This window comes from Paenibacillus harenae DSM 16969 (genome assembly GCF_000422465.1).
GTDB lineage: Bacteria > Bacillota > Bacilli > Paenibacillales > Paenibacillaceae > Pristimantibacillus > Pristimantibacillus harenae.
Genome location: NZ_AULV01000014.1, coordinates 57672 through 115342 on the forward strand (window position 1 = coordinate 57672; position 57671 = coordinate 115342).

Genomic DNA, 57671 nt, shown 5'->3' on the forward strand with positions numbered 1-57671 from the left:
CTGCGACCGCTGCGATTTGAGCGAGCGTATTGATAACCGGAAGATCCATATCGCTCTTCAGATCGATCCCGATTTGCAAATTATCTATGATCTCTCCGCTTTCGAGAGCGAACTTGCCGACATAATACATACCCGGTTTGGCAGAAGGCGAGTCTATCGTTACGACCAGTTGATCCTGCAGGTTCTTGATAAAGCTCTCCGGCGTCTGCTCTTCGCTCCACGGGAGCTCGTCCACTGAACAATTAACGTTCGGCTGTTGAATAAGTCTGCCTTCAATGATGAGATCATGTTCGCTATTCCCGTTGTCGTTCCCTACATAGAAATGATAATTCATGATTGCCATCCTCCTACAAAAATGATTTGGCCAATCCAGCATCCTGCACATCCGCCTGAGCCATTAATAACCTTGTTTAGTATTACTTTGCCACACGAGGTGTTAGTCCGCATCCCGCTGCAGTCCCAGTAACCGGTTAATTTTTTCTCATTAAAACTTGTCTTTTTTTGCTTAATAGGCTCGATTTGACGCAGTGCAAGCGACTGATGATATCCATGCGGCAAAAGCTGCCGCTTTGCGGTAAAATAAGGTTGGAACGGAGGAGGACTGCCGTAATGAGAAGTGAACAAGACATGATGAATATCATTGTAGATTTTGCCGTGCATGATGATAGAATCCGTTTGGTAACCTTGGAAGGGTCACGTACAAACAAAAATATCCCCCCTGATCGGTTCCAAGATTATGACATTTCTTACTTTGTAGCCGATATGGATTCGTTCAAGGAAAATGATCAATGGCTTACCCTTTTCGGGAGTCGTGTCATGATGCAAAAACCCGAGGATATGGAGCTATTTCCATCAGATTTAGGCAATTGGTTCTCCTATTTAATGCTTTTTGATGACGGGAATAAATTAGACCTGACCCTTATTCCATTGAATGAGGCGGATGATTATTTCACCAACAGCGACGGTTTAGTGGAGGTCTTGCTTGATAAAGATAATCGAGTCAAAAATGATGTGATCGCGGATGACCGGCACTATTGGATAAAAAAACCGACCGCTAGAGAATTCGATGATTGTTGTAATGAATTCTGGATGGTTTCAACCTACGTGGTGAAAGGATTGGCGAGAAAAGAAATTCTTTTTGCGATTGACCATTTAAACGAGATTGCCCGGCCAAATTTATTGAGAATGATGGCTTGGCAAATCGGTTCAGAGCATGGGTATACCTTCAGTGTGGGGAAGAACTATAAATTTATAAATCGTTACCTTCCAAATGAAGATTGGGAAACCTTGCTTTCAACCTATTCCGAGAATGGGTATCCGGAAATGCGGCGGTCTTTACTTACTTGTTATGAGCTGTTTAGAAAATACTCAAGGGCTGTGGCAGAAAGACTAGGTTATACGTATCCGAAATACGATGAAGCCGTCACTACGTATACGGAAAATATATTCAACTCATTGAAGTGAACCGGATTTTCTATAACCATATAAAAAAGACGTCACCCTTTATCTAAGGAATGACGTCTTTTTTATGCTACATCGCTCTTATTTCAAGCACCTCGTACTCAATGACGCCCATCGGCGCGTTAACATGAATGATGCTGCCAACGGACTTCCCGATCAGCTCCTTGCCGAGCGGGCTCGCGTACGAGATTTTATTCTCGGCGACATCGGCTTCTTCCGTTCCGACGATTCTATATTCCATTTTCTCTTTGAATTCGACGTCGTTCAGAACGACGACCGATCCGATATTGACAACGGACATATCCAAGCTCGACGAGTCCACGATCCGGGCTTTCTTCAGCATACGTTCGATCGTGAGGATGCGGGTCTCCATGAACGCCTGGTCTTCCTTGGCCGAATGGTACTCGCTGTTCTCTTTCAAGTCGCCGTAGCTGATCGCCAGCTTAATCCGGGCGGCCAGCTCCTTGCGCTTCACATATTTCAGATCGTCTAATTCCGCCTCTAATTGTGCGAGACCCTCTTTGGTTAAAATAACTTCGTCGTGTGCCATCGTAACAACTCCCATTTGGTATCTTTGTTCTATTTTAACCTAAAACGGTCCATTTCCAAAATCAAATATCCGCTTGTACGTACGCTCCTGCTATTGTTTCCTATATTCATATGTCATTGCCGTAGCACATAAGCATGCAAAAAAAGATAATCATAAAGGATGTGAGCGCTTTAAGGCTTTACGCCGGCACGATACGCTCGAACCCATAGCCAAGCGGTATGGCATCGACAGAAGCGGCTTCTTGCCGTCAATCTATCCCCTATCGTCCAACCGATCGGGGCAAGCCTAAAGGCCAAATCCCAAGTTGGCAAGCGGGCCCCGCCTCGTCATTCGGGTGAGCAGTAAAGCCATGTAGGCCGGTGAATAGTTCATGCCGCTTTCAAACCAATGCTGGATTACGCCGACATTCGCCGATGTCACATAAGCCAGGAAGAACTCGCGGGGCACGGCCATATTACCCGGCTGCAACTCAACCAGCTTCTCGAACAGCTGCTCCTTCATCACTTGTTTCAAGGCATCCGGGAACGACGGATCCCCCTTCGGTCCAAGCATGACTTTCATAAAAGAGGCGTGCTCGGCCAAATACTGAAATACGCTTATGATAACGGGATTAGCCTCCTCTTCCGAGGCGAGCTCAATCATCAATTTCGGCGAAGCTCGCCGGAAGTAAGGAAGAAGACCTTCAATCAACTCCTTCTTGCTCTGTTCGAGCAGATCGTATTTATCCTTATAGTGCAAATAGAAGGTTCCCCGGTTTAAGCCCGCGCGGGAAGTCAAATCGCTCACGCTTGTCGCCTCGAAGCCCTTCTCCTCCATGAGGCCGATAAGGGCATCCCGCAGCATTTGCCTGGTTCGAACGATCCTTCCATCTATTTTATCCATCGATTCCGGCACGACAGTCAGCCCCCTTCTGTTCATTATCCCGCAGCAGCAGGACAGATGCAGAGTTTATCGTTCATTAATGAACATTTCAACCTGAATTGATTATTGATACCGTTCGTTATTTCATTATAATAAACATTGTGTTCAATAATCAACTACTTGTTCATTAATAGGAGGTATTTTGATGAATACTTGGAAAAACCTGCTGTCTCAGAAGCTGCTATGGATAGGAGCCGTCGTCATGGCCGTCGTCCTGACGGTATTCGGGCTTGCGATGATGGGAACGGCGCTCGGAGCGAAGCCGAAGGAAATCCCCGTTGCTATCGTTGTGCTGGACGAAGGAGCCGATCTGCCGACAGGGGATAAGCTGAATGCCGGAGCAATGATGAAGGAGAAGCTGTTGTCCAATGAACAGCTGCCGCTGGAATGGACCGTCTTAGCCTCGGAGGAGGAAGCGATGGATGGCATGCATGACAAAAAATATTATGGCGCGCTCTTAATCCCCGCCGATCTAAGCGCCAACCTCGCTACGCTGGCTTCGCCCGATCCCAAGCAGGCTGTGATAAAAGCCATTGTCAACGAGGGACTCAACATGCAGGCCGCATCTTCCGTAAAACAAATTTTCCAGCAGGTCATCGCAGGCGTGAATATGGAATTTGCCGGACAAATCCTTCAGCAGCTGAGCGCGAATACGCCGCAAATTCCGGCACAGACGGCGCAGGCGCTGCTCACGCCAATCGCCCTTGATACCCAAACCATAAATCCGGTAGGCGCTAATCAAGCAAATGGCGGAGCTCCTAACATTCTGACCCAAATGCTATGGCTGGGGAGTCTCGTCATCGGCGCGTTCTCGTACCTTGCCGCAAGCAAGGCTGCGCCTGCGTCTAACCGCTGGGCGCTTCGCACCGCTCAAACGGCTGCCGGACTCATCGGCACCGGCTTGGCGGCAAGCCTGCTGCTGTGGATGGCCGCCGGCTGGTACGGCATGGAGGTCAATGCGGCGAGTGACCTGTGGCTTCTGCTGCTGCTGGCTGGAGCATCGTTCTATCTGCTGCAATCGGCGCTCTTGAACTGGCTGGGAGTTCCGGCGATGGGCATTCTCGTGCTGCTTATGTTCTTCTCCATGCCGGTCATTGGAATGGCGCCGGAGTTTCTGCCGGAGGTCGCACGGAATTGGCTCTATTCATGGGTGCCGTTCCGTTTCGTCGCCGATGGATTGCGCGATGTCATGTACTTGGGCAGCACGGATTCCTTGAACGGCATTCTGTCCGTCCTTGGCGCAATCGCAGGGGTAAGCTTGCTCGCCGCAATAGCGGCACCTCTCTCCCGTACGGTTAATCCGGGAACGTCCGCCGGCCAATTAAATAAAGCAAATCGGCAGGTATGATGCTAATGCACTTAGACTGTTAATGACGGGCGATAACACGGGGTAAGCTGATTCGAATGTAGAAACAGCGGCAGTTTGGGGACAGAAAAAGTCCTGGACTGCCGCTGTTTTGTTGAATTATCGAACTACGGAAATGACTGAAGAGGAAGTAATGGTTCAAATGAATAGTGACCAGATCTCTACAACGTCATTCTCTACAATGTCACTCGTATCATGTGGTACTGCGACTTCTTATGATTGTATTAAAGAGACAGAATGGCTTAAACTTGAAACATGGGTGTACAGATACGGTTCTTATGGAACAGTTTCTTCTCGGTTCGAATGGTTAAAGGTTCCCTCAAATACGGATATTGATGTTTTTGCTATTGGACTAAATTCTAATTTCTCTCCTACTCCTGGTACTGAATCTCTATCTTACAAATATGATTTATGTGATCCACTATCTGGTGTTTGTACTACCTTTGAGAACCCAAAGTCAGTTGCCGACAAGAGAGATGGTGGTGGTTATGCATTCAAAATTGATTTGAACAATAACCCTTACCATAGAAATCATCGCGGCTACATGAAGTATAGTTTTACTCCTAACGTAAGCAATGCTATAGTTGCGGATGCATATAGTCATTATGCCCACCAAGTTAGGACTTTTAGTATAAACCCATCGATTACCATGCCGTTGGGGGGAGGACTTAGTCTTTCTTACGGAAATGACTTTTCGTATGTACATGGCCACGCTCAATTAAAACCTTGGTAAAACTAGATTGAAATCAAAAATGAAATGGGATGAAATTTAATGAGCAGATTAATTGTGACTATTATATCCCTACTTTTAATTATTTCGATTGGTCTAAATGTTTTTTTTCTAACTAATCATTCTTCAGAATCCGAATCGAATTACATTGATGACGATTTTACAGCAGCACTTGGAAGGATATCAGGTGCGTTGGAGAGAGATGATTATTTTGCTGCTATTGAACAAGCTAATATAGTAAATGCCTTATCGAAATACACTTCTTTTTTCAAAAGAGAATTCATTTGTTAATTCTTATGCTTCAGTTATCTTTACCACTCTGAGAGACGTATATCTCAGAGATGTAAAATTGAATGATATAAACGATATGGGAAAGTTGTTTCATCAATTACAACTCGACCCTATAAATGAAACGGCAGCAAGTGAATTACTAATTTTACTCAAGGATCATCCTTAACTATTGGAATTTCAGATTGTAAAAAGTGGTTGTGCAAAGTTTCTGCCCAACCACTTTTTCTTTTTTGTCATCTTATTGCTATCAACATAGTCAAGGGTTTATCTCACGTGCTTCATAATCATTTTCAGTGTCATTATCTTTATTTTGCATAACCTGTTTCGTCAAGTTTTCTGCCGCTTCTTCGTTAATGGAATTCTCCGCCGATACATGCTCTATCGCATTCTGAGCATAGCTTGTGCCCGAGTGATTTAAATTGGTAAAGGCAACCGGCTGCTTCTCAATATTGGAGTTGCTTAGCTGATCTTGTTTCATTAGAATCCGACCTCCATTCTATTTATATTCAGGTTATTTTGGATGAATTCGTTAAATAATATGCACATATAGGTGATTTCTCGGTGATCATCTAATATTAGGAACACTTTTAAATCATTCGAACTTCATTCTCGGCTTCACAAACCTTAACAAAAGATCTGAAACATTGTGATCACGGAGCCAATTGGTCAGTAGGAGCAAATGCAAACCAAATCCAGCATCAATGATGGGTAAAATCCAATATAGCTTTCGCCAATGCTCGTTATGATGGACGAAAACCCATTATAGCTTTCGCCAATACGAGCTATAATGGATTTTTGCAGTAACTTTGGTTCTTGGTTCGACTATTCTCTCTCTATACTGGATTCAATCCAGTGTTATGAACGGTTTTGGAAGAAAAACGGCGTTTGAAGCCTGACAAAGTGGATGGAATACAGGATAGCAGACAATGTAAGCCAAATCCGGCATCTATACTAGATGAAATCCGCTATATAATCAAAAAATCCATTAAGTATGTATGCTCTTAAACTATCAAGAGATAAGACACACCATGGAGAGGAATATGAAAAAAGTTTAGAAACTATAACACGTTAATTGGATATTACCTCCGAGGAATGATTGAAGCTGCCAATCCGTGAGCTTCATTCCTATTACAGCTGTTGCATTGCGATTTGAATCTTCGTGCTGATGGACGTATCTCCTCTTAGAGCCATGGAGACCGCCATCTTCGACAAGCCCAGCTCATTGGCGATATCTACAAGTTTCACCTTTTTTTTCATGCTGTCAAAGTCTCCTTAAGCAATTGTTCGTAATATCGAGTCTGGATGATTAGGCAAATTATAAGTGCGATTTCCAGTCAAATCAATGAACGATATAAGTTGGACGATCTTACATCTGCTGCTATCGCTTCGAGAGTTAAGTAACCATTTAGAGAACGATTCGGCATTCGAAGTCAAAGCCTTTTGCTCCGGGATCCAGCTTAAACTGCCAGTTCTCTTGCGGCTGCATGCTGTGCCTTAAAATATTTTTTCGTCCGCATACTTCTCTCTGATAACCAGAAATTCATCGATATGCTCCATGAACAAATCCGTGAGAACAGGGTCGAAATGCTCTCCCCTCTGCTCCTGCAAAAAAACGATAATATCGGCGATCGCCCACGCTTTCTTGTAGACGCGGTCGCTGGCAAGAGCGTCAAATACGTCCGCGAGGGCGGTCAGACGCCCGTAAATATGTATTTCATCCCCTTTAAGCCCCTGAGGATAGCCGCTGCCGTTATACTTCTCGTGATGCTGCAGGGCAATGATGGACGCTGTTTTCATAATCGGCCTGCCGGAATGCTTCAGCATATCATAACCGGATTGCGCGTGCGTCTTCATGATCTCGTATTCCCCGGCGGTCAACTTACCCGGCTTATTCAGAATCGCATCGCTGATGCCGACCTTTCCGATGTCATGCATCGGGCTTGCAAGGCTGATCAGCTCGGCCTCTTCGTCCGGCAGCCCGTATTTCAGCGCCAGCAGCTTCGTGTATTCGGCAACGCGCTTAACGTGAAAGCCCGTTTCCTTCGATCTTGTCTCCGCAATCTCGCCAAGCGTATAAATGATTTCCTTCTGGGTGCTCTCGATCTCCCGGTTTAGGGCCACATTCTCGAACGCAGCCAATATATTGGCGCAATAGACCTCGATCAAATAACGGTCCCATTCCGATAAAGCCTTCCCGCGCTTGAAATAGATCATTTTCTCCGTACCCGAACTGTTCCGGTAATAGCAGGTGAAGCCGTCACCCGGAATGAAGCGTACGCTCGACAAGGCCGCGCTCCCGGCTTCAGCCAATACTTCGGACGGCAGCTTCTGCGGACCGGCCGCAGACGCAAATTTTCCGCTGCCTGCCAGCTTGCTCCAGCTGCCGTTTTCCTTCTGCAGGACTAAACCCTCGGAGCTGCTCTCCGCATCAAGAATGGAGGTTAACTGGGCAAGCACGTCGCGCGCAAGCTCCTTCAACGAATACACGTTCAATATGGAAGAAGAGGAGCGCACCACATCCTCCAGCCCCTTCCTATTGCTTTGAATCATTCTCAGATCCCGATAAGAACGCAATGAGGATAGGATTGTCGTAAAAAGCTTCTGCGCCGTAAGCTCCGTTTTTTCCTTATAATCGTTTATATCGTATTTCACAATGACTTCCTGTTCCGGCGCCTGCCCCGGCTGGCCCGTCCGCAGAATGATGCGTACCGCGCTGTTCCGAAGCTCGCGGCGGATGAAATCGACGACCTCAAGCCCGGCCTCATCCTTCTCCATGACGACGTCGAGCAGTACGACCGCAATATCCGGCTCTGCCCGCAGTACGGCTCTTGCTTCCTCCCCGGAATAGGCGTGAAGAAACCGCAGCCCTTTCCCTTCGAATTCAAAGCCGCCAAGAACGAACGCGGTCACCTTATGAATTTCCTCGTGATCGTCGACGATTAAGATAGGCCAGGAATCCTGCGGGGCATCTTCCTCACTGTCCTCCCCCTCGTCCAGAAAGACGAGTTCGTCCTGATCCTCTGATAATGGCAGCTCTTCATCTGTCCGAGATATCATGTTATTTTCTCCTCCAGAGGTATATTAATAAGAAAGGCAGCGCCTTGGCCGGGCTCGCTCTCGCATTCGATCTTACCGCCGAGCGACTGCGTGACCAGGTTGTAAATAATATGCATGCCGAGACCGGTGCCTCCGCCGCCGCGGTTTGTCGTAAAGAACGGATCGAATATTTTATCCTTCACTTCCGGCGGCATACCTTTGCCGTTATCCCGGTACTCCATCCACAATTCCGAGGTTTCCTTCCGCACCGTCAGCCGGATCGTCCCGCTCTCGCCCGGGTCATAGGCGTGAATCATCGAATTCATCAGGAAGTTGGTTAAAATCTGCGAGAACGCTCCCGGGTAGCCGGTAATGTCTATATCGTCCGGGCACTCGAGCTGCACGTCCAGCTTCGTTTGATTCAGCTTCGGTCCAAGGCTGATCAGCACCTCCTGCAAGTACTGCTTCACGTTGAACTGCCGTTTGTTCTCGTGGGATTGATCAACCGCGACAAGCTTGAAGCCATTGATCAGCTCCGACGCCCGCTTCAAGTTATAAGAGATAATATGAGAGGACTCGCCTGCCAGCTTGATATAGTTGTCCAGGTCGGATTTCTTCAATTTATTGCTCTGCAGGATTGCGGAGAAATCGCCTGTCTTCTGCTTCAAGTGCGACGCAGCCGTCACACTGACGCCAACGGGCGTATTGATTTCATGGGCAATCCCCGCCACTAGAGCCCCAAGCGCCGCCATTTTCTCCGATTCGACCAGCTGCCTTTGCGCATCCTTCAGGTCGCCGAGCGTCTTCTGAAGCTCCTTGGTGCGCTCGTCGACCGTCATCTCCAGCTCCTGCGACCATCTGGCCTGCTTGTTCGACAGATCCTCAACGGCGTAGAACGCCTTCGAAAATTTTCTGGACAGCATGAACGCCTGCGCGAAAATAAACACGAACACGCCGAACTTCGCCATATCGATGGTCGGAATGATGTTGTTGTAGTACAGCAGATCGTTAAAAATAGTGAGCGCCATAATGACAAACAGGATGCAGCAAAACAAGGCCCCTTCCCTCTTCCTTATCGCAGCGCGGATAAAGACGCCGACGACATAAGGTGCGAGAATAAGCAGCAGAACGTGGGTCAGCACCAGCGTAGGCGTGAAAATCGTAGTCGGGGCCGCCACAACGACGACGCCAAGCGCCCCGTATACGGCCGTCCCGAGACGGACCATCCCCTTATGCGTTTCCTTGGGAAACAGCTGCTGCACATATAACAGAAATAATACCGGTCCGAAATATTGCCCGATATATTCAAATTTCTTATAGATTTCAAAGCTCATGTCCGGAAAAATATGATTAATGATTACCTCGCCCAGAAACAGCGACCGCAGGCCGAACAAGAGACAAAAACCGCCAAAGTAAAGCGGCGTTAAATCCTTCCTCCTGCTAAAATATAGCCCCAAATGGTATAGACCCATAATAACGATCCCGCCTGCCGCGAACAGCTCCTGCGCGAGACGCATCGTCGTGAATTCCGACACTTCCCCGGCTTCGCCCAGCCGCAGCTCGTCCCAGATGCCGCCTGTCCGCTGGACGTAATTGGACACCTGAATGACGATCTCCACCTCATCCTCCGCCGGAAAAACAATGGATTGGGGGAGATACTTCGCTTCCATCTCCGTCTTCGACGCTCCAACCTTGCCGGCCGACGCCTTTACTTCCCCGTTAATCCAAAGCTTATAAGCCGATTCGATCCCGAACGGCAAATAAAGGGCTAACAGCCGATCCTGCGCAGTCGCATCCAGCTTCATGATCAGTCTGTAGGTGGCATGGCCGTGTCCGGCCTTCAGGTAGCCATGGTTTCTCCAGAAGCCCGGCACCTTGATGTAACCGCTGTCTTGACTTCCCTGCAGCTCGTCCGGACTTAGCAGCTGTCCCGGGTACAGCGACCATTCCCCGTTCAGCTTCACGCTGCCGTTCTGGGCAAAAAGCCAGCGGCTCAAGTCGATCCTGCCTGCCTCCGCTTCCGGCATGGAAGAGGAGGCGGAGCAGCCGGATAATAGAAGCAGAAAGAGAAGTAGTGCCACAGTACTGCTATATCTCTTTTTCATAGCTATATCGTCCCTATCGGAAGTTTGTCATCCCTATCATTTATACCATATTTCGACAAGAACGGGATATAGGAACAACAAGAAAAAGCGCATCCGACAGGATCGGATACGCTTGCTTTGTACGGTTATGATCAGCCCAATGCCGCACTGTTCGGATCAGGCCTGTCTTCCTTCTTCATCTGCTTGCTTCTCAGCTGTCCGCAAGCGGCGTCGATATCGGTTCCGTGCTCCAGACGGACGCTGACGCTGAAATTGCGCTTCTTGAGCGTATCATAGAATGCCAGGATCGATTCCTGCTCGCTTCTCTGATACTGGCTGTGCTCATCGACCGGATTATAGGGAATCAGATTCACGTTGACGAGATCTCTTCTGGCATCCAGAAGATCGGCAAGCTCGAGCGCATGCTCCTTGCGGTCGTTGACATCCTTCAGCAAAATATATTCGATCGTCACTCTGCGTTTCGTTTTGTCCAAATAATAATCGACGGACCGCATTAATTTCTCAATCGGAATCGCCCGGTTGATCTTCATGATCCGCGTACGCAGCTCGTTGTTCGGCGCATGGAGGGAAACCGCCAGATTCACCTGAAGATTCGAGTCCGTGAACTCCACGATTTTATCCGCAAGACCGCTTGTCGATACGGTAATATGTCTTGCGCCGATGGCCAGACCCTTATGATCCTTGACCACGCCCAGAAAATCGACCATGTTCACAAAATTATCGAACGGCTCGCCAATGCCCATGACGACGATGTGGCTCACCTTCTCGCCCTGCCGCGCTTCGTCTAGATGAAGCTGAACCTTCATGATTTGCTCTACAATTTCGCCGCTCGTCAAATCGCGGCTCTTGGCCAGCAGACCGCTCGCGCAGAAACTGCATCCGATGTTGCAGCCCACCTGGGTCGTGACGCAGACCGATAATCCGAATTTATGCCGCATAAGCACGGTTTCGATCAAGTTTCCGTCCGTCAGCCTGAACAAAAACTTGTTCGTTCCGTCAACCGACTCCTGCCTCAGATGTTCGCTCAAGGTGGAGATGACAAAATGATCGGATAAGAGCTGCAGACAATCCGTATTCACGTCAACCATCGCGGCGAATTCCGTTACCCGCTTCCGGTACAGCCACTCCCATACCTGCGCCGCCCGGGATTTCTTATGGCCTCTCTCCCCAAGCCACGCCGTCAATTGATCTAATGTTAATCCATAGATGGATTGCTTGTTCATGGTTACCCTCTTTTCACAAATCCGTTGCTTATAATCTGCTTATTATTGTCCCAAAATTCGACGGCGAACACAAGTGGGAGAGCCAGCCATTCCAGCGGCCAAGGCAAAAAGAAAAGCGCCGGGCAGGCGCTCTTCTTACCGTCATTCGAATTTTTCCGGGAATTGCTTGATAACGCCTTCCGTCAGGATCTCTTGTTTTTTCATTACGAGTTGTTGTATTAAGAGTGTGCCTCTCCATTTTCTCCGTCCTTGAAGTTTGCTTATGATATTATAAAAGCATAAAAGCCTCTTTGACTTCCTAAGTTGTTGTATATTTTTTTAGGCAATATCTTAGTTATTTGTTCGAGCTCGTCTAACATTTCAATAATTTGATTTTCATTTATTTCTTTTTCTTAGATCGAACTATTAATAACAAGATTATTTACTTTATTATACAAACCCTGAAGATGTAATTCTAATGATTGTACATTAATTTTTTCCTTAATAAAATATGGTTTATACGTTTCTAGAATAAATAAATACGTAATTTTATGCGTCTTTCCACGCCTGATTGATATCCCGAATGAGATCCTTCGGCTCTTCCAATCCCACATACAATCGAACGACGGATGCTTCCATTTGCTCTTCCTTCCCGGCACCCAACCGGTTAACCGTCACCAGGCTTTCAAAGCCGCCCCAGCTCACGGCGATTTTGAAATACTGCAGCCGCCCGGCCCATTCCTTCAGCTTCTCCCTCGGCTCGTTCGATACAAAGGAAAATAAACTGCTGAAGCCCGACATCTGGCGCTTCGCGAGCTCATGCTGAGGATGCCCCGGCAGTCCGGGATGATTGACGCGAGCGGCAAAAGACTGCTTGCCTATATATTCCGCCACCTGGAGCCCGCTCTCTTCATGCCGACGCATGCGCAGCGGAAGCGTCCGCAGCCCTTTGGATACGAGCGCCGCCGTCTGAGGCGTCATAATTCCGCCGAGCAGCATGTATTCGGTGCTTGCGATTTGCTCCATCAAAGCCTTGGAGCCCAGCACCACGCCTCCAATACAATCGCTGTGCCCGCCGATATATTTGGAAATGGAATGAACCACTAAATCGATCCCGAACGCAAGCGGATTCTGGAAGCAAGGCGTCGCCCACGTATTATCGACGATCGTCCGCGCGCCAGCCTCCTTTGCAAGCCCGGCAACCAGCCGCAGATCCTGCAGTTCGAACAACATCGTAGTCGGACTCTCCAAGTAGAGCAGCCTTGTGTTAGCCCGCAACGCACCGCGCCATTCCTCCATAGAGCCGCCGTCGATATACGTGGTTTCCACGCCGAACCGGCTCAAGTACGTGCTCAGAAATTCTCTCGTCGGGCCATATGCCTGATGGACAGCAACCACATGGTCTCCTTGCCCGACAACCGACAGGATCGCGGAGGAGATGGCGGCCATGCCCGATGCAAAACATTTGGCCGATTCCGCTTCTTCCATATCCGCAAGCTTCTGCTCCAAATAGGAGACGGTCGGATTATTGCCCCGCGAATAGACATGATGATCTTGAAGCCCGCTCATCGCTTGCTCGAATTGATCGTAGCTGCCGAATGCAAACAGGCTGTTCTGGTAGATGGGGACATGGATCGCCCCGTGATGCCTGGTATCCAGCGGATCGTAAGCTGCTTTGGTGAACATATGGTCACGGTGCCGTTTCATGGTTTGCGGCGTGTTCTCCTTCTGCTTCATCCTTTTTCTGCTCCTTGTGTTAAGCCTTCTACAATAAATCGCTGGGCGAAAGCAAATAGAAGAACCGTTGGAATTATCGATAAAACCGTGCCTGCCGACATCGCTCCCCAGTCCACGTCAAATTTCAAAATGAAGGAGTTCATCGCTACCGGGAGCGTCTTCAGCGCGTCGCTGTCAATGAACATAACGGCCAGAAAAAGCTCGTTCCAGTTCTGCACGAAGGCGAAGATGAAGGTGGATGCGATTCCCGGCAGCATGACCGGAATAACGACACGGATTAAGGCCGACCATCTCGAGCAGCCGTCAATCATGGCCGCTTCTTCGAGACTGGACGGGATCCGCTGGAAAAAGCCGCGCAGCATAATCGTCGAGAACGGAATAAGAATGACCGTATACATAAGAAGCAGCGAGATGCGGCTGTTAATTAGGTTCATGCTGCTCATCATAAAATATAGCGGCGCGAGCGCGACGAAGCCCGGCAGCATCTGCGTGGCGAAGAACGCCAGCATAATCTGCTTGTGTCCGCGAAAGGTAAACCGCGCCAGCACATATGCGCTTAATATGGCGATGATCAGCACAATCGATGCAGCCAGAATGGATATCAGCAGACTGTTGCCGATATAGACGTGAAACTTTGATATTTTAAAAATATTAATATAATTCTCAAGCGACATTCGCTCCGGCCAGTACTTCAGCGGGAATGAGAAAATATCCCTCTGCGGCTTCAGCGACGTAATGACGATCCAATAGAGGGGGAAAACCATTACGAGCAAATGAAGCGTCAAAAATACGATTTTCGACAGGCCCAGCACCCGAAGTTTCATCAGAAATCCCCCGCTTTCTCCGCCTTGGTGACCGACAGGTAGAAGATCGTGTACAGCAGCAGAATCGCTATCATAATGACGCCGATGGCGGAAGCCGCTCCGTAATCGCCGCCATAGATGATTTTGTCGAGCATTAGGGAAGATAAAATATGCGTCCGGCCCGCCGGACCGCCGTTCGTCAAGCCGTAAATGATCGTTGGATCGTTAAATATCCAAATCGCCCTCAGCAGCGTGGTTGCGATAATAGTCGGCATAATATAAGGCAGCGTGACATTCCACAGCTTGCGCGGCCCGCTCGCGCCGTCCATATCGGCAGCCTCATACAGCTCGGACGGCACCGACTGCAGGGCGGCCAGCAGCATAATCGCAAAAAAAGCGATCCCGTACCACACATTGGCGGCAATAACGGAGAACATGGCCCACTTGGGCTCTGACAGAAAACCGATTCTTTCCTGAATAATGCCAATCCGAAGCAACAAATCGTTGATGACGCCAATCTGAGAGTTGAACATCCACTTCCAGATCATGCCGATGATAAATCCTGATAGCGCCCAGGAGTAGAAGATGAAGCCCTGATAGATCCCGCGCCCCTTAAACGGCCTCTTCAACAGCAGGGCAAGCGCCAGTCCGATCAGGAATTGAAAGACGAGCGAGAAGAATACCCAATAGCCGCTGTTCTGCAGAGCCGCTATAAATTTAGGATCCTGGAACGCAGCCGTAAAGTTCCGGAATCCGATGAAGTGGACGTTCCTTAGATCAAACAGCTTATAATCCTGGAAGGCAATCACAATACCCCGGATAAAAGGATAATAGGTGAAAGCAAGCACTAGCAGCAGAGCGGGTACCAGCCCTGACATAATGAACACCGTTTGCTTCTTCAAGACTTCACCGCCTTGGACAAAAAGGATAATGGGCGGCAATCACCGCCCACCTTGATTGCTATTTCATTTTTGCCTTCTGGTCGACCCAATAGGCGTCCCATTTCTTCAACGTTTCTTCCGCGCCGGTCTGTCCAAGCAGGAACGACTGCCCCGTCTCCATCGCAACCTGTCCCCACTGTCCCGTGCCCGGGTAATTGAACGGCGCTTTGTAGTTCACGAACGTATCCGGCTTGTTGGTCATGTCGATCAACGTCTTATAAGGACCGGTTTTGAAAAATTCATCTTCCGTCGCGCTCGTATGAATCGGAATTAAGCCGAAGTCCTTCGAGAATCCGGTATTCTCCTCTGGGCTTGAGAGGAAAGCGATCAGCTCCCATGCCGCCTCTTTATGCTCGGAGTTCGCCGTGATGCCCCATCCCGCTCCGCCGGCGGAGATAAGCGCTTTGCCGTCCGGTCCGGTCGGCATCGGGGCTGTCGCCCAAGTGCCTTCTTCCATCTTCTCCGTCACCACTTGAATGACGTCCGGATCCTGCAGCAGAATACCGGTTACGCCGGAAGTGAACGCCTGCACCTGCTCCTGGAATCCCCAGTTGATCGAATCCGGTGGCGACGCTTCCTTATAAAGGCTGAGATACAGCTCGAGCGCCGTCTTTGCTTCCGCCGTTGAGTATATCGTTGCGCCGTCCTTCGTGAACATGGAGTCATCCAAATTCACATGATCCGCGTTATAAGCAAGAATCATCGAATCGGAGTTCCCGTTCGCGCCCGGACCTCCCCGGAAGGAGAAGCCAAAGCGGTTTTTGGCTGGATCGGTAAGCTGCTTGCTAACCTCATAAAGCTCTCCCCACGTAGCGGGAACCTCAAGGCTCTTCTCCTCAAGCCAATCCTGGCGATAGAACATTTGCCTCTGGTAGAGGCCGTTAGGGACAAAATACAGCTGGCCTCCGATCGTTCCAACCGACTTCGGCACGGCGCCTACCGTAGCGAAATCGTCCCACTTCTCCGTATAGGCGTTCAATGGTTCGATATAGCCGTTATTTACAAATTCGGCTACGTTTAAATCCCTGACTTCAAGAATATCAAGCTTTTCATTTGAGGCAAGCATCGTTCTGATTTTGTTGTCGGCCTGATCGAATGGGGGTGAAATAAATTCGACTTTGATGTTCGGATGATCCGCTTCATACCTGCTGATCATGGCTTGCAGAAGCCCGGTCCGCTTCGGACTGGTCAGGCTCTCGATCATGCGAAGCGTGATCTTCTCTTCCTTGACTCCATTACCGGCAGCAGTTTCATTATTCTCCTGCGCATCGCCGCAGCCGGCCAATAGTGCAGCCGTCAAGATCGCAGCGAGCAGCGAAGCCCATATTCTCCTGTAACTCGTCATGGTTTATCGTCCCCTCTCAAATGTATCATACAGTCAACCTGTCTGATAGGTAGATTATAGGTGGACGCTCTTGACGATGTCAACAAAAAATTTACATCTGATGGGTTCTTATTTTATCTTCGATGCAGGCCATCATTTTATGAAATTCATCCATGGCTCGTTCCGTATCATGCGCTGCGATCGCATCAAACATCGTAATGTGGAAAGGATAGGTCTCATCGAAGAGCTGCTTATCTCCAAGCGGTTCATTGAAGAATTTCTCATACAAGCCGGACATGGAATCCAGGACCGTCTCGAGAACCGCATTATCTGCCGCTTTAATGACATACCGATGGAACTGCAGATCAATTCTGGACGTGTCCTTATGGCTTTCCTTAAGGATTCTGTACTCTTCCAGGCAATCCTCAAGCTCCTTAATTTGAGCCTTCGTAATGCGCTTTGATGCAAGCTCTACCGCTTTCCCTTCCAGCGCCTTCCTGACATCCAGCGTATTGAGCAGAAAGTCGCGCTCTCTCTCCACCTTCACCTTGCCGGAGAAACGAAACGTATCGACGTCCCGGACAAAGATACCTTTCCCGTTCTCCACCCGCACGATATCGACAGCCTCCAAATAGCGAAGCGCCTCTCTTAACGAAGAGCGGCCGACGCCGAACATCTGCGTCATCTCATCGACGGAGGGCAGCTTGTCCCCCTCCTTTAACTCTTTTTCTTGAATATAGTTTTGAATTTCCTGCGACACCAGCTCATGCACAAGCAATTTTTGTATTTTTCCCATTCTCTCTCTTCTCCCCCCACAGCTTGCATCCTATCTGATAGGATGATTGTAATGGACGCGGAAATCGTTGTCAATTCCAGCCGCCGCCCTTTTAAGGCTTCCGGTCGCTTGCTTTCTTTCCGACTGGCCGCCCGCACACGAATTTAACTGTGCAATAAGCTGAAATGCCTGCCGGCGCCCTTGTCAGTGGACGCCAATAATAAATCTCCCCATTTGGGCCATAATAACCCAGTACCATTCATCCGCAGCGGACGGAAGGGGGAGGAAACGCCATGCCGTTCAGGTTCAGGGGCAGCCGAATATGGAGACCAAACAATAACAATGATGCCGTAGCCGCCGAGGAGCAGCAAGCTGCAAAGCAGACTGTACTCACCGGCAGCTATTCATCCGATCTGCAGCTGTTCAAGACGAGCCTGGAACGCTTGTCCGATGTCGTCTTCCGGGAAATCCAGCTGGCGGGACCGTGCAGAGCGGTTCTTATTTATTTAGACGGAATGGCCGATGTGCATCAAATCGATACCGACATCCTCAAAGCGCTGCTGCTGGAATCGGGCGGTCGGAACTTGAAGGAAGCTGCGGCGGAAGACCTGCTTGTAAACATAGAAACGCAAGTCGTCAGTGCCGCTCAGACAATGAGAGATAATCAAATAAACAACATCATCGATCATATCCTGTCAGGCGGCACGGCGCTGCTGCTTGACGGTGTGCCGGATGCCTTGCTGATCAGTACCCAGAAATGGGATAAACGGTCGATCGAAGAGCCCGCTTCCGAACCTGTAATTCGCGGGCCGAGAGATGGATTTATCGAAAATCTGCGGACCAATACAAGCCTGATCCGCAGAAGGCTGAAGGATCAGAAGATCAAGATGGAAGCCATGCAAATAGGGCGCTTGTCCAAAACGGAAATCGTTTTGGTCTACGTGGAAGGAATCGTCGATCCGAAACTCCTTGATGAATTGAAGCAAAGATTAGAACGGATCGATATCGACGCCATTCTGGAGAGCGGGTATTTGGAGGAGCTTATTGAAGATAGCCCGTATTCCATTTTTCCGCAAATTCTGAACACGGAACGGCCCGACCGGGTTGCCGGATTCATTCTGGAAGGAAAGATCGGCATCCTTATCGATAACACGCCCTTTGCTCTTGTGCTACCGGTTACGATGTTCGACCTGCTCGGAGCATCCGAGGATTATTATCAACGGTACATCCCTTCAACGGTAACGAGATGGCTGCGGTTATGGCTGGCGTTCAGCGCACTCGTGTTTCCATCTCTATATATTGCCATCTTGACGTTCCATCAGGAGATGCTCCCGACTTCCCTGCTGCTTAGCATCGCCGCCTCGCGGGAAGCCGTCCCGTTCCCGGCCATCATCGAAGCGTTTATCATGGAGCTTGCTTTCGAGGGCCTGCGCGAAGCCGGCGTACGCCTCCCGCGTCCGGTCGGACAAGCCGTCAGCATTGTCGGCGCCTTGGTCATTGGTCAAGCAGCGGTGCAAGCCGGCCTTGTATCCGCCAGCCTCGTTATCGTCGTATCCTTTACTGGCATTGCCTCCTTCATCTTCCCGGTATACAGCTTCGGCGTCGCTGTCCGGTTGCTTCGGTTTCCGTTAATGATCATTGCCGGAACAATGGGTTTGTTCGGCATTTTGTTGGTTCTGCTTGCCATTCTGATTCATTTGGTCGGGCTTCGTTCCTTTGGCGTGCCTTATATGTATCCGGTCGCTCCACTGGACGTCAGCGGGCTTAAGGATGTGTTCATTCGCGCTCCATGGTGGGCCATGCGGAAGCGTCCGAAATCTACAAGCAGCAGTAACCCTTACCGAATGAAAAGGGGGTTGCGACCCAGAAAGCCGCATCGTAAAGGCTAATGGAGGAGGGAAAGCAAGATGGGGAAAGCAGCCGCAATTGCTGCCGCTATCGTTATAATCAGCCTATTGACTGCAGGCTGCTGGAGCAGGCAAGAGGTCAATGATATCGGTATTGTTACCGCAACCGGAATTGACCGGACGAAGTCCGGAGGAATAAAGGTATCTCTGCTCCTTGCGGTACCGCGAACGGTAGGAATGAGCGGACAAGCCGGAGGCAGCGGGGAAATCGAAAATACGGCAGGCTGGGTCATTTCCGAAGAGGGCGAGACGATTATGGATGCCTTCCGGAACATTCAAAAAAAGCTGCCCCGGAATATCTTTTATCCGCACAACCGGGCGATTGTGATCGGAGAAAACCTGGCAAGGAACGACACGTTTACCCTAATGGATTTCTTTCAGCGGTCCAGGCAGACCCAAATGCGAAGCTTCGTCCTATTCACGAAGAAGGAGGCGGCTGACATTTTGCGGTTCAAACCCAAATTCGAGAAGCTCACGGCTGAGATCATTAAGGAAGAAATGAAGACGGGAGTCAACGCGCATGTCCGGTTGAACGAGTTCATTAATATGTTTATGGAAGACGGCCAGGAGGCTTATGCGCCTCGAATCGAGATCGTCCCTTCGGAAATAAAATCAGCCTCAAAAGAAGAGCTGAATAATTTGATGCAGATGGGAGTTGGCATCATGCGTGACAATCGATTAGTCGGTTGGCTGAATGCCGAAGAAACCCGAGGGCTGCTCTGGCTTCGTGACGAAATGGAGGAAGGAGTGATAACCGTAAACATTCCTGAGAAACGAGGCGGCGGAAAAATTAGCGGAGAGGTCCAAAAGGCACACACCAAAATCAAGGTCTATTCCGTGAAAAATAGATTGAGAGTGGATGTTCGCGTGACAACCGTAATCAACATTTTTGAGAATCAGTCGCAGATTTCTTTAAAGGATTTGGAAAAAATAGCGTATGTCGAATCTTTACTGGAGAAAGATATCGAGGACAGAATTCGAATGAGTTTTAAGAAGGCGCAGCAGTTCAACTCGGATTTTGTCGGAATCGGCCGTGCGATATACAAAGCCAGCCCCGGTCTGTGGCAACAGCAGCAGGAGAACTGGAATGATAAGCTGGCGGATGTCGAATTCCAGGTCAGCGCAAAGGTTAACGTAGAAAAAATCGGAATGATTAACGAGCCGATTTCCGTTTATTAAATCAAGCATACTAGGGGCGGCGGTCCTGAAGGACGGTGACCAAATGTGGTAAAAATATCGTTGTACCAGTTGTTTTGCGGCATTCTTTTTTTCCAACAGGGAACGACAATCATCTTCGGATTCTCCTCCGGCGCGGGAAGGGACGCCTGGATCGCCTCCTTATGCGCGACCTTGCTTGGGGTCTGTCTGGTGTCCCTCTTTACCGTATTCATGCGGCTGCAGTCAGGCATGACGCTGACGGAATGGTTCCCGGACCTATTCGGCCGCTGGCTCGGGGTGCCGATCGCCTGGCTGTATCCGCTGCTATTTCTTTATGATGCGGGCAGGATCATTTCCGACCTTAAATTTACGATTAATTTGATCATGCTTCCCGGTACGCCGGCATGGGCCATTCTTGTCGCCTTTATGCTTGTTGTTGTATATATGCTGTTCACCGGAATCGAAGGGATATTCCGAATGGCCGGGATTCTCGTACCGGTCGTTATGCTCCTTTATGCGTTACAGGTCATTCTGTTAATGGCTTCAGGAACAATGCATACAGATTATTTGCTGCCCGTAGCCGGAGAAGGCTGGGGACGGATCTGGAACAATACTTGGCCGACAAGCGTCACGCAGACATTCGGTGAAACGCTCCTGTTCGCCATGTTCTGGCCTCTTGTGACGAATCAGAAGAAAGTTGCTCAAACCACGATTCTCGTCTCAATCTGCAGCGGTGTGCTGCTTACCGTATTAAATCTGTTAATGATTATGACGTTGGGAGAAGGGATTTATAAACGAAGCATCTATCCGACGATATCGATGCTGCGGTTAATCAGCGTGGGTGATTTTATCGAAAATCTGGATGCGCTCGGCCTTATGATTTTTATCTTGACGACTTTCTTCAAGCTATCCTTCTACTTGTTTGGCGCCGTGTTCGCCATTCGGCAGTTAACGTTCATCAAGAATGAGCGTCTATTCATCGTTCCGCTTGCCGCCGCCGTATTCTTCATCGGCATCACCATGGCTAATGATATTATGGAGCATATACAAGTCGGTTTTATTCATTTGCAGACTAATCTTTGGATGCCGCTGCTGATCTATCTCCCGGTTATCTTATTGCCTATTGCGTGGATTAGAAAAAAATGGATGGGGAAAGGGGCGTCTTGAAGGATATGTTATGGCCATGGGGATCGCAGATGTTCATTCATTACCCTTGGGGGACTCAGATATCGTTTGTAGCCGCCGCTATCCTGCTGTCCCTCCTATCTTGGACAAGATGGAAAAAAAAATAGCGGCGGCCCCGTGGTTTACGAACGACTGAAGCTAGTCGCGGCTCCAAATCTTGGAAAGCAGGCGAAGCATTTCGATATATAACCAGACCAGAGTCACCATCAAGCCGAATGCGCCGTACCATTCCATATATTTCGGAGCGCCTTGCTGCGCGCCGGTCTCAATGAAATCAAAATCGAGTACGAGATTCAGCGCGGCCACGATCACGATAACGACCGATATGCCGATGCCGATCAAGCTGTTATCGTGCAGATACGGGATATTGACGCCGAAAAATCCAAGCACGAAGCTTAGCAGGTAGACAAGCGCGATGCCTCCCGTAGCGGCAAATACGCCAAGCTTGAAATTCTTCGTCGCTTTGATAACCCTTGTCTTGTAAGCAACAAGCAGCGCCACGAATACGCCCATCGTCAGCAGCGCAGCCTGTAGCGTGATGCCGTTGAAGAGCGACTCGTAATTCGCGGAAAGCGCACCCAGGAACAGTCCTTCCAGAATCGCGTATACCGGCACCAAGTAAGGCGCTGTCGTAGGTTTAAAGCTAATGATCAAGACCAGAACCAAACCGGCAATCGCGCCGCCGACGGCGTAAGGAACAACATTTTGCCCGTTAAAGTACATCGACCAGGTCGAGAATGCTCCGCCTAGAAGAAGGGCCAGCATAATGAACGCTTTGTTCACGGTGCCTTCGATCGTCATGGCGTCTTGTCCGGAATAATAACCTGTTTTCTTGAACGTGCTTTCTTTCAATGTCGGATTACCGCTGCGACCTATCAAGAGTCAATCACCTCATCAGTTATTTTGAGTAGATTCTATCATATTTCCTTGCAATATCCCAGATATTTCATAATAATATTTACTTATTCAACAGATTATCTTCCAGTACGGCGTATTTATCGCCATATTCTTTAATAATATGATTCTCTCCCCAGGCGCATAGGGAATCCAGGATCGATTTCAGGCTCCAGCCGTATTCGCTAAGCTCGTACTCCACCTTCGGCGGCACTTGATTGTAGCTGATCCGGTTCACGATGCCGTCCTGCTCCAATTCCCTCAGCTGCTGCGTCAGCATTTTTTGGGTAATACCGGGCATAAGCCGCTTTAAATCGCTTGTTCTCTTCTTCCCGTACGTCAAGTGGCACAGGATCACGCATTTCCATTTGCCGCCGATCACTTCCAACGTCGCTTCCACCGAAATATTGTATTTTTTCTTGGTCATCGTCACTGCTTGGCCTCCCACCCCTCTATATATATTACTTTTTAGTGCCTATATCACTTTGAAGTGCGTACTGTTCACCGTCTCTCGAATAATCCATAATAGCACTTGCCGGCCGGCCAATACAATATAGCAGGAGTGAGCCCAAATGACTGTGGAGAAAAAGAGAAGCATGCTCGCGCTTCTGGCGTTAGCAATCAGCGCCTTTGCCATCGGAACAACCGAGTTTATCAGCGTGGGGCTTCTGCCTCTTATCGCTGAAGACCTCCATATATCCGTTTCAACTTCCGGCTTGACCGTTACTTTATATGCGTTAGGGGTCACCTTTGGAGCGCCTGTCTTAACCTCCCTGACCTCCGGCATCTCGCGTAAAACGCTGCTTCTATGGATCATGGTCGTATTTATCGCCGGCAATCTCCTTGCCGCAACCGCGGGCGGGATTGCCGTGCTGCTGGCAGCGCGCGTCATCTCCGCGTTAGCGCACGGAGTATTCATGTCGATCGGTTCCACCATCGCGGCCGACCTTGTTACGGAAGACCGCAGAGCCAGCGCGATCGCGATTATGTTCTCCGGCCTTACGGTCGCAACGGTAACCGGAGTGCCGCTCGGGACCTTGATTGGCCAACAGCTGGGCTGGCGGGCTGCTTTTATCGCCATCGTTGCCATCGGTGTCCTGGCTTTTGTCGCCAACATGATATTAATTAGCTCTAACTTGCCCAAAGGGACAAAAACGCAGCTTCGCGACCAGGTTAAACTCGTTACGAACGGACGGATGCTGCTTGCCTTCGTCATTACGGCGCTCGGCTATGGCGGCACGTTTGTCGTCTTTACCTATTTATCCCCGTTATTGCACGATATAACCGGATTTCAGGAAAAGACGGCAGCGGTCATTCTTCTTTTATACGGAATTGCCATCGCGATCGGCAACATCATTGGCGGCAAAGTAGCTAACCGCAAGCCGGTCAAGGCTTTGTTCTATATGTTCCTGATTCAGGCTGTCATTCTCTTCGTGCTGGCCTTCACGGCGCCGTTCAAAGTCGCCGGGTTAGTTACGATCTTCTTCATGGGACTGCTCGCTTTCATGAATGTGCCCGGCCTGCAGGTATACGTGGTCATGCTGGCCGAGCGATTCGCGCCGAAAGCGAAGGACGTGGCCTCCGCGGTCAATATTGCCGCTTTTAACGCCGGCATTGCCATCGGGGCTTACTTGGGCGGCGTCATAACGGATACGATCGGACTTATTCATACGACCTGGGTCGGCGCCTTGATGGTCCTGGGAGCCGTTTTCCTGACGGGATGGGGCCTTGCCTTGGACAAGAAAGATGAATCTCGAGCCGCAGCAGCCAAACCGCAACGCCTATCGGCGTAATTGTCTTCGTACGCAACCGTTTCGCGGTGAAATATAATTATTTTTAAAATAGGAGGCAATCCGTTGTCATGTCATTTTCAAAAAAAAAGCGTCAGTACCCATCCTAGGTACTGACGCTTTCATTTTCAAGTATTTTTTTGATTTTTAGCAAATCCTTCTTATTCGCGCGGCGCATCATGAATGCCATGAACGGTGCGGCCAACATGGAAAACCCTTTGGGATTCCCTCTATTTCGCAAGGACATTCGGGTCGATTGCCCGTCGACCGACTCCCATTCATAGGTCGTTTCCATGGGAAAAGGCCCGTCAGCCGTGCTCATAACAAGCATCTCGCCCGGCTTAAATGCCATGATCCGATAGACGTAATCAAGCTGCTTACCTAAAAATTCCGCTTTGAACGCGATGAGGGAACCTATTGCGAGCGGCTTAGGCGTCTGCCATTCCACCGATTTGATATTCACGTACCATTCGGGAGCATGATCGGGATTTGCCGCGTATTCCGCAACTTTGCCGCGCGGACACCGAATAATGATTTCCGTTCGAACGTCTATCATTCCCTTGCCCCTCCGTTTTTCCTTGCTCTGATCCGCTTCGAATAACGCTTTGGATTGATCTTCGGAACGCGATACGGTCATATTATTCCCTCTTTCCTTATGCCTCATAATCTTTCTTGATGGACTCCGTGCGTCATATACCAAGCATCTTTCCCTTTTCCCAAGGTCAGAATAAATCATGTTTGATCATTAGGCAAGCATTATTTAAGTTGACACTTAATTAAGTATATGCTAAATTAATGGCATGATCGATAAAGCCATTCAAGCCATAGCGGAGCCCCGGCGCAGAGATATATTACATCTCGTCCGCGATGGAGAACTTACCTCCAGCGCCATCGCGTCGCATTTTGACATATCGGCGCCTGCTATCTCGCAGCATCTTAAAGTTCTTGAAGAAGCCGGGCTCGTCGTTGTCAGGCGGGCAGGCACCAAACGATTCTACGGCATTAGGAGGGAAGGTTTTTTCGAAATCAAGCAGTTAATCGAGAGCTTCTGGGACGACAGCTTGCTGCGCCTGAAGGAAGCGGCGGAAGAGGAAGAAAGGAGAAAGCATGAATCCAACCAGCAGAAATGAAACGATTACGAAAGAAATCTTTATAGAATGCCGTCCGGAGACCTTATTCTCGTTCTTTACCGATCCCGACAAATTGGTTCGTTGGATGGGCCGTCACGTCTTACTCGATCCGAGCATCGGCGGTAAATACCGGATTGATATCAATGGCAGCGATGTTGCAATGGGCGAATATAAAGAGATGATTCCAAACGAGAAAATCGTCATGACATGGGGCTGGGAGAAATCGAAGCTTGTGCCCCCGGGATCCAGCACCGTCGAATTCAAGCTGACGCCTAAGGATAACGGAACGCTTCTAGTGTTAACCCATTACGATTTGCCGGCCACGGAAATCGCGTCTCACGAGCAAGGCTGGTCGCATTACATGGCTCGCATACAATCGCTTGGGCAAGGACAAGACCCCGGCATCGATCCTTGGTCCGAACAGGCTATGCATTAAAAAACCGACGATAATGCTTTACGAGCTTTATTTCTTTTTATCTTCATTGGCGGCCTTCTCGAGGCGCCGGAAACGTCTTAAGTCAGCTTTCCGGATCGGAAGCGGCTCTTTTCTGAGAAGCTTGACAATCGCAATCGCCAGCAGCAATAACAGCGAGGTAAATGGCAATGCCGCAATGAGTGAAGCCGTTTGCAGCGCTTCAAGTCCTCCGGCATAGAGCAGCACCCCCGCAATGGCGGACATAAGAATGCCCCATACAACTTTCGCCGCTTGCGGCGGCTGCAGGGTGCCGAATGTCGTCATACTGGACAAAATATACGTTGCAGAATCGGCAGAAGTCACAAGAAAGGTGAGAATAAGCAATATCGACAGAAAGGACAGCAGATTAGTTAGCGGCAAATGCTCGAAGGTCCGAAATAGCGCTGACGTTATATCCGCATTAACGGCAGCCGCTATGCCGGCGTCCTTGTTCAAGTCGTTCCATAAAGCCGTGCCGCCGAATGCTGCAATCCAAAGACAAGCGATAGCGGGCGGAATGATCATGACGCCCATGACGTATTCTCTTATCGTTCTCCCTCTGGAAACCCGCGCCACAAATGTACCGACGTAGGGGGACCATGCTATTGCCCAGGCCCAATAAAAAATGGTCCAATCACGTACCCAAGTTCCCCCTTGATAAGGCTGCAAACGCAGGCTGTAACTTATAAAGTTCGTAAAATAATCTCCAATCGCCAATATGAACGTTTCTAGGATGAATACAGTAGGTCCGGTAATTAAGACAAATACCAAAAAGACGATGGCAAGCCCCAAGTTCAAATTGCTTAAATAACGTATACCTTTATTGAGACCCGTAGTGGATGATAACATATAAGCAACAAAAATGATGAATATAATGACCAATTGGGTAACGATTGAATTGCCCATGCCAAATACGGCATGTAAACCGCCATTCATCTGAAGAACGCCCAATCCAATGGATGTCGCAATTCCCATAACGGTTGCGATAACCGAAAAGGTATCAATCGTATTTTTCACAACAGGGTTGCTTCCCGTGACGGGCTCAAGGGCAGTTGAAATTAGCCCGTTCTTTTGTTTGCGAAATTGAAGAAATCCAACGACCAGACCGACAATTGCAAATACCGACCATTGACTGACCCCCCAGTGAAAGAAGGAATAACCCATGGCAATTCTTGCAGCCTCTTCGGTTTGCGCTTCCACTCTTACAAACGGTGTCGAGAAAAAATGACTCATAGGCTCGGCGACGCCCCAAAAGACAAGACCTGCACCAAATCCTGCGGAGAATAACATTCCGATCCACGAGAAAAATGAGAATTCCGGCCTCTCATTCTCCCCTCCCAAGCGAATTGCGCCATATTTGCTAATGGCAAGCCCCACCAGGAAAATAATAATGATAAACACAGCAAATAAATAAAACCATCCGAAATTAACGGTTGAGAAATCAAATAGCCTGCTGGAAACAAGACCAAACTGTTCCGGAATGACCGCTCCGAGCAAAACCAATAGCAATATGATGACAGCCGATATTGAAAAAACGGGATTTTTCCAAATCATTTTACCCATGTCAGGCCCACCTTTACAATAAACTTCCTCCTTATGCTTCCCTAACAGGAATTTATTATGAATGCCGCCTGAGTCGGCTACCGCCTGATCGCCTTCGTCCAGAAGCCTCCGTGAATTTGGTTAGGCTCGTGGAAGATAACAAACGCTTTGGGATCCAGCTCCAGAATTAAATCGTTCAGATGCTTCTGACTTTTGCGTTTCGCCAAAATATCCATAATAAGCCGGTTGCCGTCCCGCCCGGTTCCGATCCAGGAGGTCACCCCATAACCCGCCTGACGCAGTAATTGTGCGATTTGTACATCCGGTTTGTTACAGATGACCTTCAACGTAATATAACCTAGAGCAAGCTTCTCCTCGATCCATGATCCGACGAGTACGCCCAACGCGTAACCGATGGCATATACGGCCAAGCTGGCAAAGTGGTCAAGGTAGGATAAAACCAAATTCAAGCCTAACACATAGATCGTCACTTCCAGCGTGCTGATTAGGGCGGCGATATACTTCTGGCCTTTCAAGGTCAGGATCATCCGTAAAGTAAAGGCGGATACATACACAATCTGAATACCGAAAATGAGCAGCAGGATATTAATCATCTGTTCATCACTCTCCCATAAAAACGAAAACCCCGGAATTTTTCAATCTTCCGAGGTTCCATTTGGTTTATTTCATTATTTTAACACAATTCGCGCCTCAATAACCCTCAGTCCAACCTTTTTATCATCTTATCCATCGCCCGCAGCAGAACGGGAAGGGTTTGAGACTTATTTGCGAGAAGCTATTTGTCTTATTGAAGCTTATGCCCTGTCCGGTTATTCATACGCCAGTTCTCCTACGGCAATCGCCTCATGCTCCCATAAAATTTGACTGACCTTCCCGGCGCGCTCCTTCTCACATTGAATAAGCACCGTAATTTCGGGCTGGTTTGCTTTTTTATTTTTATTTCTCACATACTTACTTCCGAATCGTGCGCTCTTCTTCCTTTTTACCAGCAGGGTGATGCCGAACGCCAGAAGGAACCCGATGACGGCAAAGATTACGCCCCATAACAACGGCCCCAGATATAAGGAAAATCCAAGACTTACACCAACTACGCTGAATGCCGTTCCGCCAGCCATTCCGATCTCGAAAGCCATCTCGGCATCCGACGCAATCCTGGGAGAAAAAGTAGACTTTGCATCCTGGCTGCGATCCATCGGCACGACCATGATCCAGCTCTGTTTGATACCATTATGCTCAAGAAGGGAAAGCGCCAGCTCCAACTCCGTACAGTGCGCGAAAACACCTACGATCAGCATACCGTCACCTCGGTTCCGGAAAGATCCGTATCGGGGAGGCACCGTATCTCTCGGCGAAATACTGCCTTTGCTCAATTCGGAACAACCGGTTGTGCTCGATGGCAATCGTGAAGGAATGATAAATAGCCCCTCCAATCACGGAAGGCATAAAGAGAAGCCAATGCGGATGAAGGATCTGGGTGGAAGCCTGTAACTTGCCGTAGAACAGCAGATATGCAGAGACATGCAATCCGGACAGGGACAGGTAAACCCACCACCAGAATATCGCGTAGAAAGCCAATCCGATGCGATGATTGTAGAGATGCCCCATTCCCGGAAAGGCAAAGGCGAAGAGCGCCGCTTTGACCGGACTCTTCTTCTCCAAATAGTGAATTTCCGATTTCCCCAGCAGAAACGGCCTTATTCGGCTGTTCTCCAGCTCCGCCAATTGGAATAACCGGTTGTTCTCCAGGCAAGACCGATAGCTGTCCCATAAAGCAATCATATAGATAAGCAAATAGCCATACGCCCACCGGGGCTCCAATACTTCAACCGCCGCCTGAAATCTTCCGGAAAAAGAGTATACTAACGATTCGTTAATGTGGGCCAGGGTGTTGAAAATCACTTCCGATAACGTGAGCAGCGTCGCGCGTATGTATTTATTCAATAAATAATGACCAAAGCCCGGGAATGCCGCCGACCACCAAGCGACCATATATGGACTAATCCATCGAATAGATGTGATACCGTAAGCGCTGATCCTTGCTCGCGGCCTTCGCGGTCGATGTTTCTCTTCCACATAAATCCCCCTAATCTGCGTATTTTCCAGCATTGTATTATTGTTCCAGTTTATTACAATTCTTATTCATTTTTGGTCTTTACTCGGAAAATGCTCCCCGATCGGAATAAAGCCGCCTCTCGGCAGCCCTTGGATGGTTGAGATAAAACGATAAATTAGCTAAACGCAAAAAATGAGGGTGTCCCAAAGTCTACCGGCTTTGGGAACACCCTCAACGACGCTTATTGCATGGGCTCTTTTCCTTCTTAAGCTTACATCGTATTTGACACTTCGGGACGGGCTTTATCCTTCTTCGCCGACATATACTGAATCACCAATAAGAGGATGAATACAACCATTCCGGCCGCATCCGAGTAACCCTCCGGATAGATCAATAAAAGTCCGGCACCCGCCGCGGCTATCCTCTCCGCCCAGTGCATCTTTCTAAGCCAGAAGCCGATCATGCTTGCCCCGATGGCAATCATGCCGGTAATGGCGGTAAGCAGAATCCACGCCGTCTCTCCCCAGGTCGAATCAATGCCGAGCAGCTCCGGCGAGAGAACGAACATATAGGGAATAATAAAAGCGGCGATAGCCAGCTTAGACGACTCGATTCCCGTTCGTATCGGCTCGCCCCCCGATATCCCGGAGGCGGCGAATGCGGCCAGCGCAACCGGCGGAGTAATATCGGCTATAATGCCAAAGTAGAAGACGAACATATGCGCCGACAGATCAGGCACTTGCAATAAGATCAAGGCCGGCGCCGCAATCGTTGACGTAATAATGTAGTTGGCCGTCGTTGGCGAGCCCATCCCGAGGACAAGCGCGGCGATCATCGTGAAGAATAGCGTCAGCAGCAGCGCGCCGCCAGCCATATCGATCAGCCCGTTCGCCAGCTTAAGTCCCAGTCCCGTTAACGTCACGACACCTACGATGATGCCCGCCGCAGCGGTAGCGGAGACAACTCCCAGCGCTGTACGGGCTCCATCCGCTAACGCATCGAGGAAGTCCTTCACGCCCATGCGTGTTTCTTTATGAAAGGCCCCGACCGCAATGGCAAGCACGATCGACCAGAGCGCCGAGCGCGTTACCGTCATTCCCGTCATGAGCAAGTAAACGAGAAAGGCAATCGGCAGCAGCAGATAGGCTTTCTTTAACACTTCCTTGCGGTTCGGCATTTCTTCCTTGGTTAATCCTCTAAGCCCCAGCCGTTTCGCTTCAAAATGCGTCATAATCCATATCCCCGTGAAATAGAGCAATGCCGGAATGGCTGCCGCCTTGGCGATATCCCAGTAGCTGATACCGCCGATAAATTCGACCATCAGGAAGGCGGCCGCCCCCATAATTGGCGGCATGAGCTGCCCCCCGGTAGACGATGCCGCTTCCACCGCGCCGGCGAACTCCTTCTTATAGCCAAGCTTCTTCATCATCGGGATCGTAAAGGCGCCCGAGGTAACCACGTTGGCGACGGAGCTGCCGCTCACCGTACCCTGCAGGGCGCTTGAGAACACAGCCACTTTGGCCGGGCCGCCTGCGGCCCGGCCGGCAATGACCATGGACAGATCGTTAAAATATTGGCCTACTCCCGTTTTGACCAGGAAAGATCCAAAGAGCAGAAACAAAAAGATATAGGTCGCCGATACCGCAATCGGCGTGCCGAGTATCCCGTCCGTGCTGTAGAACATAGTTCGTATAATACGTTCGATGCTAATTCCCCTATGCTCGAGGAACCCCGGCATATAAGGGCCAAAATAGGCGTATCCCAATGAAACGGCCGCTATAACCGTTATCGGCAAACCTACGACCCGACGCGCCGCTTCCAGCACAAGGAGCACGGCCAATAAACCGATAATGAAATCCAAACCGTTGATTCGGCCGACGCGCATAACCAGCTCATTGATGTTTAGCGGCCAATAAAGCCCCACGATTACGCCGCCGAGCGATAAGAGCACGTCATACCATGGCAGCGATAAGAAGCGATGGGATGATTTCAACCCTCTCATTCTCTTCCTTGCGGGGAACAGCAGAAATATCAAGGACAGCCCGAAGCCCAAATGGATCGAACGCTGAATCTGCGCCGCAAATACGCCAAAGACGGCGGTATACAGCTGAAAAACGGAAAAGCATAGAAGGCCCGAATATACGATCCACAACATCGGGCCGGTCAATACTCTTGAACCGGCCTCCGGATCGTATTTCCCGATCATCTTGTCAATTTTCTCCTGAGACATGTTTTCTTGGGTCAAGTACATTTCCCCCTTCCAACCATCTCCAAGCGCTTATTTTTCTCACCTTCATACGGATCCAGGCTCCAGGCTTCGCGAAGGAGGTAAAGGCAATCTCCCGACCGCCGGCAACGATTTGCTGGCTTTCGGTTACCCGGGCCACTCTCATGTCCACCTGTTGAAAATCCCGCTGCATACCGCTAATGACATACTTGCCGTCCTTTATGGCAAACCTCTCATTCCCCGCCGCATTCGAGGGCATCCCGACTCCAAATTGTTCGAATGTGAGCTGTTCCTGAACGATGGCGCCGCCCTTAACGGAATAGGACTCATTCACCGGCGTCAGATGAATCGAATGGATGTACTTGATTTCGAAACCGGTATGCTCCTCCGCCGGAAAGTAAGCCATGACTCTCCCGGTGTTCTCGTATTCAAATGCGACGACCGGATAGAACGGAATGCACAGAGCCCATGCAACAATAAGGATACAAAAAGCGGCCATTCGCGCTGCCGTTACAACCTTCGAACTCACATCGCCTACTCCAGTCCTTTTTCCTTGAAATATTTAGCCGCTCCCGGATGCAGCTCGATGCCCACGCCATCCAAAGCCGATTCGGCTGTAATAAAAGCTCCCTTTGCATGCGTGATTTTGTCCGTATTCTCGAACAGCGCTTTTGTGATATCGTATACAAGGCTTTCGCTGAGATTCGAACGCGCCACCAGCATCGCCTGAACGGCGACCGTCGTCACATCCGCTTCCAACTTATAGGTCCCGGCTTTTATCACATCTTTGGCATAATACGGATATTTCTCAATTAAAGCATCCGACTTCTCGTCCGTAATACCGATAATATTCACGCCCTTGATGGCCGATAAGCTCTCAACGGAGCCGGTCGGCGTACCCGCCGTAATGAAGGCGGCCGCAATATTTCCGTCCTGAATCCCTTCTACGGATTCATCAAAGGCCAGATGCTGAGCGTTAATATCATTCAGCGTTAACCCATGGACTTCCAGAATTTGCTCCGCATTGGCGAAGGTCCCGCTTCCGGGAGCGCCGACCGACACCCTTTTCCCTTTCAAATCCTCCACCGTTTCAATGCCGCTGTCCGCCAGCGTAACGATTTGAATCGTCTCCGGATACAAGGTGCCGATCGCCTGTACCGTGTCGATTACGCTTCCTTCAAACATCAGCTTTCCTTCCTTGGCATAGCTGGCGATGTCCGTCTGTGTGAATCCGATATCCGCCTCTCCATCGTTCATCGTTTGCATGTTCTCCGCGGATGCATTGGATACTTGCGCCGTCGTTTCTATGCCGGTAGCGTCTTTAATAATTTCCGCGATCTGCCCGCCTAGAGGATAGTATGTACCTCCGGTGCCGCCCGTTACCAGGCTCAATTGGCGGGGATTAGCGTCATTATTCGCGCCGCCGCAAGCCGCAAGCAGCGATAAGGCAAGAACGGCAGTCCCTGCCAGCATCCATTTCCGATTTTTACTCATGGGTGGTTCCCTCCCTTAAACTTTTTCTTTTGTTATATTTACCCCTTCCTTGGCCCAAAAAGAACCCTTATTATTCAATTCGCCTTGCATAAACAAGCAGAAGCGCCTGTCTGCGCCCTTGTCAGAGGACGCAACCCGTTTCGGGAGAATTCTAAGCGCATAAATAAAAGCCCTTCCCCTTAAGGCGAAGAGCTTGAATTAGAGCCGGCTTATAGATACAGGTCTCTTTTCTTATAAAAGACAATCGTCAAAGTAAATAGCGCAACAACAATGGCTGCCGACAATAAAATATATATCGTATCGAGCCCTCCGCCGTACATCATATCGCTTGCTTGAAAGTATTTGAACGGCGTTATATATTTCAAGCCTTTAATCCCGTCGTTTAAGTCTACCGCCACGGATAAGAGATACATCGCGAGAAGAACTCCCGCAGACAGGGATGCCGCCTTCTTGGGCTTCTTGTAGACTGCCGCGATTGCTGTACCGGTCACTAGAAATATAAGCTGCAAAATGAACAAACCCGCAATTGTGACCGATATATCGGCTCCAACGGATTCTCCTTTACTGTACCCGCCGACGATGAGAAGGCTAGAACCATAGGAAATAATCGTAAGAATTCCAATATTCATGAGGGCTGCCAGCATTTTGATCAGAATAATCGACTTTCTTGAGACAGGCTTCACAAACAAAAACTCCGCCGTCTTATCCCGCTCCTCTTTGGAAATAATCGTAGCCCCAAGCATAGCTGCATGGATGGTCGCCATTAATGCGATGTATAAAAATAATACGCCGTAATACCCGGTTGCCTTGGATAAATCCAAAGTACCCATCCCCATCATAACCTGTATGGATTTAGGTATTTGCTCCAGCATGGCATTAAGCGATTGTCCGGTTGACGATAAGCCCGCATACTTGCTCATTCCCGACGCGATAAGCAGGATCATTCCCGCGCACCAGATCATGAGCGATTTCCGATGGGCCTTCATTTCCTTCAGAAAAATATTCATGGCCGAAATCCCTCCTTTACAGCCCCAGGTTTAACCCGCATGGATATCCTTTTTCATATACGCGATATAGCTTGTAATCAAGGAGGCTGCGATGATCCCTATGCCGGCTAACAAATAAGGGGCTTCATAGCTGGAATGTTCGATAATATAGGCCGTGTCGAAATATTTAAATGGAGAAAGAAACCGTTTTGCCTCGTCACCGCCTGTCGCAGCCAGCATTCCAATAAAGAAGAAACAAAAGACAACGCCAAGGGATACGGTCAATACCGATTTGATTCTTGCAAACAAAACGGAAAGCAGCAGCCCGAGCACCAGAAAAATCAGCTGAATGAACAACAGCGTCAATGAAATCATCACAAATATTTTCATGCTGTAGTCTTCCGTTTTCACTTGGGAGGCCATCATACCCGCGCCAATCATATAGACGGCATTCGTAAGGATTAAAGAAACCGCCGTCGCCATCAGCTTAGCCGTCAATATGTTGACCCGCGTGACGGGCTTTGTCAGCAGAAAATCGGCCGTTTTGTCGCGGGTTTCCTTCGACAAGACCGAGATCCCGAGATTCATCCCTTGAATGGCTCCGCAAAGCGTAAGATACAGAAACATATAGGAATAGAACCCCATAATCGTTCCCATATTATCTAATTGCAATCCGAAGGCTTTCCTGACGGGCTCCGGAAATCCCTCGAGCAGCTTCGTAAACTGGTCGATATCTTTGGATATGGACGGGTAGAACGACATGAACATCGTCACAATAGCCAGTAAAGAGAATGTCCACACCAGCGTGGATTTCCGGTAAGCTTTCAATTCATAGAGAAAAATATTCATCTCCGGCTAGGCCTCCTTTACGTAATAATGCATAAAGATCTCCTCCAGGTCCGGCTCTTCGATCCACAGATTCACGATATCGATTTCGGCCATTTTTCTCATCACCGTATTAATATCACCTCTAAACAGGAAGCTGATCGTATCGTCATGCGCTTCTACATTATTGACACCGGCTAATTGGAAGAAGGCCGGGCTTATCTTCTCCTTTGTTTCGATTTTGAATTTCTTATGATTGTTTTCCTTTAAGATGCTTATCTTCTCAACCTGAACAATTTGGCCTTCCTTAATGATGGCCACCCGGTCGCATAATCGCTGAACCTCGCTTAAAATATGTGACGAGAATAAAATCGTCGCCCCTTTTTTATTGACCTGCTCCAAGAGCTCGAAAAATTTTTGCTGCATAAGCGGGTCCAATCCGCTGGTAGGCTCATCAAGGATGATAAGCTTCGGATCATGGAGAAGCCCTTGAACGATCCCGACCTTCTTCTTATTTCCCAGAGAGAGATCGTCAATCTTCTTGTTTAAATCAAGATCCATGATTTCCGCTAATTCCATTATTCTTTTCCAGCAATCCTTCTTGTAGAAGCTGGCTGAATACTTGAGTAAATCCATTACCTTCATATTGTCGTAATAAAATACCTCGGAAGGCAGGTAGCCGATGTCCTTGGCGATCTCGTGGGCCGATTCGATGCAATCCTTGCCGAAGATCTTGGCGCTGCCGCCCGTCGGATAGATCAGGGAAAGCAGCGTTCGGATCGTTGTCGATTTTCCGGCGCCGTTCGGACCGATAAATCCAAATATTTCGCCCTCTTCCACATTGAAGCTGATATTCGTTATTCCTCTGGCTTTTCCATACGTCTTGGTCAGATTCTTAATCTCGATTACATTCATGTTCGGTTGCCTCCTTATTTATAAAAAGACATTTTTAACAGCTCGATGTAATCATCCATTTCCTTGAATATATCCGCCATAATCATCTCATTCAAATTGCTCTTTAACGCTTTTTCCTGCTGCTGATAGGCAAATCCCTCCATCGTCCAGAGTATGATTTGTACCGTTTTCGGAATATCCGTTCCCTCGCGAAAATGGGAAAGATCGATATCGCCGAACAAGTCCTTGTAGCCTTTGTCCTTAAATTCCTTTATCCTGCGGTCGATATCGCTCTTAACTTCGCCGGCATCCTCCTTATTTACAGACTTTATGAAGTTGAACATTTCCGGGTGCTTCAGGAATAACGCCATTTTCAAACCAGCAATATGCCGGAGCCGCACAAAAATATCTTTATCCTTCCAGTCGACATGCGAATGAATCGATTCCATGAGCATCTCCATCAAATGGTCGAATAGAAATAAATACAATTCCTTCTTATTGCTGAAATAATGAAACAACAGTCCCTTCGATATATCGGCTGCTTTGACGATTTCATTGGTCGAGGCATTTTTAAACCCTTTTTCCGCAAACTCTTTTGCCGCAGCGTTAATGATGCGGTCTTGTTTCTCCGGTTCTAAATTAAGAAATTTGGCAAACAAAGGAGTTCCTCCGTATCTCGTTTATTCCGTTGACCACTTTGGTCAACACAAACATTATATCCCTCGTTGACCACAGTGGTCAATAGGGGGGGCGTCACCTTATCGTTAAAAATTTCCCTTTGCCGATTTCTCTTTGATACAATACATAATAGGATGAATGATAGGAAAGGAGTTCGGGATAAATGATCTCTTGGCGAATGATTTATGAGTTTTTTATTTTACTGCTTGTCGTTAATTACGCGATCCTCATTGTGTTTGCGCCTCCGGACCATCCCGTCCTTACACCGGACTTCTTGATGCGTTTGGACCTGGTACTGATCGTTTTTTTTGCCATAGAATACGTCGTTAGGCTGTGGCGGGCGCCGGAGAAGAAGAAATTTATATTAAGCAACTGGCTCGACCTTCTGGCGATGATCCCCGTTTCTACCGGCTTCCGATTCATACGGCTGCTTCGTTTGCTGCGGCTGGTTCGGTTGATGAAAGCTTCCCCTATTCTGTGGGCCGTATTGAAATCGAAACAAATCCAAACCATTATGATCGTCACTAGCGGAATTATCGTATGGAGCGCGGCGGGCATCTATCTGCTCGAGAGAGAGATTAACCCGTCTGTGAGTACCTTCGGCGATGCTCTATGGTGGGCAGTGGTTACAACGACGACGGTCGGTTACGGAGATATATCCCCCATTACCACCGGCGGGCGTATATTAGCCGTAATCCTTATGATCACCGGCATCGGCTTGATTGGAACGATTACGGCCAACCTGGCTAATCATTGGATGGCGTTCTTCCGCGGGGAGAAGGAGAAATCAGGTCATGAGGGAGCAGAGAGGAATCAACTGGAGCAAGAGTTGCGGAACCAAGTACAGGATTGGATCTCGCGCATAGAGCAACTGAACGACAGTGAATACGAGACGCTAATCAAGACGCTGGAACTGCTGAGAAACAAGAGTTGAATAATTTCCAGTACGACAAAAGAAATCACCCCCGGCAAAGCCGGAGGCGCATAGAATTCGGCTAAGTCGACATCGGATCTGTCCTCCATTTGTTCTTTTACGCTAAAAGTCTCAGTCTTCCAGCGGAAGCCTGATTTTAATCAGGGTCCCTTCATTTACCCGGCTGTGAAACGTAATACTGCCATGGTGTTGTTTAATGATTTTGTGGCTGATCATGAGACCGAGCCCTGTGCCCTTTTCCTTCAAACTGTAAAAAGGCTGTCCCAATCGGGGGATCAATCCCTCCGGGATTCCGCAGCCCTGGTCCTGGATGGAAATCAGACACTCCTTCTCTGCTTCTCTGCTCAGGTTTATATGAATCTCCCCGCCGCTTGGCATCGACTCGATAGCATTCTTCAATATATGGAGAAACACTTGCTTCAATTGATTTTTTTCGCACCGGACCGGGAATTGGCTTCCATCATCGCTGCTTATAAATTCAATATGGTTTAACCGGGCCTGAGGCGTCAGAAAGCTTACGGTAGCCTCCATCAATTCGCGCACGTCAATGCATGTAAGCTGAATGGCCTGCGGCTTGGCCATGGAAAGAAGCTCGCTGGTGATGATCTCGATCCTCTCCAGCTCGTCCAGGAGCAGATCATTATACTTGATCGCGCAATTCTCCTTCTTATAAATCTGAAGAAAACCTTTAATGGTTGTGAGAGGATTACGAATCTCATGGGCAACTCCAGCCGCCAGTTCTCCGATTACGGACAGCTTCTCCGTTTGCAGCAGAAACTGTTCCGCCTTCTTGCGTTCGGAGATATCGCGGCTGATCATGACGATATGCTCGATTACCCCGTCTTCTCCCTTCACCGGCTTATAGAGAGACTCGAACTCGATCCAGTGACCCTCTCTATGCTTGAAACGAAGTTCTACTGCGCGAGCTTCCTTATCCTCATACATCCCGCAAGCCGCGGTCTTGAACATTTCCGCATCAACCGGGGCGAGGAGCGAACAGAGCTTAATGCTTTCCAGCTCGCTGCTTGAATAGCCCAGAACGAGCTCATGCGAAGGAGACACATAACGGACGGAATGATTCTTGTCCATCACCGTAATCAAGTCGGACGTATTTTCCGCAATAAGGCGATAATGGAACTCGCTTGCTTCCAGCGACTTCTCCATATCCTTTTTTTCGGCAATGGCCCGGCGCAACCTTTCATTGGACTCAATAAGCAAGCCTCCGATGAGGACTCCTAATAAGACGAACATAACGTACTGAAGGTGAAAGAGGGGCTCGTTGACAAGAATTCGAAATGAAAATACCGTGATGCTGTAGAGAATAACGTAAGCGCCGGCAAGAGCCGCGCATCTTTGAGGAGGCGTGAGACGCCGTAATTGAATAGGCAAGAAGGAGAAAACAACCATGATGAGCGCCCAACCTACAATCGCAGGAGGCCAATTACCGCTGGAATACAGCCTTGCAGCCAAAGCAAAAACACCGGTAATGACACCTGCCGCCGGTCCCAGATAGGCAAAAATAAGGATGATCGGGGCATAGCGAATATCGTAGGAATAACCCTGCTGCTTAACCGACAGCAGCACAAGGATAATGGAAACCATGCCCGCGTAAAATCCGGCCCAAAGATTGAGCCATCTGAGAGGTTTAAGATGAATGAACGAACGAATGACTAAGGGCGTACTGACCAATAGCGAAAAAATCGAGAGATTAACAATAAAGTCAAAAAGAAACAAATACCCTCACCCGCTGTTCTAATAAATATACCTATTTATCATAAACTACGGCGTTTACCATTACTAGGTCCCAATTATACTTTTTAACAGCTCCGCGTCTTTTAAAAATTGCTCGGGAGCGTTGTCTTTCACGAACTCCAGCAGCGCATAATGGGTTCTGCTTGTCTCCGCAGCCTCCTTCAAATATCGCTCCCACTCCTCCCTGCCGTCCGATAAAGGCCGGCGTTCCTCCGGAAGCCAGTGGAATACATGCAGATTGGCCAGCCAAGGGAGAATCCGCCGCAGACCGCGCAGTCTTTCCTCCGCAACGTCATGCGTCTGCGGCTGCCAATGGCATCGCACGTTAGACCGGTTGACCCCGGTAAGGAGCCTATATGCCGTATCGGCCGTATCCGTCAAGGTGCCGCCGTGAAACTCGAAATCGATCGAGATGCCTGCCTCTTGGGCCAGACCGGCTATTCGCCGGGCATCCTCGATCACTTGCGTCCACCGCTGCTCATCCGCCGCTGCGGAGCCGCGGTCTCCGGCCCAGACCCGAATGGCAGGAGCCTGCAGGGCTTCCGCCGTCTCCAGTACCCGTTCGAACGCCAACCCGTCTTCTCCGGTATTCGCGCTGCCTACGCGGTAATATGACCCGTACGAAGCAACCGCGATTCCCGCGTCTCTCGTCCTGGCGCCGACTTTCGCCGCGTGCTTGCGGTCATTCGGGGGAACATGAATATCCCCGCCCCATTCGATCGCCTGCAAGCCGGCCTGAACGACGAGCTTTATTATTTCTTCCGGGGTTAATTGGCGAAAGGTAACGGAAATCAAGCCTGTTTGCAGCATAGGCAGCCTCCTTCTAAAAATGATTGCTTTTACAATTCGGCGTAGTTTCAGGAATCCCTTTATTCGCAGCACAATTACGCTGGAATAAACGAAATGGAAATTTGAAAAGCCGGTAAAAGGCTTTACTGGGAACTATAACAGTATCCACCTGCAATCTCGCCATGGCATGGGCGGTTGAAAAGGGATTCTTATACTTATTTAGGTTTACAGTTTTTGCATGTAACGTTTTAAAATCCTTAAGCGTTTTTTATTTTGCTGACGTGAAAATTTTGACGTCTGCCGATACAAAGTCCATCGAAGAAATATGCTCCGAAACATGGGAGGCTTTATACCGATTCGTCTACTACAAGGTTCAGAACCGCGAGGAAGCGGAGGACATCACGCAAGAAACCTACGCCAAAGCCTATTCTTATTTGCAAAAGGGTAAAATTGCCCCGAATAAATATTCGGCCTTCCTCAAAACCGTAGCGCAAAATGTGCTTCGCGATTTATGGCGCAAGAAGAAGCGGCGGGGGACAGCCGTTGATCTGGACGCCATCAACCCGAAGGATTACGCAATGGATGATCCTGCCGAGTCGAGCGCACAACGTCATGTGATAGAGAGCGCCTTAACTCAGCTTACGATGGAACAACGCACGGTCATTGAACTGAGAATTATTAAAGGCTACTCGGTTGCCGATACCGCAAAGCTGATGAATAAGCAGGAAACGGCCGTTCGCGTTATGCAGCACCGGGCTTTGCAGCTGCTGGCCGCCATTATGAAAACTAACCAATAGATGCGGAGGAACGAAGGATGAAAGACAATGAACAGAAATTATCCGATTATATCGATCGTTTGAACGCGGAGCAAAAGCCGGATGAAGATGAGTACTCTGCCAATTCGGAGGAATTAAAGGAGCTCTATCGGAGCGTAAGGCTGGTTCGCAGCCTGAAGGAACCGGCCATGCCGGGGACGGATTTTCACAAAAATCTGGTTCAAACCGCAGCTAATCCATTCGTGCAGAAGAAAGCTTCGGCCAAAAGAAAATGGGGATGGCTCATAAGCGCAGCCAGCGTCGCGGCCGTTATCGCGCTTCTGATTAATTTCATGATCCCTGTCGGCGGCGGCAATGTCGTGAATGCCATGGAAAAGGCTTTTCAAAAGGTTGACGCCTATCACGGGACGCTTGAAATCGTGCAATCCAATGCAAACGGGGAATCGATGACGCAATCGAAGCTGGAAGTTTGGGCGGATAAGGACGGCCGCTATTATACGAAAGGGTTGGAAGGCGCAAGCCAGGATTTCGTAACGGTCAATAACGGCGAACAAAAATGGCAGGTCCAGCCCGGCCGGAAGCAGGTTCATATTTTCCCCGCCTTTCCTGACGTCTTCCGGTTTCAGTTTGAGCTTGGCAATGAAATTCAGGGAGTCAAGAACGCTTCAAAAACCAATGTGGTTGGAGAGGATACGGTTGCGGGAAGAAAGGCTTCCATTCTCGAAGTAACGCCCGATGGCGGATTGCCTTACCGCATATGGGTCGATAAAGAAACGAAACTTCCGCTGCAAAAAGAAACAGCGATGTACAACGCCATTCAGTATACAATCACTTATTCCCAAATCGATTTCAGCGATGCCATTCCGGAATCATTCGTTTCCTATCAACTGCCTGCAGGCTACGAGGAGATTCAGACAAGCCCGGAACAGATCGTTACGAATCTGAGCGAAGCAGAGCAAATCGCCGGTTTCGCCCCGGCTATGCCTGAGATCCTCCCGGCCGAACTCGTGCTGGAGTGTATCGCCGCCAATCAAAATCTCGTGAAATTGTATTATGACGCGCTTCGGAAGCAAATAATCGTTCAGCAAGAAACAGCTGTCGGCGAGCTTAAACCCGATCCGTCCGCGATGATCGGAAGTATGTATAACGGCTTCGTCGAGATCCAGTCGCCTGTTGCCGGCAATCCGGATCTCCGCTCCATTCGCTGGCAGCAGGATGGCATTGAATATACGGTCATGGGCAATGTCTCATTGGAACAATTGGTCTCCTCTGCGGAGTCGTTCATGAACGGCCCACTGGAACTGCCTTCTATGGATGAGCAGGGCTCGAAGCCGCAAGTAGAAGTTCCATACGACATGGAAGTTGAGAATAATGAGCAGAAAAGCGTCGATGCGGGAAGCTCTCCATGGCGAATCGACCCTGTATTCGTCGCCCAGGTCTTTGTCAGTTTGCAAATGTCTCCCGAAGGCATTACCGGGGAATACCCGATTGATATTGAGGATTTGGAAATGACAGAAAACAACGGCACGACAGCGATCATTAGAGTGAACAGCGAAGATGCGCCCAGCAAAACCGTTTATCTGGAGCGGCTGGTCCGGCAGGACGCTACGGGAATATGGACGGTTGTCGGATATGATCCGAGCTAGCCGTTTCGCGGGGAATCTAAGCAAATAGGAACGAAGCTGCCACTCGGCAGCCCGGATAGTCGAGGTAAGGCGAGCGGATGCCGGCGGCGTTGTTTCCAAAATTGAAACTAAACGATTTTATTCCCTGTTGAATAGGAGGTTAATTTCAAATCTTGAACATAAACAGTGGAAGTCGGAGGCACTAAGCACGGATGGAGTGGTTAATTTCAGTTCTTGAAACAAAATGGCCGCGGAATCCATTGTCATCGAAATGAATTTCAGTTTCTGAAACTAACCTTACGTTACATGCTGCTTGAGCGATTACTTCCAACATTATGCGCATTTTATCCGCGTTTGGTGAATCTCACAAATCCCAATAAAGGGGCTGTCCCAAAAGTCATACAGACTTAGGGGCAGCCCTTTTTCGTCCGGGAGTGATTGAATTATTTATCTTGATCTTAGCTTATCTTGTTTTCCGCTAAACCTTAGAGGTAAGTTTTTCGCTCTTGATTTTATCTATTCCATGCGGGCGGACACCCATGGCGCGAAAAAAAAGGGCAATGGAACGATAGACTGGCGCTTGTTCAGCTAACTGGTAGAATATAAGTTCAGCACCTTTTTAAGGAGAGCCTGATAGAGGTTAAAGAAGGGAGAAACTTCGTGGAAAAAGTAATCACGCTATTTGAGTTTACAAGCACAGAATCGAGAATACATTCTTTAATTAATGGTATCATTATTACTTATTTTATGATTATGATATTTTTGATTTACCGTAACACAAAAAAATGATTCTTTCGCTAACGAATCACGATAGCTTCAATACCACCGGAACAAGACTGCCGGCACGGGCCGGCAGTCTCGTTGGCCCTCAAAATGATCTCGTTATCCCTCGTAGGCATCCAATAACGTTTGGAAATCGATTTTAGCCTTCGTTTGGCGTATCGCTTGCATCACTCTTCCCGCTTTCTCCGGATCAGGATCGCAAATCATCTCGGTTAATGCCGCGGGAATAACTTGCCAAGATACGCCGTACTTATCCTTCAGCCAGCCGCATACCTGCGCCTTCTCGTCTCCGCCCACGGTCAGTTTCTCCCAGTAATAATCCAATTCCTCTTGCGTCTCGCAATGGACGATAAAGGAAATAGCTTCCGTAAACTGGAATTGCGGACCGCCGTTTAATGCGACGAACGGTTGTCCGTCCAGCTCATATTCCACGGTCATTACCGCATCCTCGGGGATTCCATGAGATTCGTTCGCACCTTTGCCGTACCGGGTGATTCTCCCGATAGCAGAGTCAGGAAAGATAGAAACGTAATACCTCGCCGCCTCTTCGGCTTGATGATTAAACCACAGGTTCAGCGTAATTTTTGAAGTTTTGATTTTCATCCCATATTCCTCCTTATTCCTATTATTCAGGCATGACATGACCCGGTAAAATCCTGATGAATACCCTCATATTAACATACGAAAGATGATCAGGTTTCTTACGGATTGCTAATTACCTGACAAATCCTGCTTATACATAAGTCTGCCTGCTACGGGACCATGTAACCGCTAAGTTACTTTTCTTTTACCTACTATAGTATATTTCAGCACTTACGCCGGACCGGTTATTCAGCTATACTTTTTAAAGAATACCGCTGCTTGAGGCGGACAGGTTACTTATTATTAAGGAGGACAAGATTCATGAGGACAATCAATCTAGGAAACAGCTCATTAGAGGTGCCGGTTGTTGCCGTCGGCTGCATGCGCATTAATTCGCTGGACAAGTCCGAAGCAGAGAAGTTTGTCCAAGCTTCGCTGGAAGAAGGCGCAAACTTCTTCGACCATGCTGATATTTACGGCGGCGGAACATGCGAGGAAATATTCGCAGACGCCATTCATATGAACGACGATATTCGTGAAAAGATTATTTTGCAATCCAAGTGCGGCATCCGGAAGGGCATGTTCGACTTTTCCAAAGAGCATATCCTGGAATCGGTTGACGCGATCCTGAAACGGCTGAGAACCGATTACCTGGACATTCTGCTTCTGCACCGTCCGGATACGCTGGTAGAGCCGGAGGAAGTGGCGGAAGCCTTCGATCTTCTTGAAAGCTCGGGAAAAGTGCGCCATTTCGGCGTTTCCAATCAAAATCCGATGCAGATCCAGCTGCTGAAGAAGTACGTCAAGCAGCCGATCGTAGCGAACCAGCTGCAATTGAGCATCACCAACACGACGATGATTTCCCAAGGATTTAACGTCAATATGGAGAATGCGGCCGCTGTGAACCGCGACGGCAGCATACTCGACTACTGCCGGCTGAACGATATTACGATCCAGCCTTGGTCCCCATTCCAATACGGATTCTTCGAGGGCGTATTCCTTGGCAACGACAAGTTCCCTGATTTGAATCAGAAGATCGATGAAATTGCGGAAAAATACGAAGTGAGCAATACGACGATCGCTATCGCCTGGATTCTACGCCATCCGGCTAACATGCAGCCGGTCACCGGCACCATGAATGTGCAGCGGATTAAGGATTGCTGCAAAGCAAGCGAAGTGAGTCTGACTCGCCAGGAATGGTATGAAATCTATCGCGCGGCAGGCAACATTCTGCCATAAGCTTACGCAGCATAAGGGTTGTCCCGGAAGTAGTTATCTACTTTTGGGGCAACCTTTTTTTATGGTTCAGGACACGCGCTTTGAATGCCTTCGGTGTTAACTCCATTTATTCCGGCTTTTATTTACTTACTATATTTGAGAAACTATAATTAAACGAGTAAACTATGTAGGTGAACGAAAGAGACATACGCGTGCTGCGGAGAGCAAATCGTTCCGGAGAAGCGAGTATCCGTTTTTTTGCACCCCATCAAGGAGGTTTATAACATGACCAAGCATACCAGTCATATGGAAATAGGAATCAGCACCTTTCTGGCAGCGACGCCGGATCCGGCGACGGGAGCGGCGATCAGCCACGCCGAGCGGCTGCGCCAAGCGGTTGACGAGATCGTACTGGCCGATCAAGCCGGCCTCGATGTGTACGGCATCGGAGAGCATCACCGGCCCGATTATGCCGGCTCTTCACCCGCAGTCGTACTGGCGGCGGCGGCGGCCGCGACCAAGCATATAAGGCTCACAAGCGCCGTTACCGTGCTGCCCTCGGACGACCCGGTTCGCGTCTATCAATCCTTCTCCACCCTCGATGCCGTCTCTAACGGACGGGCCGAAATAATGGCAGGCCGGGGCTCTTTCATTGAATCATTCCCGCTGTTCGGCTACAGTCTGGATGATTATGAAACCTTATTCGAAGAAAAGCTCGAGCTGCTCCTCGCGATCAGAGCTTCAGAGAAGGTTGCATGGCGCGGCGGCTATCGGCCTGCGATCAACAACCTGGGCGTCTATCCCCGTTCGGAGCAAAACCCGCTCCCGGTATGGATTGCAAGCGGCGGAACGCCGCAGTCCGCCATACGGGCAGGCATGCTCGGGCTTCCGATTGTATTTGCCATCATCGGAGGGATGCCGGAGAGATTTGCTCCATTGGTTGACCTCTACAAGCGTGCTGCCGCGCAGGCCGGCCACAATCCGGACGAGCTGCAGATCGCCACTCATTCACACGGCTTAATCGGAGAAACGACCGAGCAGGCTGCCGAGCTGTTATTCCCCGCCATGCAGGCTCAGATGAATACGATCGGGCGGGAGAGAGGCTGGGCTCCATACGATCGCGCCGCTTACGATGACGCACGAAGCCTCCGTGGCTCGCTCTATGTCGGGGATCCCGAATATGTAGCGGAGAAAATCGTACTGCTGCGCAAAAATCTCGGCGTTACCCGATTCTTCCTGCATGTCGATGTGAGCACGATCCCTCATATTGAAATTATGCGCGCCATTGAACGGCTCGGCACCAAGGTTGCGCCGATTGTACGTAAAGAGCTCGCTCGCCTGGAAGCAAAGCGGCTTTAATGGCTGTTCGGATCAAAAAACATGCCGCCGGAAATGTTCAGACGGCGGCTTAATCCCAGACGAATAAAAGCTGCCGCCACCTATGTGCCGGCAGTTGTTTTCATGCTGCGGCAGTCAGGATCATCTACATCCTCCTATGGATCAAGTGTTGACTGTTCACTAGTTCTACTTTTTAATCCAGAATGTATTGAGATATGCTGTTTTAAACCCCACCTTTTCCATATTGCCATGGCTGACCGAACCGAATTCCACATCCGTATAAACGTTCTTTAAGCCAAGCTTAACGGCATCAGAAAGTCTTTGCTTTAATAATGCCAATTGACATCCTCTGCCTCGGTATCTATTGAAAGTGTAGTCATTCGCAATATATCCCTCTTGCCCATGGAGAAATAGTGATCCCATAGCCGCAGGGTTCCCATCAATCCTAAGCATATAATTTATGAAATCGGGTCTATAAAAATATGCTTTAGACCGCGCAATCATTTCTTCAGTAATCTCCATACCACCTTTTGACAGCTCAATCCATTGAATAAATTCTTCAGCACTATGTTCGGTTACCGTTTCGATATCAAACTCCGAAGTCAATTCCATCCTAATTGACGGAGTGGTAAACATGAAGACAAGCTGTTCGACTGGAATAAACTCTCTTTCGCTGAGCGCGCGAGTTACCTCTTCCTTCATATTGTTAGGTGTCATATCAAAGCATAATGTGTCATTATAGTAACTAAGAAGTTTATCCAGAGCCGGAAGGTCTTGAGGACTGAAACCTTTGATCCGATTATAATAATTCGAAGTCGGATCCGTCTGGTCCCGAAGCAAAATAGAGCTGCCTATGCGAAAGACTTCGAGTTGTCTTTCCACAGGAACCAGAGCACGGCTTGCATTCAGTTTGGTAAGCTCAAGTTCAATTTTTTCAATTTGCTCCAAGTAATATACGCTTTTTTTCCCATTCACAGAGAGGATCCCTCCTATTTGATATGGACTCATTAGTTTCTTATTTTTCAGTCTAACACTCATTTAAGTTTGCAGCCGAATAAAATCAAATCCAATGATCCCTTGAATAGCCGTACCGGCAAATCCCGAAAGGGTTACCCGGGCCTCCCTCGCAAAACCCGGCCCAGGCGATGTAACGTCGATACGGCTGTGAAGTCTTCACGATTCCGAATTTTTTCGTCTCCTTCTTTATAAATCCGGCAGGTTGCCGGACTTCGTTCCCACGCGGTAAGGCGTTGTTACTCCTTCATAATTAAGCATCATGGTCATACCCATTGAGGCATGCTGTAAATTATGGCAGTGCGTCATCCATAAGCCCGGATTGTCCGCGACGACGTACAGCTCATACGTCTCATCTTTCTTTGTCAAAATCGTATCGAGATACACAGGGCTTCCTCTTAACGGCTCGCCATTTTTACTCAATACCCGGAATGTGTGTCCATGAATATGCAGCGGATGATCGCCTCCCCCATCGTTTGTGACCGTTATTTTGACATGCTCGCCCTCAATCACGTTCATAGGAGGAATTTCGTGAAAGGATTTTCCATTAATCGTATTTACGAATAGATTTTGCCCAAGCTTCAATTCGTATGACCGGTCAAAGGAAAGCTCTTCAACACGATCAGCAGGCTGCGGCGCGCCGTAATCCATGAACGAGAATAGCCCTTGGCTCAAAGCTTCAGCGGGCTCCGCTCCGCTGCCTAGTATGAGGCGGAGATTATCCTTTTGACTGCTTCTGACGACAACCTTCCCTTGCTCTGGAAGATCAATCAACAAATCGTATCTTTGCCCGCCGCCTATAAGAAAGCTTTTCCCCTCAAGCAGCCCGGGCTCATTGATCGGATTGCCGTCCAAAGCAATGATCCGGTAAGGAGCACCGTCGACAAGCATTTCCATTGTGTCGTTGGCCGTGTTCGTCAGCCTCAATCTCACGGCGTCCCCGGGATTGCCCTGCGCAGCCAGCCCGTTTGATTTGCCGTTCATGACAAAGTTTGAATCCAGATCCTGCAGGAGGACCGCTATATCCTGATTAATCTCGTAATCCGCGGCTTTGGGCTCGATGATGAGCTGCCCCAGCAGCCCTTTCTCCGCTTGAACCGAGCTCATTTGATGAGAATGATACCAGTACGTGCCCGGCACTGAAGCAATAAAGGTATACGTGAACTGTTCACCAGGCATTACGGCATCTTGGGTCACGCCGGCTACGCCGTCCTGCGAGCAAGGAACCGTCACCCCATGCCAATGGAGCGTAACCCCGTCGTCAATATCCTTATTGGTTAAAGTGACGACCATCCGGTCGCCTTCCGTCACGCGAAGCTCCGGCCCCGGCGATTGCCCATTAAACGTCCACGCTTCAACCGTTTTCCCGTTATCCAGGTTTAACGAGGTTTGAGCGGCGGTCAACTCGAATTGGCGAATAGGAGCATTATTATCCTCAGCTGTCAGACTGCCGCAGGCCGCCTCTTGTGAACCCGGTTGGTGAGCGGCATGCATAGCGGACTCGGAATGCTGCATATGATGCGCCATATTGATTTCCTCAGGCTTCTGCAGCCGTATTTGCCAGAAATATACGGCGACCAAGGCGCCTGCTAGGATCACCAAGAGAAGGAGGCTGTTGAGGCCGATCCGTGATCTCTTCTTTTTCTTCATCGTTCCTGACGTTGTCATTGCAGATTCATCCTTTCACAAATAGAGATTGATTGATCAATTACTTTAGATGAAGAAAGAGGACGGACAACCAAAATGACGATCAACGCGCCTAGAAGAGAGAATAGCGCCGCTCCCAGAAATACCCAGGAAAATCCGCCGGTAAGTGCTGTTAATTCCTCGCTTCCCTTAGACAACAAACCATTCGTACGGGCAGCCGCAATGCTTGCCAGAACGGCAAGACCGATAGCTCCGCCTGCTTGCTGGCTTGTGTTGACCAGTCCGCTTGCAAGTCCTGCTTCGCTTCCTTTCACGCCATGTACGGCCAACTCGGTGCCGGAGACAAAGGCTCCGCCTAAACCTATTCCAATGATCATCGTCGGGCCCAGCAAATGGATGGCAAAGGATGCATCGCTTGGAGCGAAGGAAAGCCCTATTAAACCAACTGCCAATAGGATTAATGAATAAGCGAGCGTCCAACGAGTGCCGATTGCCTTAATCATTCCCGGTACGATACCGGCGAAGACGACCAGCGCTCCGGCAAGCGGAAGTTGAGTCAAGCCAGCCGTAAGGGCGTTATATTGAAGAACCTGCTGCATATATACCGAGAGCGCGAAGAATACGCCAGTCGTTGCGCCGCCGATTAACAGCATAGAGAGGTTTCCGCCTGTTACCGATCTGTTATGGAAGATACGGAACGGAACAAGCGGGTCTGCCGACCGCTTCTCGATCATAATGAATAAGACAAGCAGTATTACGGCTGCCAGTGCCAGCATAAGCGTTAGCGGATTAGACCATCCCAGATGCTCCGCTTCGGATAGTGCAGCAACCAGTGCAGCAATTCCCCCCGTTACCGTAATTGCACCAGGCAAATCCATTTTCACTTTAACGGCGGCTTCATCCTTGGACACTAACGCCGGTAAAGCAGCGATAACCAGAATGCCTACGGGAACGTTAACGAAGAACACGGACGGCCAGCCAAATGAGGAGGTAAGCACTCCGCCAAGCAGAACTCCAGCGGCGCTGCCGATCCCGGCTACCGCACCCCAAATCCCGAGCGCTTTGGCACGATCCTGAGGCTGAGTGAACAGTTTCGTCACTAATGCGAGAGCGGCGGGAGCCAGAAGTGCGGCTGATGCTCCTTGTACCGCGCGTGCTGCCAGAAGCCATGCTCCCGATTCTGCAAAGCCTGCCGCCGCTGAGGTCAAGACAAATCCGGCAACCCCGGTTATGAATATCCGCCTATGCCCGAATCGGTCGGCCAGCCGGCCTCCCAGCAGGAGCAAGCCTCCGAAGGGCAGAACATATGCGGTAATGACCCAACTGAGCATATTCGTATTCATTTCCAGCTCCGCACCTAAACTAGGAAGCGCAATGTTTACAATCGACGCATCCAAGACCACTAAGAACTGGGCAAACGCTAGGACGATAAGCGCCAACCACCGTCGGCTCCCTTTATCGTTGCCGGATCTGACTCGTTTACTATGACTCATTGTTAATCTCTCCTTTTTACAACAATTATTATTGATTGACCAATTACTATTGCTCAAAAAAATTCCTTTTCCATTAATTCCTGCATATCCATGGCCAATACCGCATTACACAGCCTGCCTCTAACCAGAAATGGCGATGTCATGGTGATGGTTAGCTGAGGATGTGCCGCACTTAACTTTAAAACAGACGGCTAACTAGCTCCTTTCTCTTTCGACTCATGTTTATTGATTGACCAATTACTATATGGACCCAGTATATGTCATTCCATCGGGGATTGCAACAAGTTTTTTGGCCGTGTGTTTGGCCTTGTTTTTTTGGACCTTAATGGACAAAGGAATCAAGCAGAAACGCCTGCCTTTCGTCCTTGTCAGAGGACGCAAACCGTTTACTCCGTGTAAGCGGAAAATGACGATTTCAAGGAAACCCGCCATTCCGCTCAGGCAGAAAAACAAAGCGACAAGCTTTAAGTCCTTCTTTTTCCAAAAGGTATAGATCAGAAGAAGAACACACAGCACGGTAGGGATGATAAACCAAATGGCGTTTCCGGTAAGTAAATTGGCCCTTAATTGAAGCAACCGCGGAACCTGCATGTTCTCTTCTCCTTGAATTCTATTACTTCTCATTATGGATGGGATTGGGCAAACTATTCTTCATACCGCATTAGCGATCCCTTTCCATATCAAAAGAATAATTCGTCTCTAACAGCGACGCCGCGTTGTACGCCATTAACCCCGCTTCGATGCACAGCTCCATCAGCTTGTGCACCCCGTTAAATTGCTGCCGGTTCCGCTGATGGATACGGGTCAGGGCGGTTTCTGCGGCTTCCTTTGCTTTATCAATACGGTGATGCTCCAGCGCTTGAACGATCTCCTTCATGTGATCCAAATAATAAACCGTCTTTCTCAATGTGCGGATGAGCATAATTTGTCTGAGATGTACCGGCGAGTACAGCCTGTATCCATTCTCAAGATCGCGTTCCGGCGAGAGCAGCCCTTCCTTCTCCCAGTGCCGGATGGCAGAGGTTTGTACATGGGTGATGGCGGCCGCTTCTCCAATCGTGATCAAGCTCTTGCCTATTTTGTTGTTTATCAATGATAATTCGGGGTCCTTCAAAAGAGCCAGCGTCTGGTCGGCTGTACGTTTCTCCTCCTGCAGCTTCGCTTGCTCCGCGTTTACGAGCCAGAACGCAAGGTCCGGTTCCGCCTGTTGAATATGACGAAGCGCGTCATAGGTCAACGTGTAGCCGAATCCCGGTATCATTGCACGAAGGCAGCGAAAATACGCCAAATGCAATTTCGTATAAAGCCGATACCCGTTTTCTGCCCGTTCCGGCGCGGGTACGACCCCCCAGGATTCATAATGCCTTAATGCGCTTGTGCTGATTTGAAGCTCTTTGGCAATTTCCGCAGGTTTATAATAGTGCATCGTTTCTCTCCTTCGAGATCATGTTAGTCCTTAAGCTACCCCAAACCCCGGATCCGCGCAAACATTAAATTAAAACATTGAAGTGATTTGATGATCTTTCATTCGATGAACGCATATTTTTCAAGGATACCTTCCCATTACCTTCTCACTTGCATCAATGTTGTATATTGGTTCTATAGAGGCAGCTGAAGAAGAATCCGAATGGGAGGAATAAACGTTGATTGAAGTTTGCATGCATGATGGAAGTACGATCGAGGTAGAAATTGAGGGGAAAGGACCGAGCTTGTTGCTTCCGGTAAATCCGAAGCCAGCCGAAGGGCCGCAGGCCGATGAAATGGTAAAATGGGGCGTCGATCCGGCTCTTGGACGCAACCTGATAGATGGACTTCGTGATCGATACCGTGTCATCGTCTTTGACTACGAAGGCCATGTCATGCGATCGGCGAAACCCGATACATTAACGCCGGCCAATATCGCCGGCGATTTCTTATCTATTGCCGATGCGGCTGATGCGCGACGTTTTGCTTATTACGGTTATTCCTGGCTCGCTCTAAGCGGCTTGCAGTTGGCTATTCGGACCGATAGGCTTTCTGCGCTTATGATCGGCGGCTATCCCCCTATTGACGGACCCTACAAGGAAATGTTAAAGGTAACCGCGGCAACCTATGAGATGTCCTCGTCAAGCCATACTCATTCAACAGCCGCTTCCTCTCCGAAGGCATCGGATGAATGGGATTGGTCCACTGTGGAGGTAACCATGAGCGTGGCTCAGACGAAACAGTTCATGACGCTTTATCAAGCGCTGCAGGGCTTCGACGATCGGGCGGTCCAATCCCGTATTTCCTGTCCGCGAATCTGCTTTGCCGGTTCAGACGATAAAATTGAATATGAACAACGTTGGGGCGGAGTAACGGTGGACATAGCGGGGCCGTTCCTTCGCCAACGCAAAGAAATGGAGGCTCTCGGTTGGGATGTCGCGGTTCTGGAAGGACTCGATCATACGCAAGCCATGCAGGCTGCGAACGTCCTGCCTATTATACGGCCTTGGTTAGATTCTAATTTGCGTTAATGCAATCCCCTAACCATACGAACATGCGGGCGGAAGTTCAAACAAGCTGGCGCCATTGCGCCAGCTTGTTTTATTTCCCTCCTTTAAGGTCGCTTCCTCTACATTCCGGCACCGGCAGAGGGTCTGGTTCTTCCACCGCCCGGTCCGCCCATTGCTCCTCCGTCAAATATACGAATCCCAAGGGCACTATAACCATTGCTCTGAAGAAGCAGAATAATGATGTCGTTCTATCGGTATCCAATACAGGCGAGGGCATTGCTCCGGAGCATCTGACAAGAATCTTTGACAGGTTCTACCGCACCGATGCTTCCAGGACCCGCAAGCACGGCGGTTACGGTCTTGGCCTGGCGATTGCCAAATCCATTGTCGAGCAGCATAACGGAAAGATTTACGCCAAGAGCAAAATCGGGGGAGTCCGCTACGTTTTACGTTCTGCTTTCTTGAGGGGATGAGTGGGTTGGGGGCAGTGGCCTGCCCCCTCTTTATTGAAATCGTAAATCCTTGCAGACTGCGGGCAGACCGCAGAGGGCGGAATTAAAGCAAGCCCTTCTCTTTCATGTTCAGATAGCTGACGAGCGCCGTCTCAAACCCGGAAAGGTTGCGAAGCTGGTCCTGCTCGACCGTCATCCATTCCACTCCGATTTCTTTGGCCGCTTCAATCGATTCCTTTATGTTGACAACGCCCGTGCCGACGGCCGTCCACTTACCGATCTCGTCCGTGCCGTATACATCTTTCACATGTATGGCCGGTACGCGTCCCGCCATCTTGCGAAGAATATGTGCCGGTTCAGCTCCGCCGAGCGTAATCCAGGCGACGTCCAGCCGGAAATAAAGCGCTTTCGGATCCGTGTGCTCTGCCAGAATATCAAGCGAGTAAAGACCGTTATAGGTCTTCTGGAATTCATGGGCATGGTTATGATAACAAAATCTCAGTCCTTCTGCGGCAAAACGTTCTCCTGCGGCATTGTACAGTTCCGCATCGCGCAGCAGCTGCTCCCGCGAATCCGCAACATCCCACCAGTAAGTGACATCTTTTGTTTCTAACGAAATCGCTTCTCTAATCACTTGATCAAGCTTCTCGCTGTCTCGCAGCTGCTCCTTGTTGACGCTATGCGTTGCGACTTGAAGCCCTAATTCATGGAATCTCGCAACGTTCCCCTTAACATCTCCCTTCAGCAGCTCAGACGCTCCTTCGACCCCCTCATAGCCGATTTCTGCCAAACGCTGCATCGTACCCCAGAAATCCCGCTTCGCATCTTCATGAATGATTCCGATTATACCCAGTTTAGGTCTTGTCATCGTCAGGTCCGTCCCTCCATTATTTGATCGTTTGCGCAGCAAATTGGCCGTTCTCCAGCATGGCGATAAACGGATTGTCCGTTACGCCGGTAAGCGGGAGCTCCACCCGTGCATTTCGCCGTACCGACTCATAGAACGCAAATATAATTTCGGAGGCGCGCAGCGCTTTCTGATACGAGACCTCCGGCTCTTCTCCGGTCGCCAGGCAATCGATCGTATGGCGGATATAACCTTTCATCTGCTCGTCGGACGAGGTTAATTCCATCTCCGGCTTCCAGGACGGATCCGCGTAGTTGATCCCTCCGACAATTTGTCCATCCCACATCACTTCGATAAACCCTTCGCTCCCGATGACCCGGACGCCGGCCCATATATCCGTCTTGCTTGGCGTCGGTTCCCAAGTGTCTATCGCTCCGGACTGGAGGAAGGCTTGGACCCCGTTCCGGAACACGATCCGTCCAGTCGCTCCGCATTCGGACGGTACGTTGAACCAGTTATGCGTCTCCGTCGTATCGACCGCACCGAGCACCCATTTCGCCGGCGATTCGCCGATAAAGCTCATTCCCTGATCCAACGTGTGGATGCCGCAATCCAGCATATTAGGCGGCGAATATAAATCCATACGAAGGACTTGTCCGATCTTCCCTTCCTTGATCAAGCGGCGTACGGTTTGGTTTCCCTTCGCAAAACGACGCTGCAGAGAGAAGGTTAACTGGCAGCCTTTCTCTTCCGAGATCCGGGCCATCTCCCGGCATTCCCCCCATGTCGCCGACATCGGTTTCTCCGACAGCACAGCCTTGACGCCGGCTTCCGCACAATCCCGAAATACAGGTAGATGAAGCGGAGTCCAAAGACAGATAATTACAACGTCGGGTTTCTCCTCGGCCAGCATTTTCTTATGGTCAGTGAAGATCTTCGCATCAAATCCAAATTCGCCGTTCAGCGCTTCGGCCGATGAGGCTGAGATATCGGACAACGCGACGACTTTACATCTGCTGTCGGCTTGAACGCCGACCGCGTGCTCATGCGCACGTTTGCCGCAGCCGATAAAAGCTACCCGATAGACGGATGATGTACTCACTTCAATATCCTCTCCCTTCTCCCTTGGTCCATAGACAAATGGTGTGTATCCTCATCATTATTGCATCTGGAGGTGAAATCCTCAATGCACGGAACCGCATCGGAGATGGAGATATTTGATATGATGGAATTCATAGTATAATAAATCGTATACGGAAGACGAACGGCGGGAATCTGTATGTATAGGCATTTGAATTTAGCGTAGAAGAGGTTAAACACATGAGCGAGAAGCATTTTACGGATTATCCATTAAGTGAAGAAATCGTGAGAGCGCTCAATAGCTTAGGCTATGAGACGCCGACGGAGGTTCAGATCGAGGTCATTCCCGTTGCGCTTGAGAAGAAAGATCTTGTCGTTAAATCGCAGACAGGCAGCGGCAAAACAGCCGCTTACGGTATTCCGCTATGCGAGCTGGTCGATTGGAACGAGAATAAACCGCAGGCATTAGTTCTGACGCCAACCCGCGAGCTCGCGGTACAGGTCAACGAAGACATCGCGAATATCGGGCGTTTTAAGCGGATCAAGGCGACGCCTCTCTACGGGAAACATCCTTTTCATATGCAAAAGGCTGAGTTAAAGCAAAGAACGCATATCGTTGTAGGCACGCCGGGGCGTGTGCTGGATCATATTGAACGCGGCACGCTGTCGCTTGCGCGGATTGCCTATCTCGTCATTGATGAAGCCGACGAGATGCTGAATATGGGTTTTATTGAGCAGGTTCAGTCGATCATAGCGGCGCTCCCCGGCGACAGGGTTACCATGTTATTCTCCGCTACTTTCCCGGAGGATGTAGCCAAGCTGTCGCGCAAGTATATGAACCATCCCGTCCAGATTGAGATTCAAGCGAGCGGCATTACGACGGCTTCGATTGAACACTCCCTTATCCAGGTGCCGGAGGCGGACAAGCTGGCGCTGCTGCAGGATTTGCTCATTGTAGAAAGCCCTGACAGCTGTATTATTTTCTGCCGTACCCAGGAGCATGTGGACCAATTATTCAGAGAGCTCGCCGATCTCGATTATCCATGTGACCGTATTCACGGCGGTATGGAGCAGGAAGAGCGGTTCGAGGTGATGAATGCGTTCAGAAGAGGTCAATTCCGTTACTTGATTGCGACGGATGTAGCCGCCAGAGGGATCGATATTACCAATATTACGCATGTAATTAACTACGATATTCCGCTGGAGAAGGAAAGCTACGTTCACCGTACGGGGCGTACGGGACGCGCAGGCAAGACGGGCAAGGCGATTACCTTCGTCACTCCTAAGGATAACGGGCGGCTAGCCGATATTGAAGCGTATATTGGATTTGCGATTCCGAAAGTAAAGGCTCCCTCCGAGGAGGCTGTCGAACGCCGTAGAGACGAATTCGAACAGAAGCTGAATCTCGGGCCTGAGCTCAAAAAAGATAAGCGCGAGCAATTAAACAAGCAGATCATGAAGCTTAATTTCAACGGCGGCAAGAAAAAGAAGCTTAGAGCCGTAGACTTCGTCGGCACCATTGCCAAGCTGGACGGAGTATCCGCGGACGATATCGGGATTATCACGATTCTCGATCATGTGACAGATGTGGAAATTCTGAACGGCAAAGGCTCGCTTGTGCTGGAAATGATGAAAAATACGACGGTGAAGGGCAAGCAGCTGAAGGTCCGCAGAGGGAAGAAATAAAAATTGTAAAACGTAAGAAAGGCACATCGACTAAGATAGTCGATGTGCCTTTCAATTTCTATAATTGAATGAATATCGTTTCAAGGCTGTTCTCTGTTCGCGATTTGTTCTTGGGCGAGCCGGATCATTTCGCGAACCATGGAGCCGCCGATTTTGCCGCCGACATGTCCCACCGATTCCGTAGTCAGATGTCCGTTATCGCCTGCCTGCAGAGGAACGCCAAGCTCCCTGGCCACTTCGAATTTCACGTCGTCCGGCCGGTTCGGGTCAACCGCATAACCTTCCTGCTTCATGACATTTGCTTTAAAAGACTGCATCCCTTGCTCCACTCCCGGTACTGCATATCTTCTCCTTCTTCTTGCCATTCTGCATGCCTCCTTGATGTCTTTGACCCTAACATGCCCGGAAGCACGAATTTTCATCCCGCCATCCGCCTTGATACGGAGTGCGGATTCGATTCAAGCCATGTGGTAAACTACGAACAAGGAGTTGATCAACCCAATGGAATTTATAAACAGGATTGCAGAGGAGAAAATCAAGGAGGCCATCCGTCGCGGGGAATTCGATAATCTGCCTGGTACCGGCAAGCCGCTTCCGCCTGACGATATGGAGAATGTGCCGGAGGATCTCCGGGTTGGCTTCAAGCTGCTTAAGAACGCCGGGCTGATTCCGGAGGAAATGCAGCTTCGCAAAGAGATGGT

General features: G+C 49.3%; 56 protein-coding genes and 1 pseudogene (2 of these 57 cut by a window edge). 19 read left to right on the forward strand and 38 right to left on the reverse strand.

The window, feature by feature from the left end; all coding sequences use genetic code 11:
• Positions 1–334: the 5' portion of a ParM/StbA family protein gene (locus tag H581_RS0101810; protein WP_028608515.1), read on the reverse strand. The gene continues 863 nt to the left of window position 1, outside the view; the window shows 334 of its 1197 coding nt (coding positions 1–334); it begins with the start codon at positions 332–334; its stop codon lies off the left edge, out of view.
• A gap of 275 nt (positions 335–609) precedes the next feature.
• Here H581_RS0101810 and ant(6) point away from each other — a divergent pair, with 275 nt between their 5' ends.
• Entirely contained in the window at positions 610–1464 is an 855-nt protein-coding gene (gene ant(6), locus H581_RS0101815) for an aminoglycoside 6-adenylyltransferase (RefSeq protein ID WP_028608516.1), read from the forward strand.
• A gap of 67 nt (positions 1465–1531) precedes the next feature.
• On the opposite strand, the gene greA is transcribed toward ant(6), so the two are convergent.
• Positions 1532–2011, reverse strand: a complete 480-nt coding sequence (gene greA / locus H581_RS0101820; RefSeq protein ID WP_028608517.1) for a transcription elongation factor GreA — start codon at positions 2009–2011, stop codon at positions 1532–1534.
• 285 nt (positions 2012–2296) lie between these two features.
• Positions 2297–2905 carry a TetR/AcrR family transcriptional regulator gene (locus tag H581_RS0101825; protein WP_245599865.1) on the reverse strand — a complete coding sequence of 203 codons (609 nt, stop codon included), beginning with the start codon at positions 2903–2905 and terminating at the stop codon, positions 2297–2299.
• 172 nt (positions 2906–3077) lie between these two features.
• On the opposite strand from H581_RS0101825, the gene H581_RS32740 reads away from it, so the two are divergent.
• The 3 genes from H581_RS32740 (at position 3078) to H581_RS0101835 (ending at position 5319) form a co-directional block, all read left to right on the forward strand.
• Positions 3078–4280, forward strand: a complete 1203-nt coding sequence (locus H581_RS32740; protein WP_051250385.1) for a YhgE/Pip domain-containing protein — start codon at positions 3078–3080, stop codon at positions 4278–4280.
• Positions 4281–4431: 151 nt separating this feature from the next.
• Positions 4432–5031, forward strand: coding sequence for a hypothetical protein (locus H581_RS37610; protein ID WP_156889476.1), 600 nt, complete (start codon positions 4432–4434; stop codon positions 5029–5031).
• Positions 5032–5070: 39 nt separating this feature from the next.
• Positions 5071–5319: a hypothetical protein gene (locus H581_RS0101835; protein WP_028608519.1), complete on the forward strand. Its 249-nt coding sequence runs from the start codon at positions 5071–5073 to the stop codon at positions 5317–5319.
• 256 nt (positions 5320–5575) lie between these two features.
• Here the strand turns inward: H581_RS0101835 and H581_RS0101840 are convergent, their stop codons facing one another.
• The 10 genes from H581_RS0101840 to H581_RS0101885 all read right to left on the reverse strand — a co-directional run bounded on the left by H581_RS0101840 (position 5576) and on the right by H581_RS0101885 (position 17263).
• On the reverse strand, positions 5576–5797 hold the full coding sequence (locus H581_RS0101840; RefSeq protein WP_028608520.1) for a hypothetical protein: 222 nt from the start codon (positions 5795–5797) through the stop codon (positions 5576–5578).
• 650 nt (positions 5798–6447) lie between these two features.
• Entirely contained in the window at positions 6448–6576 is a 129-nt protein-coding gene (locus tag H581_RS37615) for a LacI family DNA-binding transcriptional regulator (RefSeq protein ID WP_156889477.1), read from the reverse strand.
• A 237-nt stretch (positions 6577–6813) separates the two neighbouring features.
• The gene (locus H581_RS0101850; protein ID WP_051250386.1) at positions 6814–8376 is read right to left on the reverse strand and encodes a DUF3369 domain-containing protein; all 1563 of its coding nucleotides are present in this window, start codon (positions 8374–8376) and stop codon (positions 6814–6816) included.
• Positions 8373–10460, reverse strand: a complete 2088-nt coding sequence (locus H581_RS36195; protein ID WP_084134412.1) for a sensor histidine kinase — start codon at positions 10458–10460, stop codon at positions 8373–8375. Before H581_RS36195 ends, H581_RS0101850 begins: the two co-directional genes overlap by 4 nt.
• A 131-nt stretch (positions 10461–10591) precedes the next feature.
• On the reverse strand, positions 10592–11683 hold the full coding sequence (gene rlmN / locus H581_RS0101860) for a dual-specificity RNA methyltransferase RlmN (protein WP_028608522.1): 1092 nt from the start codon (positions 11681–11683) through the stop codon (positions 10592–10594).
• A gap of 528 nt (positions 11684–12211) precedes the next feature.
• Complete coding sequence (locus H581_RS32750; protein ID WP_036717403.1) at positions 12212–13399, reverse strand: trans-sulfuration enzyme family protein; 1188 nt, start codon at positions 13397–13399, stop codon at positions 12212–12214.
• The gene (locus tag H581_RS0101870) at positions 13396–14223 is read right to left on the reverse strand and encodes a carbohydrate ABC transporter permease (protein WP_028608523.1); all 828 of its coding nucleotides are present in this window, start codon (positions 14221–14223) and stop codon (positions 13396–13398) included. The genes H581_RS32750 and H581_RS0101870 overlap by 4 nt, the downstream gene beginning before the upstream one ends.
• Positions 14223–15104: a carbohydrate ABC transporter permease gene (locus H581_RS0101875; protein WP_028608524.1), complete on the reverse strand. Its 882-nt coding sequence runs from the start codon at positions 15102–15104 to the stop codon at positions 14223–14225. Before H581_RS0101875 ends, H581_RS0101870 begins: the two co-directional genes overlap by 1 nt.
• A 58-nt stretch (positions 15105–15162) precedes the next feature.
• On the reverse strand, positions 15163–16488 hold the full coding sequence (locus H581_RS0101880) for an ABC transporter substrate-binding protein (RefSeq protein WP_036717406.1): 1326 nt from the start codon (positions 16486–16488) through the stop codon (positions 15163–15165).
• 91 nt (positions 16489–16579) lie between these two features.
• Complete coding sequence (locus H581_RS0101885; RefSeq protein WP_028608526.1) at positions 16580–17263, reverse strand: FadR/GntR family transcriptional regulator; 684 nt, start codon at positions 17261–17263, stop codon at positions 16580–16582.
• A gap of 272 nt (positions 17264–17535) precedes the next feature.
• Here H581_RS0101885 and H581_RS0101890 point away from each other — a divergent pair, with 272 nt between their 5' ends.
• From H581_RS0101890 to H581_RS0101900, 3 genes are read left to right on the forward strand one after another with little or no spacing between them, the layout of a single operon-like run.
• On the forward strand, positions 17536–19131 hold the full coding sequence (locus H581_RS0101890; protein WP_028608527.1) for a spore germination protein: 1596 nt from the start codon (positions 17536–17538) through the stop codon (positions 19129–19131).
• Between the two features lie 18 nt (positions 19132–19149).
• Entirely contained in the window at positions 19150–20328 is a 1179-nt protein-coding gene (locus tag H581_RS0101895; RefSeq protein WP_028608528.1) for a Ger(x)C family spore germination protein, read from the forward strand.
• A gap of 45 nt (positions 20329–20373) precedes the next feature.
• Complete coding sequence (locus H581_RS0101900; protein WP_028608529.1) at positions 20374–21474, forward strand: GerAB/ArcD/ProY family transporter; 1101 nt, start codon at positions 20374–20376, stop codon at positions 21472–21474.
• 156 nt (positions 21475–21630) lie between these two features.
• Here the strand turns inward: H581_RS0101900 and H581_RS0101905 are convergent, their stop codons facing one another.
• Complete coding sequence (locus H581_RS0101905; protein WP_028608530.1) at positions 21631–22371, reverse strand: Bax inhibitor-1/YccA family protein; 741 nt, start codon at positions 22369–22371, stop codon at positions 21631–21633.
• A gap of 79 nt (positions 22372–22450) precedes the next feature.
• Positions 22451–22813 carry a winged helix-turn-helix transcriptional regulator gene (locus H581_RS0101910; protein ID WP_028608531.1) on the reverse strand — a complete coding sequence of 121 codons (363 nt, stop codon included), beginning with the start codon at positions 22811–22813 and terminating at the stop codon, positions 22451–22453.
• A 145-nt stretch (positions 22814–22958) separates the two neighbouring features.
• Between H581_RS0101910 and H581_RS0101915 the strand changes: the two genes are divergently transcribed.
• On the forward strand, positions 22959–24179 hold the full coding sequence (locus H581_RS0101915; RefSeq protein WP_028608532.1) for an MFS transporter: 1221 nt from the start codon (positions 22959–22961) through the stop codon (positions 24177–24179).
• 103 nt (positions 24180–24282) lie between these two features.
• Here H581_RS0101915 and H581_RS0101920 read toward each other — a convergent pair whose 3' ends face one another.
• A complete protein-coding gene (locus H581_RS0101920; RefSeq protein WP_245599867.1) occupies positions 24283–24813 on the reverse strand; it encodes an SRPBCC family protein in 531 nt (176 codons plus the stop codon).
• A gap of 163 nt (positions 24814–24976) precedes the next feature.
• Between H581_RS0101920 and H581_RS0101925 the strand changes: the two genes are divergently transcribed.
• A complete protein-coding gene (locus H581_RS0101925; protein WP_028608534.1) occupies positions 24977–25306 on the forward strand; it encodes an ArsR/SmtB family transcription factor in 330 nt (109 codons plus the stop codon).
• Positions 25284–25742, forward strand: coding sequence for an SRPBCC family protein (locus H581_RS0101930; protein ID WP_051250388.1), 459 nt, complete (start codon positions 25284–25286; stop codon positions 25740–25742). Before H581_RS0101925 ends, H581_RS0101930 begins: the two co-directional genes overlap by 23 nt.
• A gap of 27 nt (positions 25743–25769) precedes the next feature.
• Here H581_RS0101930 and H581_RS0101935 read toward each other — a convergent pair whose 3' ends face one another.
• From H581_RS0101935 to H581_RS0101985, 11 genes are all read right to left on the reverse strand, one after another.
• A complete protein-coding gene (locus H581_RS0101935) occupies positions 25770–27323 on the reverse strand; it encodes a BCCT family transporter (protein ID WP_028608536.1) in 1554 nt (517 codons plus the stop codon).
• A 77-nt stretch (positions 27324–27400) separates the two neighbouring features.
• Positions 27401–27916 (reverse strand): DUF2179 domain-containing protein, encoded by a 516-nt coding sequence (locus H581_RS0101940; RefSeq protein WP_028608537.1) that lies wholly within the window; start codon positions 27914–27916, stop codon positions 27401–27403.
• Between the two features lie 216 nt (positions 27917–28132).
• Entirely contained in the window at positions 28133–28618 is a 486-nt protein-coding gene (locus H581_RS32755) for a hypothetical protein (RefSeq protein WP_051250389.1), read from the reverse strand.
• 4 nt (positions 28619–28622) lie between these two features.
• Positions 28623–29396: a hypothetical protein gene (locus tag H581_RS0101950; RefSeq protein WP_028608538.1), complete on the reverse strand. Its 774-nt coding sequence runs from the start codon at positions 29394–29396 to the stop codon at positions 28623–28625.
• A 251-nt stretch (positions 29397–29647) separates the two neighbouring features.
• Positions 29648–31627 (reverse strand): TRAP transporter permease, encoded by a 1980-nt coding sequence (locus H581_RS0101955; RefSeq protein ID WP_028608539.1) that lies wholly within the window; start codon positions 31625–31627, stop codon positions 29648–29650.
• Positions 31587–32132, reverse strand: a complete 546-nt coding sequence (locus H581_RS0101960) for a DUF1850 domain-containing protein (protein WP_036717414.1) — start codon at positions 32130–32132, stop codon at positions 31587–31589. The genes H581_RS0101955 and H581_RS0101960 overlap by 41 nt, the downstream gene beginning before the upstream one ends.
• A 5-nt stretch (positions 32133–32137) precedes the next feature.
• Positions 32138–33097: a TAXI family TRAP transporter solute-binding subunit gene (locus H581_RS0101965; RefSeq protein WP_028608541.1), complete on the reverse strand. Its 960-nt coding sequence runs from the start codon at positions 33095–33097 to the stop codon at positions 32138–32140.
• 209 nt (positions 33098–33306) lie between these two features.
• Positions 33307–34104 (reverse strand): ABC transporter permease subunit, encoded by a 798-nt coding sequence (locus H581_RS0101970; RefSeq protein WP_028608542.1) that lies wholly within the window; start codon positions 34102–34104, stop codon positions 33307–33309.
• A gap of 30 nt (positions 34105–34134) precedes the next feature.
• Complete coding sequence (locus H581_RS0101975; protein WP_028608543.1) at positions 34135–34932, reverse strand: ABC transporter permease subunit; 798 nt, start codon at positions 34930–34932, stop codon at positions 34135–34137.
• Between the two features lie 6 nt (positions 34933–34938).
• Complete coding sequence (locus H581_RS0101980; RefSeq protein WP_028608544.1) at positions 34939–35823, reverse strand: ABC transporter ATP-binding protein; 885 nt, start codon at positions 35821–35823, stop codon at positions 34939–34941.
• A gap of 14 nt (positions 35824–35837) precedes the next feature.
• Complete coding sequence (locus H581_RS0101985) at positions 35838–36461, reverse strand: TetR/AcrR family transcriptional regulator (RefSeq protein ID WP_028608545.1); 624 nt, start codon at positions 36459–36461, stop codon at positions 35838–35840.
• Positions 36462–36643: 182 nt separating this feature from the next.
• On the opposite strand from H581_RS0101985, the gene H581_RS0101990 reads away from it, so the two are divergent.
• Positions 36644–37414, forward strand: a complete 771-nt coding sequence (locus H581_RS0101990; RefSeq protein WP_245599869.1) for a potassium channel family protein — start codon at positions 36644–36646, stop codon at positions 37412–37414.
• 111 nt (positions 37415–37525) lie between these two features.
• On the opposite strand, the gene H581_RS0101995 is transcribed toward H581_RS0101990, so the two are convergent.
• Together H581_RS0101995 and H581_RS0102000 are read right to left on the reverse strand one after the other, a co-directional pair.
• Positions 37526–39016 (reverse strand): ATP-binding protein, encoded by a 1491-nt coding sequence (locus H581_RS0101995; RefSeq protein WP_245599870.1) that lies wholly within the window; start codon positions 39014–39016, stop codon positions 37526–37528.
• Between the two features lie 195 nt (positions 39017–39211).
• Complete coding sequence (locus H581_RS0102000) at positions 39212–39976, reverse strand: sugar phosphate isomerase/epimerase family protein (protein ID WP_028608548.1); 765 nt, start codon at positions 39974–39976, stop codon at positions 39212–39214.
• Positions 39977–40245: 269 nt separating this feature from the next.
• Here H581_RS0102000 and H581_RS0102005 point away from each other — a divergent pair, with 269 nt between their 5' ends.
• Positions 40246–40752 (forward strand): RNA polymerase sigma factor, encoded by a 507-nt coding sequence (locus tag H581_RS0102005; RefSeq protein ID WP_245599871.1) that lies wholly within the window; start codon positions 40246–40248, stop codon positions 40750–40752.
• A gap of 17 nt (positions 40753–40769) precedes the next feature.
• Positions 40770–42377, forward strand: coding sequence for a LolA family protein (locus H581_RS0102010; RefSeq protein WP_028608550.1), 1608 nt, complete (start codon positions 40770–40772; stop codon positions 42375–42377).
• An 861-nt stretch (positions 42378–43238) separates the two neighbouring features.
• On the opposite strand, the gene H581_RS0102015 is transcribed toward H581_RS0102010, so the two are convergent.
• A complete protein-coding gene (locus tag H581_RS0102015; protein WP_028608551.1) occupies positions 43239–43742 on the reverse strand; it encodes a VOC family protein in 504 nt (167 codons plus the stop codon).
• A gap of 300 nt (positions 43743–44042) precedes the next feature.
• Between H581_RS0102015 and H581_RS0102020 the strand changes: the two genes are divergently transcribed.
• Entirely contained in the window at positions 44043–44960 is a 918-nt protein-coding gene (locus H581_RS0102020) for an aldo/keto reductase (RefSeq protein WP_028608552.1), read from the forward strand.
• Positions 44961–45224: 264 nt separating this feature from the next.
• On the forward strand, positions 45225–46298 hold the full coding sequence (locus H581_RS0102025) for an LLM class flavin-dependent oxidoreductase (RefSeq protein WP_028608553.1): 1074 nt from the start codon (positions 45225–45227) through the stop codon (positions 46296–46298).
• 165 nt (positions 46299–46463) lie between these two features.
• On the opposite strand, the gene H581_RS0102030 is transcribed toward H581_RS0102025, so the two are convergent.
• From H581_RS0102030 to H581_RS0102050, 5 genes are all read right to left on the reverse strand, one after another.
• Positions 46464–47252 (reverse strand): GNAT family N-acetyltransferase, encoded by a 789-nt coding sequence (locus tag H581_RS0102030; RefSeq protein ID WP_028608554.1) that lies wholly within the window; start codon positions 47250–47252, stop codon positions 46464–46466.
• A gap of 228 nt (positions 47253–47480) precedes the next feature.
• Positions 47481–48959, reverse strand: coding sequence for a multicopper oxidase family protein (locus tag H581_RS0102035; RefSeq protein WP_245599872.1), 1479 nt, complete (start codon positions 48957–48959; stop codon positions 47481–47483).
• Positions 48956–50431, reverse strand: a complete 1476-nt coding sequence (locus tag H581_RS32760; protein WP_051250390.1) for an MFS transporter — start codon at positions 50429–50431, stop codon at positions 48956–48958. The genes H581_RS0102035 and H581_RS32760 overlap by 4 nt, the downstream gene beginning before the upstream one ends.
• Before the next feature lie 240 nt (positions 50432–50671).
• The gene (locus H581_RS0102045; protein WP_028608556.1) at positions 50672–51022 is read right to left on the reverse strand and encodes a hypothetical protein; all 351 of its coding nucleotides are present in this window, start codon (positions 51020–51022) and stop codon (positions 50672–50674) included.
• Between the two features lie 70 nt (positions 51023–51092).
• Positions 51093–51857, reverse strand: a complete 765-nt coding sequence (locus tag H581_RS0102050; protein ID WP_028608557.1) for a TioE family transcriptional regulator — start codon at positions 51855–51857, stop codon at positions 51093–51095.
• 217 nt (positions 51858–52074) lie between these two features.
• On the opposite strand from H581_RS0102050, the gene H581_RS0102055 reads away from it, so the two are divergent.
• Together H581_RS0102055 and H581_RS39210 are read left to right on the forward strand one after the other, a co-directional pair.
• Positions 52075–52926 (forward strand): alpha/beta fold hydrolase, encoded by an 852-nt coding sequence (locus H581_RS0102055; RefSeq protein WP_028608558.1) that lies wholly within the window; start codon positions 52075–52077, stop codon positions 52924–52926.
• Positions 52927–53081: 155 nt separating this feature from the next.
• Positions 53082–53370, forward strand: a pseudogene (locus tag H581_RS39210) (sensor histidine kinase); the annotation flags it as partial.
• Positions 53371–53460: 90 nt separating this feature from the next.
• Here the strand turns inward: H581_RS39210 and H581_RS0102065 are convergent.
• Complete coding sequence (locus H581_RS0102065) at positions 53461–54225, reverse strand: sugar phosphate isomerase/epimerase family protein (protein WP_028608560.1); 765 nt, start codon at positions 54223–54225, stop codon at positions 53461–53463.
• Positions 54226–54244: 19 nt separating this feature from the next.
• Positions 54245–55306 (reverse strand): Gfo/Idh/MocA family protein, encoded by a 1062-nt coding sequence (locus H581_RS0102070; protein WP_028608561.1) that lies wholly within the window; start codon positions 55304–55306, stop codon positions 54245–54247.
• Positions 55307–55524: 218 nt separating this feature from the next.
• On the opposite strand from H581_RS0102070, the gene H581_RS0102080 reads away from it, so the two are divergent.
• The gene (locus H581_RS0102080) at positions 55525–56970 is read left to right on the forward strand and encodes a DEAD/DEAH box helicase (protein ID WP_028608563.1); all 1446 of its coding nucleotides are present in this window, start codon (positions 55525–55527) and stop codon (positions 56968–56970) included.
• 80 nt (positions 56971–57050) lie between these two features.
• Here the strand turns inward: H581_RS0102080 and H581_RS0102085 are convergent, their stop codons facing one another.
• The gene (locus tag H581_RS0102085; RefSeq protein WP_028608564.1) at positions 57051–57335 is read right to left on the reverse strand and encodes an alpha/beta-type small acid-soluble spore protein; all 285 of its coding nucleotides are present in this window, start codon (positions 57333–57335) and stop codon (positions 57051–57053) included.
• Between the two features lie 136 nt (positions 57336–57471).
• Between H581_RS0102085 and H581_RS0102090 the strand changes: the two genes are divergently transcribed.
• Positions 57472–57671, forward strand: partial view of a DnaJ family domain-containing protein gene (locus H581_RS0102090; RefSeq protein ID WP_028608565.1) — the 5' portion only. 181 nt of this gene lie beyond the right edge of the window; only the first 200 of its 381 coding nucleotides appear in the window; its start codon is at positions 57472–57474; its stop codon lies beyond the right edge, outside the window.

Excerpts from the sequence above, each read along its gene's own strand:
- greA (WP_028608517.1), bottom strand. The coding sequence starts at position 2,011 with ATGGCACACGACGAAGTTATTTTAACCAAAGAGGGTCTCGCACAATTA.
- H581_RS32740 (WP_051250385.1), top strand. The coding sequence starts at position 3,078 with ATGAATACTTGGAAAAACCTGCTGTCTCAGAAGCTGCTATGGATAGGA.
- H581_RS37610 (WP_156889476.1), top strand. The coding sequence starts at position 4,432 with ATGGTTCAAATGAATAGTGACCAGATCTCTACAACGTCATTCTCTACA.
- H581_RS0101835 (WP_028608519.1), top strand. The coding sequence starts at position 5,071 with ATGAGCAGATTAATTGTGACTATTATATCCCTACTTTTAATTATTTCG.
- H581_RS0101840 (WP_028608520.1), bottom strand. The coding sequence starts at position 5,797 with ATGAAACAAGATCAGCTAAGCAACTCCAATATTGAGAAGCAGCCGGTT.
- H581_RS37615 (WP_156889477.1), bottom strand. The coding sequence starts at position 6,576 with ATGAAAAAAAAGGTGAAACTTGTAGATATCGCCAATGAGCTGGGCTTG.
- H581_RS0101850 (WP_051250386.1), bottom strand. The coding sequence starts at position 8,376 with ATGATATCTCGGACAGATGAAGAGCTGCCATTATCAGAGGATCAGGAC.
- H581_RS36195 (WP_084134412.1), bottom strand. The coding sequence starts at position 10,460 with ATGAAAAAGAGATATAGCAGTACTGTGGCACTACTTCTCTTTCTGCTT.
- rlmN (WP_028608522.1), bottom strand. The coding sequence starts at position 11,683 with ATGAACAAGCAATCCATCTATGGATTAACATTAGATCAATTGACGGCG.
- H581_RS32750 (WP_036717403.1), bottom strand. The coding sequence starts at position 13,399 with ATGAAGCAGAAGGAGAACACGCCGCAAACCATGAAACGGCACCGTGAC.
- H581_RS0101870 (WP_028608523.1), bottom strand. The coding sequence starts at position 14,223 with ATGAAACTTCGGGTGCTGGGCCTGTCGAAAATCGTATTTTTGACGCTT.
- H581_RS0101880 (WP_036717406.1), bottom strand. The coding sequence starts at position 16,488 with ATGACGAGTTACAGGAGAATATGGGCTTCGCTGCTCGCTGCGATCTTG.
- H581_RS0101885 (WP_028608526.1), bottom strand. The coding sequence starts at position 17,263 with ATGGGAAAAATACAAAAATTGCTTGTGCATGAGCTGGTGTCGCAGGAA.
- H581_RS0101890 (WP_028608527.1), top strand. The coding sequence starts at position 17,536 with ATGCCGTTCAGGTTCAGGGGCAGCCGAATATGGAGACCAAACAATAAC.
- H581_RS0101895 (WP_028608528.1), top strand. The coding sequence starts at position 19,150 with ATGGGGAAAGCAGCCGCAATTGCTGCCGCTATCGTTATAATCAGCCTA.
- H581_RS0101910 (WP_028608531.1), bottom strand. The coding sequence starts at position 22,813 with ATGACCAAGAAAAAATACAATATTTCGGTGGAAGCGACGTTGGAAGTG.
- H581_RS0101915 (WP_028608532.1), top strand. The coding sequence starts at position 22,959 with ATGACTGTGGAGAAAAAGAGAAGCATGCTCGCGCTTCTGGCGTTAGCA.
- H581_RS0101920 (WP_245599867.1), bottom strand. The coding sequence starts at position 24,813 with ATGACCGTATCGCGTTCCGAAGATCAATCCAAAGCGTTATTCGAAGCG.
- H581_RS0101925 (WP_028608534.1), top strand. The coding sequence starts at position 24,977 with ATGATCGATAAAGCCATTCAAGCCATAGCGGAGCCCCGGCGCAGAGAT.
- H581_RS0101930 (WP_051250388.1), top strand. The coding sequence starts at position 25,284 with ATGAATCCAACCAGCAGAAATGAAACGATTACGAAAGAAATCTTTATA.
- H581_RS0101935 (WP_028608536.1), bottom strand. The coding sequence starts at position 27,323 with ATGGGTAAAATGATTTGGAAAAATCCCGTTTTTTCAATATCGGCTGTC.
- H581_RS0101940 (WP_028608537.1), bottom strand. The coding sequence starts at position 27,916 with ATGATTAATATCCTGCTGCTCATTTTCGGTATTCAGATTGTGTATGTA.
- H581_RS32755 (WP_051250389.1), bottom strand. The coding sequence starts at position 28,618 with ATGCTGATCGTAGGTGTTTTCGCGCACTGTACGGAGTTGGAGCTGGCG.
- H581_RS0101955 (WP_028608539.1), bottom strand. The coding sequence starts at position 31,627 with ATGTACTTGACCCAAGAAAACATGTCTCAGGAGAAAATTGACAAGATG.
- H581_RS0101965 (WP_028608541.1), bottom strand. The coding sequence starts at position 33,097 with ATGAGTAAAAATCGGAAATGGATGCTGGCAGGGACTGCCGTTCTTGCC.
- H581_RS0101970 (WP_028608542.1), bottom strand. The coding sequence starts at position 34,104 with ATGAATATTTTTCTGAAGGAAATGAAGGCCCATCGGAAATCGCTCATG.
- H581_RS0101975 (WP_028608543.1), bottom strand. The coding sequence starts at position 34,932 with ATGAATATTTTTCTCTATGAATTGAAAGCTTACCGGAAATCCACGCTG.
- H581_RS0101980 (WP_028608544.1), bottom strand. The coding sequence starts at position 35,823 with ATGAATGTAATCGAGATTAAGAATCTGACCAAGACGTATGGAAAAGCC.
- H581_RS0101990 (WP_245599869.1), top strand. The coding sequence starts at position 36,644 with ATGATCTCTTGGCGAATGATTTATGAGTTTTTTATTTTACTGCTTGTC.
- H581_RS0101995 (WP_245599870.1), bottom strand. The coding sequence starts at position 39,016 with ATGGTTTCCATTATCCTTGTGCTGCTGTCGGTTAAGCAGCAGGGTTAT.
- H581_RS0102000 (WP_028608548.1), bottom strand. The coding sequence starts at position 39,976 with ATGCTGCAAACAGGCTTGATTTCCGTTACCTTTCGCCAATTAACCCCG.
- H581_RS0102010 (WP_028608550.1), top strand. The coding sequence starts at position 40,770 with ATGAAAGACAATGAACAGAAATTATCCGATTATATCGATCGTTTGAAC.
- H581_RS0102015 (WP_028608551.1), bottom strand. The coding sequence starts at position 43,742 with ATGAAAATCAAAACTTCAAAAATTACGCTGAACCTGTGGTTTAATCAT.
- H581_RS0102020 (WP_028608552.1), top strand. The coding sequence starts at position 44,043 with ATGAGGACAATCAATCTAGGAAACAGCTCATTAGAGGTGCCGGTTGTT.
- H581_RS0102025 (WP_028608553.1), top strand. The coding sequence starts at position 45,225 with ATGACCAAGCATACCAGTCATATGGAAATAGGAATCAGCACCTTTCTG.
- H581_RS0102035 (WP_245599872.1), bottom strand. The coding sequence starts at position 48,959 with ATGACAACGTCAGGAACGATGAAGAAAAAGAAGAGATCACGGATCGGC.
- H581_RS32760 (WP_051250390.1), bottom strand. The coding sequence starts at position 50,431 with ATGAGTCATAGTAAACGAGTCAGATCCGGCAACGATAAAGGGAGCCGA.
- H581_RS0102045 (WP_028608556.1), bottom strand. The coding sequence starts at position 51,022 with ATGCAGGTTCCGCGGTTGCTTCAATTAAGGGCCAATTTACTTACCGGA.
- H581_RS0102050 (WP_028608557.1), bottom strand. The coding sequence starts at position 51,857 with ATGCACTATTATAAACCTGCGGAAATTGCCAAAGAGCTTCAAATCAGC.
- H581_RS0102065 (WP_028608560.1), bottom strand. The coding sequence starts at position 54,225 with ATGACAAGACCTAAACTGGGTATAATCGGAATCATTCATGAAGATGCG.
- H581_RS0102080 (WP_028608563.1), top strand. The coding sequence starts at position 55,525 with ATGAGCGAGAAGCATTTTACGGATTATCCATTAAGTGAAGAAATCGTG.
- H581_RS0102085 (WP_028608564.1), bottom strand. The coding sequence starts at position 57,335 with ATGGCAAGAAGAAGGAGAAGATATGCAGTACCGGGAGTGGAGCAAGGG.